Genomic DNA, 57,671 nt, shown 5'->3' on the forward strand with positions numbered 1-57,671 from the left:
CGATGGTGTTGTTAAAGCGGTAGGTCTCATAGGCGTTGGCGTTAAGACTGATGCCGAGACGGTTTCCTAGGAAGGCCTCGGAATAATATACGTTGGCGCCCGGCGACCAAGAACGGGCGGGGGAACGGTTGCCGGGGGCACGGGATCCCAGTCAAGCGCGGCGGTGTTGAGTCCCATGCTGGTATCGATGCGGATGCGGCGGCCTTTCTGGTCGAAGGCGTTTTTTGAAATCATGTTGATAACGCCGCCGTTGGCATTGGCCGGCGAGGAGGGCGGCGGCGATTTGTAAACCTCGATACTTTCGATGGAGGCAATGGAGAAGTTTTTCAGGGCGACGCCGCGCTCGGTGCTGGTCTCGGATTGGTGGAGCTGTTGGCAAATTCGTTGCCATCGACACTCATGGTGCCCTGGTCGGAGCCGATGCCGCGGATGGAGAAACTGCCGACATCCTCGCCAGCGTAGTCAACGAAGATGCCGGGGAGATTTTTCAAAAGTTCGCCCGCGTTTGTGTCGATGAGGTTGCCGAAGGCGTCCGTGGCAACGACGTTTTTCATAACGTCGGACTGGCGCTGACGCTGCACGGCGGCCGACTGGCCCTCGCGCTCGGAGGAAACGACAAATTTTTCGAGAAGGTAAACGTCAGAGCTCATCACAAACTCGACATGAACAGCGACCCGGACTCGATGGTGACGGTCTTGGTTTGGTCGTCCAGGTCAACGTAGGCTACGCGCACGGTGTGCTCGCCGGGCGCGAGATTGCCAATGCGGAAGGTGCCGTCGCTTTCCGTGAGGACGGGCGTGCCCTGCGAATCAACAAACACCTGGGCGCTGGCAAGCGCGACACCGGTCTTGGCGCTGCTCACCTTGCCGGTAACGACACCTGTGGTCTGGGCCTGGGCTTGAGCGGTAGTGAGCCAAAAGCGTGAAACACAAAAAGCGTTGCGACGATAGCAAACGGAATTGCCGAATTCCGGCGACGCAAACGGCGGCGCAAAACATGAACTCCGCCGAGGAGCGCGAGCACAAGCAAATACCAAAGGCCGGGGGCGCCGCCGCCGTTTCCGTCGCTGATGCCGTTTCCGGAGGGCTGCTGCGAGGGCGCCATTCACGGTGAGGGAAACGGGAGTGCTTTCACCGAGCCCATCGGGTTGGTGGCTTGCACGCTGTAACGGCCGGCGTCGGTGCGCGTGACGGAGCTGATTGTGAGCGCAGATTCGGTCGCGCCAGCAATCGCCACGCCGTCCTTATACCATTGATAGGTCGGTATGGGCGCCGGAAGCGACTGCTGTAAAGATGGCGCCCCGGCCCTCGTCAACCGTTTGCGCCTTGGGCAGTGTCGTGAAGTAGGGGCCGGCCTGAAGAACGCGGACAATGTGGTTGCCGGTGTCGAGGACGTAGATTTCGCCCGAGACCGAATCGATTGTTATGCCGCCGGGGCGTTGAGCGTGGAGTCCTCGCCCGAACCGTCTTGCGAGCCGCTGCTGCCCGCCATGCCGGCAAAGGTGGAAACAGTGCCGGCAACGGTGTCGATGACACGAATGGTGTTGTTGCCGGTATCGGCCACATAGATGACACCCGCGGCGTCGACGGCGAGCGACTCGGGTGTGTTAAAGGTGGCGATGCTTGTCGAGCCGTTGGCACTGCCTGTCGAGCCCGCGATGCCGGCGACCGTTTCAACAACTCCGGTGGAGAGTTCGATGCGACGGATCATGCTGTTGCCCGTATCGGCAACGTAGAGGCAGGAGCAGTCGGCATTGATCGCGATCCCCATGGGCAAGTCGAAGCCGGCGGCCGCGCCCGTGGCATTGGCCGTGCCGGGCGTGCCGCTGGCACCGGCGACGAGCGCGGTCTCGCAGGTGGCGGTGTTTGATTTTGACGATGGTATGGTCGCCGGTATTTGCCACGTATAGATTACCAGAGGCGTCGATGACGAGACCGGTTGGCGCGTTGAGCGCGGGCGTGCCGGCAAGCACAAGCGTGGTCGCGACACCGGTGGCAATGTCGATTTTGACAATGCCATTTGCTCCGGTGTTGGCGACATAGAGGGCCGCGCCCGCGGCATCAATGACAACGGAAGCCGGGGCGTTGAGACCGGTGGCGAAGGTGGAGACGGTGCCGTCGGTCGCAATTTTGCGAATGGAACCGTTGCCGGTGTCGGCGACGTAGAGATTGCCGTTCTGATCGGCGACGCCGGCTCCGGGCGTGTTAAAACGCGCGTCGGAGGAAGGGCCGTCGGCCGAGCCGGGCGAGCCCGCCGAGCCGGCGAGCGTGGTGAGCGCCGAGGAACCGTTGATTGTGAAAGTGACCTGCTTGGTGCCGGGGCCGGTGGTGTTCATTGCAATGAGACTCACAAGATAGGAACCGCTGGCCTCGGGCGTGCCGCTGATAACACCGGTCGAGGTGTTGACCGAAAGTCCGGGAGGCAGGTTGATGGCGGCAAAGGTCGTGGGCGAGTGCTCCGCGACAATCGAATAGGTGAAGGGTGTGCCTACCATGCCGATCGCGGAATCCGCGCCGCCGATGACAGGCGGGTGGATGACCACGACGACATTGAGCGTGGCGGCGCCTGTGCCGGCGTCGTTGGTCGCCTGCATCAAGGCTTGATAGGTGCCGGTAGTGACAAAAGTGCCGGAGATGACACCCGTGACCGGATCAAGGACAACGGTGGACGGAAACGCCATGATGTCCCCGGTGGCAACGGTGTTGTCCAAGCCGTAACTCGCGGGACTGTTGGTCGCGACGATTTGATGACTGAACAATTGGTATTGGGTTTGTGTCACGCTCTCCTTGGTAATTTCCGGCTTTGGCAATGATACGACGAGCTCGAGCGCGGCGGTGCCGGTGCCGGCGATGTTGCTGGCAAAGAGCGTGACCTCGCTTGTTCCGAGCGTCTTGGCCTTGCCGGTGATCTGGCCGGTCACGGTGTTGATCTCCAAGCCGGCGGGCAACCCGGTGGCGTTGAATGCAGTGGGATTGTTGTCCGCCTCGATTGCATAAACATAAGTCGCGTTTATGACGGCGACGCTGCGCGCCGCGCTTGTGATGACGGGCGCGGGAGGCAGGGTCGCGTAGGAAATGACCGTAAGCGTTTCGGTGGTGATTCCGGAATCGTTGCTGGCGGTCAGCGTGATCGCATAGGTGCCCGCCGCGAGCGTGCCGCTGATGATATTGGTTGACGGATCGTAGGAAAGGCCGGCGGGCAAATCGGTGGCATTGAGTTGCGTGGGATTCGACGGGTCACTAGTCGCCGTGAGCGTGTAGGTAAAAGCATCGCCCGTCATGACGTCTGCCTTGAGCGGACTGGTTATGACTGCCTTGGCAACCTCGCCGCCGGCGATAATGACCTGAACCTTGGACCCGACGATGACTATATCGGCCGTGATTGCGGGGTCGGCCGGGTAGGACCATGTGAAGGTGGGCGAACCGGTGATGTTGCCATCGGCCTCGAGGATGGTGTGAGTGCCGTTAATGAGCCTGACACCCTCGGGCACAACCGGTGTGACAGTCATCCGTGTCGAGCCGAGCGCGACCGAGCCCCTGACGGCAAGACCGGAAATCGTGGCCTCCTCATCGGATGCGAAGACAAGAGTGGAATCATCGGCATAGGTGACATTGCCTGCGACAACACCGGTGCCGCCAAACGCCGCGGAGCCGGATACCGTGACAGCAGTCGTGCCTGAAAATTCGCCGGTCAGGTAAAGCATACCCGCGGAAACCATCGTGGGGCCGGTGTGGGTGCTCTTGCCGCTGAGTGTAAAGCGGCCGGTGCCAACCTTGATCAAACCGGCGGGATTGCTTGCCGTTTTGTTCTCAATGGCCCCGTTGAAAACCGTGTCGAGGTTTTTTCCGCCGATCTGGTAGTGCGTATACATGGGAGCGGTGGTGGCCTCGCGACTGACCAGTCTCTCAGTGGTTCCGCTGCTGGAAAGCGCGCCAATGACAACCGTGCCCGAAACGCAACTTTGCCTGTGGGGTTCGATGTAGGCGTTGTCGAGAACGATGCTGGTGTTGGCCCACTCGGTGCCCTTGAATGCCGAGTAGCCGTTGGTGCCATTGAGCGGGCGCACCCAGCGTTGCGTGGACGACGCGGTGTTGACGCGCAGTTCCCCTGAGAATTCGCTGAAGGTATCGACAAACAACTCGATATTGCTGCCGGCGGTGATCGTGAGAGTGCCCGAACTCTTATGGGGCTGGCGAAACGCGTGGTGCGATTGGTTCTGATCCCGCCCGTGCTACCCTCCGGAACATAGATCGGCTGCTCGAAAAGGAGCGTGACGCTTGCCGTGCTGTCCAGCGCAAGCGTGCCGCCCGTCAGCACAACCGGCCCGTAGCCGGAAAGCAAATAGGACGTGGTGGATGATAGAGTTTCAGCATGCCCTCCTGCAGCGTGCTCGTGCCGGAGAATGCCGCGTGCGTGCCGGAAAATGCCAGCGTGCCAATGCCTTTTTTTACAATGGGAATGTCGCCGGAGAGTCCGCCGCCTGAGCCGGGATCAATTGTCAAATCGCGCGCGGACACATCGACAGTGAGCGACGCGGGGGTGATGATTCCGGAAATGCTCACGGTGCCGCTGGCCGAGGTGTCGTTAAAGAGCACGCGGTCGCCATCGGCATAATTGGTGGCCGAGCTCGCGCCGGTCATGATCCAGTTGGTCGTGGTTTTGTCCCATGTGTCGTCAACGGAGCCGGTCCAAACGAGCGTGCCCGCCTCGACAGGGGCGATGATGGAGATCACGAGCGTGGCAGTGCCGTCGCCGTAGCTGTTGCTCGCGGTGAGCGTGACACGGGTGCCGCGGCGGCGGTGAGCGTGCCGGTGATGCGACCGCTGGCGTCGATGGAAAGCCCTCGGGCAGCGGCTCGGCCGCGAAGGAGGTGGGCGTGTTGGTCGCCGTGATTTGGTAGTCGAATGGCTGGCCCAGCGTGCCCGTCACGACGAGTTCGCTGGTGATGGCGGGCGCGAGCGAATACACGGTCAATTCAAGCGTTTTCGTGTCGGAGCCGACGAGGTTTGACGCGGTGAGGGTGATGTTGCTCGTGCCGGTGACAGTCGGCGTGCCGGAGATCTCACGAGTCTCCGAGTCGAAGCTAAGTCCCGAGGGCAAGCCGGTGGCGGCGAACGTTGTCGGTTCGCCGGTCGCAGTGAGCGTGTAGGAAAAGGGTTCGTCCACCAGGGCGGTTGCGGTGGTCGCGCTGGTGATCACAGGGACGGAGTAAGCGCTAAGTGTGAGCGTGGCAGTGCCGGTGCCGACAGCGTTGGTTGCGCCAAGTTCGATGATGCTCGTGCCCGAGGACAAAATTGTGCCGGAGATGAGGCCGCTCGCCGAGGCGATTGACAGGTCGGCAGGCAATGGGCTGGCGGAGTAACCCGTGGGATATTCCGTAGCGACGATTTGATATTAAACCTCGCCAACCGTGCCCGTGACCTCGAGTGAACTGGTGATGGCCGGCACATTGCCGGGAGGCGGCGGCTCGGAGATGGTGATTTCGAGTATCTTGGAATCGGAGCCGCCAAGATTGGTTTGCCGAGATGGTGACATTGCTCGTGCCGGCGGCTGTCGCCGTGCCGGAGATGACGCCGCTGGCGGTGTTGATACTCAGCCCCGAGGGTAAGCCAATCGCATCATAACTCGCGGGATTGTTGCTCGCGACGATGGTGTAAGTGAAGGCTTCGCCAATCGTGCCGCTCGCGTGAGCAGGCTGGTGATGACCGGCGGTCAGGAAGCGATGCGGTTATTTCCACGGTTATGGTGTTGGCGTCCTGGCCGAGAACAGCCGACACGCCCGTGCCCGAGTAAACCCAGGAAAGCGTCGGCGCGCCGGTGATGCCGCCGGCGGCGCGGAGCAACGTGTAGGTGCGGAAACGAGCAAGCCGCCCTCGGGGACGACCGGCGAGATGTCGAGTGTGGAACCAAGCGTGACGGAGCCCGCTACATCCATGCCGAGGAGCGAACCGGATGCAACCGCGGTGGACAAAAGCGTGGCGCCGTCGGCGTAAGTGACATTGCCGGCGACCGTGCCGGAACCGCCGAAGGCCGCGCTGGTGGAAACACTGACCGCGCTGGCACCGGCAAGCTGGCCGGTGACATGGAGCGCGCCGGCGCTGATGGTGGTCGCGCCGGTATAGGTATGGGCATTTGTGAGCGTGAGCATGCCCGTGCCGACTTTGGTGAGCGCGGCATTGGTCTCGATGGAACCGGCGTATGAAGTGTCGAGGTTTTTGCCGCCAATCTCATAGGTGACAAGTCCGTTGCTTCCGCCAAGAAGTTTTGCACTCGCACTCGATCCGGCGAGAGAACCGATGGCCATGGTGTTTCCATACGAAGCCGTGTTCGGCAAAAGACCCACGGAGCCATCAATGACAAGAGCGGTGTTTGTCCAGCTCGTTCCCGGAACGGCGACCGGCTGGGCGGAAGAAAGTTTGTTCAAACCTATGCGCGCGGTGCCCGAACCGGCCAAGCGCAATTCGCCGCTGAATCCAGTGAAGTCGTTTTGAAAATCCCCGGGAAACCGTGGTATTGATATTCAGAATCAAGGTTCCGGAACCAAGCACACCACCGTTGAGTGCAAAACGGTTTGGCGTGGTGATCTCGCCCGTCACTCCCGCCGGCACGGTGAAAGATTGATCGAGGTTTGGCTGGTTGCTGTTTGACGCCGCGGTGAGCGAATAGGTTCCGCCGGCGAAGACGATCGGTCCCGTGCACATGACGATATTTGATGCCGGGGCATAGTTCGGAATATGCCTGCCTCAATGGTGACCGTGCCGCTGAAGCCGGTATTCGTCGCCGAAAAAATAAGCGCGCCCATGCTGCTTTGCGCAGAGGAATATTGCCGTTGATGCCAAAGCCCGATGCGGGCGCAAAGGTCAGATCGCGTGTCACATCAACCGTGATCGCCGAGGGTGTAACCGCGCCGGGGATGTTGATGGTGTCGGTCGTCGAGGTATTGTCGAAAGTGACGGCCGTCGCCAGCGGCGAAGGCTGCGGGAGCAGCACCGTTGATCCAGTTGGATGTGGGGTGTCCCAGTTGCCATCGACATCGCCCGTCCAAACAAGATCCGCGGCCTTCAATCCCGCTTGGAAACAACCAAGCGCCACGGCAAACGAGCTCACGATCATGCGCAGGCGTTTTTGGTGTGAGGCGGTCGCAACGTGTCTGAACGTGCGTGTCGGATGGATGGGTTCGTTGTGCATGGATTTGTGAAATGGGGACATGGCGAACTAAAACGTGAAAGGGGAATGGCAGGGTTGGGTGCAGTATTTGCTTAGGATACCAAATGAAGTAAGAGATACCGCATCCCTATTTTTAGGGATCTTGCCGATGATTTTTTTATTTAGTCCGCACCCAGGGCAGCACGCCTAAAATAATCCATGGAAAAACACTGCAAAATTATGCTATCATTGCGGCACTTCCAAGCGCAGATAATCATACATGATGTTTTTAGCCACGGCGTTGGCGCTTGGTGTTCGAGGGCGATTTCGTTTTGCCCTTCGCGCAGCCAGTCCGCGGGGAATCGCACGTCGCGCCGCGGTGTATTGGCCGTGGATGCCGGCGCGCATCATCGCGTGTCTTTCGGCAAATCGCGCACGATGGCGGCCTCGCGCCCGTTGACGAGGACGCGCAGGATGCTGTGTGCGCCCCGGCAATCGCGAGGTGCAGCACGGCGTCGCCGCCGCCGGTCGATATGGATTGTCGCAGTCAAATAGATTCGCCATGTGGCGCCGCGATACGTGCCGTCGGGCTGGATGCGCGCGATTTGCGCATAGTTCCAGTCGCGACGGGGGATCGCTTTTGCCGATGATGTAGGTGATGTCGTTTGGAAAGTCTTTCGGATACTCGAGCCACAGTCCCCATCGACGGTGATTGTCGCCATGACGAAATTCCCGCGCCGTGCGGTCGGGCGTGCCGATTTCCCAGAGCTGACGTCCGTGGCGCACCGGCGTCCAGATGAGATCGCCGAGCGCGGTTGTCGCTCCGGGATTCACGGCGATGTCGTCGCGGCGAAACTCGCCAAGCACGCCGTCAACAATGCGTAGAGCGTGTGGTTTCCGGCGCGGACGGAGGGGATGTGGAAATTTCCTCGCGCATCGGCGCGCGTCCAATACTGGTAGTTGCGCGCCTGCCGCTGCCAGTCGGGCGACGGCTCGGCGAGACCGACCCACGCGTTCGCGGCGTTGGCGGCGGGCGACTGCGGATCGCGAACAACAAGGCGTCCGCCGACCGCGCCGCGCTCGGCGGCTTTTGCGAAAGCGGGATGATCGAGCCAGGGCGCGGCCATGCGGCGCGCTCCGCCGCGGCCTGGCGTTCGGCGTCGGCGCGAAGCGCGGCGGGGTCAGCGTTTCGTTGAGATAAAGCATCCAGGGGCCGTAAACTTTTGCCATGCGCGACCGGCGGGGGCGATTGTGTTCGGCGCGCCGTAGTGCGAGCACGCGAGGATTTTCAGGAGAATGCGCTGCCAGTGCGCGGTGTTGTGCTGGCGCGTGGGACCGCCGTTTTGGTCCTCGGTGCTGCCGTAAATAATCCAGCAGCCGAGGCGGGAGTTGCCGCCAATCCAGCCGTGCGCATAGTGCCCGCCGGCATCGGTGAAGTAGTGATATTTGTCGGTGATTTGATTCTTCCACGGGCCGCCGGTGAAACGCATGGATTCTTCGGGCCGAGAATTTCAAAAGGCGTGTCGGCCGGGGAAGTTCGCGAAAACGGTCGGCATCGACGGCAATGGTATCGAAAAGTTTGTCGCTGACTCGCGAAACAAAACGCGCCTGCGCCATGGTGAACGCGGCGCGGTCCGCCGGATGAGTGAAGACGGCGAACATGCGCAGCGCGCGCTCGCCGGGGAGCATCACATAGTGGAGCGCGACGTCGATTTCGCCGCGGCCGTTTTGGGCAAAACGAGCTCGGCTTTTTGTCCGGCATTTTTTGCGGGATCGGCGGCGATGGTGAGCGCCGGACGCGCGAGGTGATTATTTTTTCCGGTGTGCCAGTCGAGATAACTGGGCGAGGCGAGGACGGCGCGCTCACCGAGGCTGAATTGCGCGAGGTTGCCCGTGGCGCGGTCAATCTCGGCGCGAACAAGACCGTTGGAGAGGATGATCGTCTTGTCGTGCCGCTCAAGCGTCACAAGCCCGGTTGCAACGGCGGCTGCGCAAAGCGACTGGCAAGCGAACAGGATTGTGACGACAAGAAGCGGCAGGTGGCGCATGGCTTTAATCGGAGTGGATCAGGCTGTCCGCAAACGGCGGAGCGCGGCAAGGATCGTGAGCGCGACGAGGTAGAGGAGACCCGGCGCGCCGCCGCCCCCGCCCCCACCCTTGTCGGTGTCGTCACCGGTCGGCGGCGGAGCGGTTGTGCCGGTGTTGGTGCCACTGGTAGAGGCGGTTATTGTCAGCGTGGCGGTGTTGCTGACGATCCCACCCATTTCATTGGAAACTAAAACGGAATAAGCACCGACATCCGCCTGCTGCACATTTGTTATGATGTGAGAATAAGCGGTCGCACTGGAGATGATCTCACCGTCCTTCTGCCATTGGTAGGCGGGGTTTGGCGCGCCTATGGCAAGGACAGTGAAGGTGGCGGTGGCACCGGTGGCGACGATTCTGTTTTCCGGGTGGCCGAGAATGCGCGGACTGTCGAGAAACACGCGAATGGTGCTGTTGCCAGTGTCGGCCACGTAGATATCGCCCGTAGTGCTGTCAGTCGTGATGGAGGCGGGGAGTCGAGACGCGCATCGGAATCGATGCCGTCGGACGAACCGGGACTTCCTGCAAGGCCGGCGCTGGTGACAACCTCCCCGGAAACGATGTCGAAACGACGGATGGTGTGATTGCCTGTGTCAGCGATGTAAAGGTTGCCGGCTGAGTCGGCGGCGAGTCCCTTGGGTTGATTAAAACGAGCGTCTGCTGCAAGGCCGTCGGCGGTGCCGCTCACACCAAGCCGCCCGGCGACCGTGCTGATGGTGCCGCTGGCCGGATCGATTTTCCGGATGGCATTGTTGAGCGTGTCGGCAACGTAGAGTTGCCCGTCGGAGCCGAGAATGATGCCGGCGGGAGCGTTGAGGCGAGCGGTCGTGAAATCACCATCGCTCGCGCCGGATGTGTCGAGCGCACCGGCGGCGATGGTGGCTGTGCTTGCGCCGGCGGCTAGTTTAAAAACGACGTGACGCTGGGTGCTGGCGATATAAAGATTACCCGCGGTGTCGCAAGCGAGCCCGCCGGGTTGCGCGATTCCCGAGGTGAGCGTGGTGACTTGGCGAGTCGAGAGGTTGAGTGAGAGGATGGCGTTGTTGCCGGTGTCGGCAATGATGAGCGCGCCGCCACCGCCGACGGCGAGCGCGGCGGGTTGCGAGAACGTGGAACCGATTGGCGTGATTGTGGAAACATTGCCGCGCGGATCAATGGCGCGAATGGCGTTGTTGAGCGTGTCGGCGATGTAGAGATTGCCGTTGGGATGCGCGACGAGGGCTCCGGGAGAATTAAAACGCGCGACCGTAACGGCGCCGTTCGCAGCACCCGTGGTTTGGGCGAGTCCCGCGAGAACGACAAGCGCGGACTGTCCATTGATGGTTATCGTGATCTGCTTTTCGGTGGATCCTATCGCATTGGTTGCGGTGATGGTAATGGTGAAGACGCCGGTTACTGCCGGTGTTCCGCTGATGACGCCCGTGGCCGGATCGAGGGCAAGTCCGGCAGGCAAATCATCGGCGGCAAACGTCACGGGCGAGCTGCTGGTGATCGCTATCGTGTAATTGAAGGACGCCCCCGCGACGCCGTTGATATTGATTTCATCACCTCCGGTAAAAATGGGCGCGGTGGGCGCGGTAATGGTAAGGGTGAGGGTGGCGGTGGCGGTTCCCTGTTCGTTGGTTGCGGAAAGCGTCACATTGAATAATCCCGCAACCGTGGGTGTGCCACTGATGACGCCGGTCGTGGTGTCAATGACGAGGCCGGCGGGCAGGCTTGCGGCCGCGTAGCCGGTCGCGTCGTTGAGCGCGGTGATGGTGTAGGTGAATGCAACGCCTTGCGCGGCCGACGCGGTGAGCTCGCTTGTGATGACGGGCGCGGTGTTCTCATGCGCACCGATGTCGGGCGCAAGTCCGGCATAGGGAAGGCCGACATCAATGCCGGCGTCAATCAGGGCGCTGCCGAGTTTGGGTTTTAGGAAGGTGATGTCCGGCAGGTCGCCGTTGGCCTTGCGGGGAAGCGTCGTGAGTTGAGTGAAATCGACGCTTTCGAATTCGGTGTCGGCGAGTTGCGCGGGTTCGGCGGCAGTCGGGATGGCGTTGTGATCCATCGTGTTTCCGGTGTCGGCGAGGTTGCTGAGTATCCTGTTCAGCGGGTTTCCATGGCTGAGGTTGTTACGGATGACATGATCGGTGCCGGGAACATCAACGCCCGGTTGGTTCGGATCGGCATTAGGTTGATAGCCGAGGAAATTATAATCGGAGCTGTTTTGATAAGCACTGTTGTTATACCAATCGATGCCGCCGGGGTGATGATTGGCGTAGAAGCCGCGTTTGTTTTTGACGGCGATGCTGTTGCGCACGGTGTTGCGAGGGATGGGATTGGGGACGTCGGATTTTGCGATACCGTAGCCGCCTGCCTTGAAACCGGTGCCGTCGCCGCGGGAGACGCCGTCCTTGCTGTAACCGTTGTAAAGGGCCCAGCAGTTTTCAAAAACGACGGATTGGTTTTGGTTGATGCAGTCGAATCCGTCGTCGCTGTTATACCAGGCGCGGCAGCCGCGGAAGATGTTGCCCGCGCCGTTTCCGTGGCAGCCAAAGCCGTCCACGTTTCCACCCGCGCCGCCCTCGGAAACGTCGTCCCAGTTGTTGTAGGCGTCGCAGTTGAGCACGAGGTTTCGCGCGGCGCTGCCGGACATGTAAACACCGATGGCCTTGCCGTCGTGCATGGAGAGGCGCTCGAGGATGTTGTCGTTGCCGGTGACCTCAAAGCAGATGGATTGGGTGTGCGTGGTGATGTTCACTTGCACGCCGATGACTTCGAGGCCGCGAATGTGTATCCAGGAGCCTTTAAGACTGAAGACGTGGATTCGGTATCCGGCAGGATTGACCGCGCTCATGTCAAAAACGGGCTTTTCGTCCTGATACGCGGCGTAGGTGATCGGGCTGCCGCTTGATCCGCTTTTGGTGAGGTCGGTGACGTAGGCGAAAACGCCGCTGTATGCCGCGATCTGCGAGTCCTGCATGGCATAGGTGCCGCCGCGAATGTAAACGGTTTCGCCGGGCGAGACGGCTTCCTGCGCGCGCTGGATGGTGGCGAAGGGGCGCGCGAGCGTGCCGGTGGCGTTGTCATCGCCATCGGGCGCGACAAACCAGTCGAACGGACCAACGGTGCCTTCAACGCTGATGTTAAGCGTGGCCGAAGTGGCGCCGTTGCCATTGACAGCGACAATGGTCAGGGCAATGGGGCTTGTAGTTTTGATGTCGCCAGTGATTTCTCCAGTGGCGGTATTGATCGACCAGCCTTCGGGAAGATTTGCCGCGGCGAAGGAAGTGGGGGCGTTGCTGGCGGTGATTGTGTAACTGAAGGCGTCGCGATAATTGCCCGAGACAGCGAGTTCACTGGTGATGACCGGGCGCGGGCTGCCGGAGTCAACGGAAACGACGGCCTGTATTTTGTTTGCATCGACAATGGTGATGCTGGCGACAAATCCCGGCGCGGCGGATTCATCCCAAATAAACAACGGCGAGCCGGTGATGCCGCCGGCAGCCTGAAGAATTGTGTAGGTGCCGGGAACCAGCGTGACACCCTCGGGGACGACAGGCGTGACCTTGAGGATGGAGCCGAGCGCGACGGCGCCGCCGACATTGAAGGTGGCGAGCGCGCCCGCATCGGTGGCATCGGCGAGAAGCGTGGAGCCGTCCGCAAAAGTTGCCGCGCCCGTGCTCGTGCCGGAACCGCCAAACGCGCCAGAACCCGCGACCGTGACCGCGCTCGCGCCGGAGAGATGCCCGGTGAGGTGAAGCGCGCCCGCGCTGACCGTGGTCGCGCCGGTATAGGTGCTCACACCGCTGAGCGTGAACATACCGGTGCCGACCTTGGTGAGGGCGGCGATTTGCGCGGCGGTTTTATTCTCGATAGTTCCGCTGAAAACGGTGTCGAGATTTCGCGCGCCAATGGCAAAAACCGTCGTGCCGTTGGCGGGGCGGGCCACGAGCCTTTCCGTGCCAATGACATTGCCCAGCGCGCCAAAGCTAATTGTGCCAGTCGACGCGCCGCTACCATGCGGCTCGATATAGACATTGTTGAGTATAACGCTTGCGCTGGCCAACTCGGTGCCCTTTGAGGCGGCGTAGCCATTGGTGCCGTTGAGGTGGCGTATCTGCCTGACAGTGGATGAAGTTGTATTGAGGCGAAGCTCGCCAGAAAAGTTAGCGAACGATTCGCCATAAATATCGATAATGTTTCCGGCTGTAACCGTGAACGTGCCGGAGCCTGTCACGGCTCCGCCGATGCGCAAAGCGCGGCCGGTTCGCATCTCACCTGTTTTCCCCTCGGGGATAAGGATCGAGTGGTCGAGAACGATGGAGGTCGAGGCGTCCATCGTGAGTGTTCCTCCCGCCAAAACGACCGGACCGAAGGACGATGTGACGTAATTAACCGCAGGATAAAAAACCTGAAGCGCCCCCGCCTCCACCGTGGTCGTGCCGGTGAACGCCGTGTTCGTGGCGGAAAACGCCAGCGTGCCCGCGCCCTTTTTGCGCAACTGCATGTTTCCGGAAAGTCCTCCGCCGGCGGCGGGCGCGAAGGTAAGCGCGCGCGTCGTGTCCACGGTGACCGATCCGGGCGAAACCGCGCCGGGGATTGCGATCGTCGCGGTGCTCGACGTGTCATCGAACACGACCGCGTCGCCGTTGATGAACGTCGCGGGCGAGCCGTTGTAGATCCAGTTTTGCGATGTCGAGTTCCAGTTGCCGTCGGTCGCGCCGGTCCAGGTAAGCGTCGCGTTCTGGGCGAAGGCGGCGCCCTGCAACATCAGCGCGGAGGCGCCGGCGAGCAGAAGCGTTTTTGCGATGCTAAAGACCCGAGTGATTGCGGGCGTGGGCAGGGTGTTTGTTTGGGTGCGCATAAAAGGGATCAAGGGTGTGTTGGAGCGAGGGGCGTGGAGCGGGCGACGGTCAAAAATTTGTTACTTTTCGACGTAAAAATACCAAAACGCCCATGCCCCTCCGCACCCCTATTTTTAGGGATGCCTAAAAAAACGCACTCTGGCAGAGTAGTTTAAATGAAACCCCCGATCACACGCCTGATCCCCTCTTTCTCATTCTCCTCGCCGCCGTCCCGCTGGCCCGCGCAGCGCAAACCCCCGCCACGAATTCTCAGCAGGCGCAAAGCACCGGCCCCGAGTTCATCATACACAACTGGTTCGTCGAGGACGGGCTGCCCCACAACGGCATCAACAACATCGTGCGCGACTCGCGCGGCTTTCTCTGGATAGGCACGCTGGGCGGCCTGGCACGCTTCGACGGGAGAAACTTTATCGAATATCCGATACCGGAGGATTTTGCCCACAGCCGATACAATATCCGCGCCCTCGCGATCGAGGATGAAAACACAATCCTGCTGCTCAACGCGGCGAACAAACTCCTTCGCCTGCGCAACGGAAAATACGAACTGCATCCGGCGAATGAGCACCTAGCCAACATCACGCCGCGCGACCTCGCGGTGGATCACACCGGCGCCGTCTGGATCGGCACGGACTCGCCGTCGATCATGCGCTGGTCGGAAGCCGGCGGCGCGGGCGCAATGGAAATCTTCGACACCGAGGCGGGCGTCACCCGGCGCAATTCCACCTTCTGTTTCGTGAGCGACGAGAACAACCGCACCTGGGTGGCAGGCGGCGATTTTTTCGGCTGGTATGAGGACGGCGAACTGCATCGCTACGAAAAACAAAGCCCCCGCTCGGTCATGATAACCAAGGCGCGCGCCGGCGGGCTCTGGGTCGCGAGCCGCGACAACCTCGCGCGCTTCGACACGACACGCGGCACCTGGAATGTCGTGCTCTCCGGCAAGGACTGGCCCATGGCGCGCGCCGGGCTTCAGCATTTTTATGAAGGCAAGGACGGCGTGCTCTGGCTGGCAACCCGGCGCGACGGCGTGCTGCGCCTAATCGACGGACACCTGAAGCCCCTGGCGCTTCGATACGACCGCGTGCATGCCATCAACGAGGACATCAACAATGACATCTGGCTCGGCATCTACGCCGCCGGGCTCGTCCACCTGAAACCAAACCGCCACGTGATACTGAACAGCGACGCCGGCCTGCCCATGGACGTGAGCACATCGGTGAGCATTGACGAAACCGGCGCGCTTTGGTGCGCCAACCAGGCGGGCGGGCTCGTGCGTGTCGAGAACGGCGAAATCACCGTCATAAAAGCCCCCACCCGAAACATGCCCTTTGTCATCAATGTCTGCGCGGATCAGCGCGGCACCATCTGGGTCGGCACGGCGAGCGGCCTGTATTCAACACCCGTCAAGGCGGACGACGGACAGCGCGTCCTGCGTCACGTCAATCCGGCGCTGCGCGGCATCCAAACTCTCTTCTGCGATTCCAAGGGAAACCTCTGGCTGAGCTGGGCATCCTCAAAATTCGCCGTCATAAAAAACGGCGTGGTGAACGAATTCACAGCGGAGGACGGCTTCCCTGGCTCGCGGGTGGCCAGCATCGCCGAGCGCAAGACACCGAAAGGCCGCGAAATATGGATGGCCTTGGAAAACGGCCGGCTCTTCCAAGTGCGCGAGGACGCGCCCGACGGCGAAAAAAAGTTCATCGCGCAATCACTCCCCCACGGCGCCCTCGACGCGCAATTGCACACGCTCTTTGTCGACTCCGAAAACAACCTCTGGCTCGGCACCACCAGCGGCCTCGTCCTCTGGCGAGAAGACACCCCGCGCCTCTTCACCCAGGACGACGGCCTGCCCGACAACATAATCAACCAGGTCATCGCAGACGGCTACGGACGCCTCTGGGTGAGCAGTCGCCGGGGCATTTTTCATGTATCCATAAAACAACTACTGGCCGCGGCGGACGCGCCCGGCTCCCCCGTCAACGCCACGCTCTTCGGGCGCGACGACAACCTTGAGGGAATCTCCGGCATGGTCGGCATCCAGCCCATGGCGTGGAAGCACCGCGACGGCAACCTGTGGTTTGTCACCTATCGCGGCGTTGTCGGTTTCGACGCCGTGCGCCCGCCCGAAACACCCAAGCCGCTTCCCGTTTACATCGACGGCATCCATATCGACGGAGCCCGCGTTCCCGTGCCCGGCAAGGGTTCAATTCATATCGGCCCGGGCGTCGGGCAGCTTGAGCTGCATTTCGCCGCGCTTGATTTCTCGAATCCCGGACGCGTGCGCGTGCGACGCATGCTCGAGGGCTTCGACATAGACTGGAACGACGCCACCGGCGAACTCCACTGCGCCTACCCCAACCTCCAGCCAGGACGCTACGTGTTCCGCGTCGAGGCGATCAACGGCGACGGCGGCGCGAGCCGCGCCGAAACCTCCCTCGTCATCATCGTCGCGGCCGCGTGGTGGCAGACCGTGTGGTTTCGCGCGATCCTTGCCTTCGCCTGCGTCGCGCTCGTCTCGTGGATCGCGCTCAAGGTTTCCAACCGCCTCCTCAAGCAACGGCTCCGCCGCCTCGAGCATGAGCACGCCCTGGAGCGCGAACGCACGCGCATCGCGCGCGACTTGCACGACGAGCTCGGCGGCCGTGTCACCAAAATCGGATACATCGCCGACAGCCTGCTCCGCGAGGACGAACCGACCCCGGTGAAGGAGCTCGCGCAAAACCTGGTCACCCAGTCGCACTACCTTGTGGAGGATCTTCACGGCGTTGTTTGGACTGTAAACCCGCAAAATGATTCCTGGCAGCAGCTCGCCGCATACATAGTGCGCTATGCCCAGCGCCATCTCGCCGGCACGCCAATCCTGTGCACCGCCGATGGCGCGCACACCATCCCTGACCTGCCAATCACGCCCGAAGCCCGCCACAACATCCTGTCCATCGCAAAGGAAGTGCTGAACAATATCCTCAAACATTCGCAAGCCGCGCGCGCCACCATCACCATGAGTGTCGAAAACGAGCGTTTTCGCCTCGTCATTGCCGACGACGGACGGGGCTTCGATCCGAACGCGCCCGAAAACAACGAGGGCAACGGCCTCTACAATATGCGAACGCGCATGGCTGAGATTGGAGGACGTGTTGACATAACAAGCAATCCGGGGAATGGTTCGACGATCACAATAGACTCGCCTCTCAAATGCCGCCCGCCCCAATACGGAGGCGGGGCGAACCCCCAGCCAAAAAACCCGGATGCCACTCAAAGTCGCCATTGTTGAAGACCGATCCGAGATCGCGGAGGAGCTCTCCCGCATAATCACGCGCGCGCCCGACATGGAACTCGCCTGCGTGTGCCGCAACTACCGAAGCGCCCTCGCGCGCATTCCCGAGGCGCAGCCGGACGTCGTCATCATGGACATCAACCTGCCCGACGGCTCGGGCATCCAGGCCACCGCCCACATCAAGCGCGTCCTTCCAAAAACCGAGGTTCTCATCCTGACAATCTACGAGGAGACTGACGAAATCTTCAAGGCGCTCGAAGCCGGCGCGAGCGGCTACCTCCTCAAACGCTCGTCATCGGAAGAGCTTCTCGCCGCGCTCAGAAATCTTTCAAAGGGCGAAGTGCCCATGACCGGCGAAATCGCGCGCAAGGTCATCCAGTTTTTTCACAAGGACAAACCCGTGAGCGCCAGCCAAAGCCTCGACGATCCGCTTACCCTGCGCGAAATCGAAATCCTGCAAATGGCCGCGCGCGGACTCTCCGCAAAGGAAATCGCCGCGCAATGCGGCATCGGCGTGCAAACCGTGAACAGCCACCTGCGCAGCATCTACGACAAGCTCCACGTGCACTCCCGCATGGAGGCCGTAAACAAATATTTCGGCTAAAGCTGTTTCGGTTTAAATTGTCGCGAGGAAATGCCTTTTGGTAGGGCGAACTGTCCCCGGTGAGCCGCAACATCCCCGGCTCACATGTCCAGAATCGCGATGCCGTGCGCTTCGAGGTTGACCGTCTTCGCCGTCCTGCCGTTGGCGAGCGTGATGCGCGTGGCTTGCGGCGTGCCGGCGTTGTTGATAACGACGAGCTTTTTGCGCTTCGGAAAATACGTCGCCTCGGTGTTGAGGTTTTCGGAGTGCCACACGCCCCACTTTGCCTCGTGCGCGGCGGCCCAGAAAAGCGCGCGGTGCAACAGGCGCGTGTTTTCGTAGGTGAATTTGAATCCGCTCATATACACCGCGCGACCCTTGCCAAAGGCGTGCGTGGCGAGGCGCGGCGAAGCTTCGCCAGGACGCTCGGCGTGCACATGCGTGTCGCCGTCGAAAACATAAATGTTGTCGATTTCCTTCGGGCCAAAATCGAGCGTCACGTCGGCCAATTCCTCGGTGATAAAATGCTTTGGAGAGAGGTCGTATTTGTAACGTCCGTTGGCGACGCGCTCGCCGTTGTCGCGATCGAGTCCGAGCACGCGCGCGAGGCGGAAGTTTTGCCCGGCCTGCGGGAGCGCGCTTGGCTCTGCAATGCCGATGAGGCCGCCGCCGCGTTGCACGTATTCCGTGATCGCGGTTTCGACGCGCGGGTCGGCCCAATGCGCGCCGCCGCTCCACGCGGTGCCGGCGCGTCCGCAGTTGATGATCGCCTTCACGCCGCGCGGCACGCCGTTTTGCGCGATGTCGTCGAGGCTGATGAATTGCACGTCGAGCGGAAGCCCGGAGAGCGCCTCGAGCACGTGGTAGAGTTCGACGTTGGCCATGAAGTGGCCGGAGCACGTCCACGCGCGCAGATCGCCCCACGCGGTGAGCACGGCGACCTTGAACGGCGCGACATGCGGTTTGTCGCCCTTGTGGAATGATTTCAGCAGGCGGAATTCGTTGGCCACTTTTTCAATGTAATCCTGGAAGTCGGGCCACGGTTCGACGAGCGAGAGATAGCCGCCGAGGCCGATGCGGTCGATGGGCGCGCGCACGATGCCGCGGCGCGCGTCGATCCAGAAATTTTTCGCGTCGAGCGTGGGGTTGCCGCCGCCGTTTTTTTGGAAGGTGGGCTCGCCCTTGAGTCCGGTCGGGAAAAGATACGGGTGCAGGCGCAGCTCTTTTGTGGACACGCCGCGCGAGTGCGCGCAGAGGCGAACCTCGAAGGCGTTGAACACGCACTTGATGAGGCCGTCGAAACCGAACTCATGGAAGCGCGGGCTGCTCGGTTCGACGCCGATCCAGTTGTCGTCGTAAAAAACGTAGGCGAGCTTCTTGTGCTTGTGGACGAGATCGACGCACTTGCGGCCAAACTCGATCACGAAGTCGTGCATGAACGCCATGTAGTCGCGGTAGCGGCGCGTCGGGGCGTTGTGCGTGGAATTGTAGAGGCCGCCGTTGACGAAATCCTCGGAGGTGAGCTTGTAGCCGTATTTTTTCTCGAAGAGTTTCAGCGCGCGCGGGCTCACGGTCATTTCATAATCGGCCCAGTCGGTATACACGTCGCGCAGGCGTTTGTGGTCGGCGCCCCAGAACCACGTTAAATTATAAAACATCGACGTGAAACGCACGACGCGCGTGTCGGCATGGTCGCGCAGCCAGCCGTCGAGATATGCGAGCAGCGCCTTTTGCGTTTCCGGATGCATGGGATCGACGGCGGAGAGATGCTCGCGATCACCCCAGTTGTTGGTGAGGTGATTATACATCGAGATTTCCTCCCAGATACGGAACGCGAGAAAATTGACCGTGTAACGGTGCCCGGGAGTTGCGCCGGTGATGATGACCGCGCCTTTTTTCGGATCAACGCTCCACTTCGCCTTCGGCACTTCACCGCCCGTGGTGCGGTCGAAAACCTGCCACCACTGCTTCGGCGAGTCCTTGACGTTCACGACAAACTGCTCGGTGTAATAACCGTCGAGCAACGAAATCGTGACGGACGGTTTCGCCGCGACAACCGGCCTCGACATGAGGAAATTTTGCTGGAGCTTGTGCGGATTCTTGCGCGCCCAAGGCTGCACCGAACGCACGAGGCAGATCGTCGAATAAATCGAATAACCGGATTGCGTGATCTCCGGCGAAAGCTGTGTGCCGTCGGAGTCGCGAATGGTGTCGGCGCCCCATTTTTTTGCGAGCTGGAGCGTGAGCTGTTCAAAGCCGGCCTCGCCGGGAAGCGTGAAACTGCCGGAGAAAGAAGGAATGTTTGTGGACATGGCAAAGGGAATATCCGCGGAATCAAGGGAGTGGTGGATGGCGCAAAAAACGCCCTACCCTTCCTGCAAAAAATCGCGCAGTTTGCAGAGCTCGATGCCGGCGAGGAGGACGATGCCGATGCCGTGCGTGTCGTTCAGGTTCCAGAGGAGATCGCGTTTGTAATACTCCGACTGGAACGAGAATTCCGAGCCCCGGCAGACACCGTGCACATTGCCGAATTTGTCGATCGAGTTTTTGTTGATCGCCTCCCACGCCCTGTATGCGGCGCGGATGTAGGGCGCGGGATCCTTATACCAGCCATTCCGCACGCCGCGCGAAAATCCATACATGAACATCGCCGTGCACGAGGTTTCGGGATAGGAATCGTGCTCATTGACAACCTGGTGGAACATGCCCGCGGCGTCCTGCTGCGCAAGGATGCCCGCGCTGAATTCGCGGAAAAAGTCGAGCAGTTGCGGACGCAGCTTGTGCTTCTCGGGCAGCACGGCGAGCAGCTCGGAAAGCGAGAAAAGCACCCAGCCGTTGCCGCGCCCCCAGGGAATGCCGGTCGCCTTGCCGCGCATAAAATCATAGACGTGCGACATGAGGCGCAGGCGCGGGATGTAGAGGTGCTTTTTGAACCCGATGAACTGGCGCGCCGCGTCGTCGATGTATTTCCGCTCATTCGTGAGCTGGTAATAACGCACGAGGAACGGCACGCTCATGTAAAGGTCGTCGGCCCACATGGTGTCCTCATGGAAGGTGTGCATGAGGTTTTTGCGGAAGAAGGTGCCGTCGGGCAGGCGAACTTGCTTGTTGCTGATGTGATCGGCCACGACATCGGCAATTTTCCTGCTGCCGCGCAGCTCGTAGTATTTCGCAACCTCGAGCATTGCCGAGCCCGCCGAGCCGCAATCGTCCAGCGAATCGAGCGAGGTGAGCAAATGATGGACGTTGGTCGCGCCGCCGTATTGCTCGCGATCCCACATGGCGTAGTCGTATGTGTCGCAGCAGGACTGGAAATGGTTCACGACATAACGGCGCGTATCCTCGGAGTGTATCGCCGCGCCGGCGTGCAGAAGCCCGTAAAGCGTGACGCCGAGCGGGTAGTTCCATTTGCCGTAAAGCGCGTTGTCGTTGTAGGGGCGCACCCATGTGTCCGGTTCGTCAACACGCCAGTAAATGCGCCCGCCGGTTGCGGAATCGTGCAGCTTGTTGAGGTCGGTGAGCGTGTCGAGGTCGAGTTCCGCGTCGGCGGGAATCGGGCCGAGGTAGAGCCACTTCGCCCCGGTGCCGGTCATGTTGGCCGGATTGAGAAGCACGAGTGGTTCGTTTTTGCCCGTCGCCTGCGAGAGCGCGAGTTCGTAGCCCCAATCACCGCCGGTGCATTCGGCGCGCACGATGATGTCGTGAATGCCGAAGGGCACGCTCACCCTGGCGTTGACCGGACCGGCCTTGCCGGTGGCGTAAACAACCTCGCCATTGATCGTGACGGAAATTTTCGAGCGCGCCCGGCCCTTGAGCGTGTAGGCGGCATTGCCGGGCAGGAGGAATTGCGCGCGCGTCCAGCCGATCGCGGCGGTGTTTTTGGTTTTGCCAAAGAGGCGCGTCATTTGGCCGAGCGCGCGCTGTTTGGAATCCCATGCGACAGACGGCAGCCATTTCAACTTTTCAGGCAACGCGTCGGGTGTGAGCGCGCCGGGCGCGCCGGGAATAACCTCGAGCTCGGTGTCGCGCGGCTCCGTGAAAATCCAGCCCTCCTGCCCTTCGCGGGCAGGATCGGGAACGAGAAAATAATAGGGCAGCTTGCCGAGCCACGTGCCGTAAACCGCGCCGAAGCCGCCGAGTGTTTTGCGCACGCGCACGACAAAGTGGTTCCAGCCGGCCTTGAGGCCGATTTCGAGCGGCGTGCGCTTGTTGAAATAGCGCTCCTGAAAAATGTCGGAGCGGAAAATCTGCGCGCCGTTCACGTAGATGAGCACGGGGCTGTGGCAGTCGATGTCGAACTTGATCGCGCTGTCCGCGTCGGCCCAGATTTTTGCCCACGCATACACATACTGGCCGAGTTTTGCGTTGGGAAAATTTTTGTTGAAATCGGCTTCGTAGCGATAGTCCTTGCCCCGCAAAATGCCCGCCCTGCTGAACGCGCGATAAGTGAACGGATGCGCCGGATTTTGCCCGATGTATCTCCGGGCAACGGCTTCCAATGTCTTTTCAATGTTCATGCCCTCGTGGGCATGCATGCTTTGAAAGTCCTCGAAATAGAATCCCATAAAATGTGTGGTTAAATGTTACGTTACAGGGTGACCGCAATTAAGCGAGAACAAGGCCGTTTGCGCGGTTCGGCTCAAGGCGGCGCACATCTGACCGTAAGAAGCTGTAAGAAGCGAACCGTGCATGAATTCAAAACGCCGTCCGAAATAGGCGAATATATGAACCAACGGGCGAAAAGTTTCATGCGACCCGGGCATCCGGCGAACGGGCGCGCTGGCATGGCCGCAAGCGCTTGGCGAGCTTGCGGCCTTGCGCGCGAAATCATCGCGGATCGACGCTTTCCTTGACGTTGGCGGGCCTTTCGCGCGCGGAGACTCCGTCGATGATGTCGAAGCCGCCGCGCAGGCGAATATCCTCCGAGGACGCGCCGACCATCACCGTGAAATGCCCCGGCTCGACCGTCCATTGGTGGAGTTTGTCGTATAGCGCGAGATGCTCGGGTTTGAGCGTGAAATGGATGGTCTTGGTTTCGCCGGGGGCCAGGTTGACGCGCTCAAATCCGCGCAAAACTTTCTCAAAGGTAACGACGCTGCTGTAATCGTCGCGCACGTAGAGTTGCACCACTTCATCGCCCGCGCGGGAGCCCGAGTTGGCAACCTCGCACGAAACCTCGACGCGGCCTTGCGGGCCTTGCTCCGCGGGCGTGATTTTTAAGTTCGAGTAAGTGAAGGTCGTGTAGCTGAGGCCGTGACCGAAGGGCCAGAGCACGCCGGAAACCTGGCCGTAGTCACGATCTTGCGAGCCGGGATGCGCGGGAAAATTCATTTGAATCTGGCCGGCGCTTTTCGGGAAGGTGACGGGAAGGCGTCCGGCGGGATTGTAATCGCCAAAGAGCACGTCGGCAATTGCGCCGCCGCCCTCCTCGCCGGGCAGCCACATTTCGACGATGGCGGGAATGTGTTTCGCCGCCCAGTTGACCGAAAGGGGGCGTCCGTTGCTAAGAACGAGAATGACGGGCTTGCCGGTGGCGTGGAGCGCCTTGAGCAGTTCCTCCTGATAACCGGGAAGGTTCAGGCTGATGCGGCTGGCGGATTCGCGGCAAAGGTCGTCGGTTTCGCCGAGCGCGGCGATGATGATATCAACATCCTTGGCGGCGGCCACGGCGGCGTCGATTCCGGCCCGCACCTCGGCGTCGGGAGCATCCTTGTAAACATCGCTTTCGGGAAAGTTTTTATCCTTCACGTCAACACCCTTGGCGTGGCGAACTTCAACGGCGGGATTCGCGTTGCTGAGCTTGGCGCGGATGCCGTCGAGCGGCGTGACGAAGTCGAGCAGTTGCGCGCCGTAGCGCGACCACCAGCCATGCTTGTCGTCGGCGAGCGGACCCGCGACGAGCACGCGCTTGAGTTTTTTGGCGTCGAGCGGGAGAACGTTGTTTTCGTTTTTGAGAAGGACGATGCCTTCGCGCTCGGCCTGGCGGGCGACCGCCATGTGCGCGGAGGCGCGCACGATTTTTTCGGCGGCATCGGGCGCGGCAACGTAGGGGCGGTCGAAAAGGCCAAGCCAGTATTTCACGCGGAGAATGTCGCGCACGCGGGAGTCGATTGTTTCCATGGAGAGCTTGCCGTCGCGCACAAGCTGGCGGAGCGGTTCGGCGTAGGCTTCGGGAGGCGTGAAGTTGGTGCGGATGTTGAGGCCGGCCTCGACGGACTGGCGGATGGCGTCGGCGGGAGTGACGGCGGTGCGGTGTTTGTCATGGATGAACTCAACCGCGCCGCTGTCGGAAACAACATAACCGCGAAAACCGTATTCGCCGCGGAGGATTTCGGTGAGGAAGAGCTTGCTGGCCTGGACGGGGATGCCGTCGTAGTCGTTGTAGGACGACATGACGCCGAGCGCGCCGCCGTCCTTGATGGCGCGTTTGAAGGGCGGCATGAAGATGGTCTGAACTTCGCGCCAGGTGACCTGCGGGTCGGTGCGGGCGTGGCCGTCGCGGCCGCCTTTCGGAATACTGTAAATGGCGAAATGCTTGAGTGTGGAGACGACGTTTTGCTCCTGGATGCCGAGGACTTGTTGCAGGCCGAGCTCGCCGGTGAGAAACGGATCCTCGGAAAAACTTTCGACGATGCGGCCCCAGCGGGGATCGCGGGCGACATCGAGGACGGGCGAATAGACGTTGGTGTAGCCGAGCGCGCGTGCCTCGCGTCCGACAACGCGCCCCATTTCGCGGACGAGCGAGGTGTTCCAGGTGGCGCCGACGGAAATCTCGTGCGGGAACGCGGTGGCCTTGGAGTGAAGGAGGCCGCGGATGCCCTCGTTTGTGAAATCGACGGGAATACCGAGACGAGTGTTTTCAATGAACCAGCGCTGGACTTCGTTGATGGCGCGGGCGTGGAGCGACCAGGGGAGCGCGTGCTTGGGCGTCGGGTTGGAGTTGGTCCAGCCGGTGTTGCCGTTCATGTGCTCGTCGATGTTGCCAATGCCGTCTTTCCAAAACGCGGTGTCCCAGGCGGGCGTGGGAAGCTCGTCCTTGGCGACGCGCGGGTAACCATACCAAGTGACCATCTGCGCGGTTTTTTCCTCAAGGGTCATGCGCGCGACAAGGTCCTCAATTCGTCGCTCATGCGGGAGCGCGGGATCCTCGTAGGCATCCTTGACTCCGTTCTTGTTAAGGTCGATCCAGCCGTCGCGATAAATGTCGGGCGAGGTGTGCGTGGCGGGTTTTGCGTTTACGAAAATGCCGGCATCCTTGGCGGCGGAGCAAACCGCGGGAGCAATGAGAAAGGCGGCGAGAAACGCGGGGAGTGCGAGGTTGCGAAATGTGGTCGGTGTCATGCGAACGCGAGTGGACGGGATATCGCTTGTCGAAACAAGCGGGCGCGCAATCGGAGCGTAAGAATGCGGCGCGCAATCATCCAATTTTCACCGCGCCCGCCGCCCCTTACACAACCACCTCGCGGCGCGCCTGCGCGGCCAGCTCCGTGTCCAGATATCGCTCGCCGCCGCTGCAGGCGATTGTGACGATGTTTTTCCCGGCAAACTCTTTTCGCGCGGCCACCCGCAATGCGGCCCATACGTTCGCCCCGGTCGAAAGCCCCCCGAAGATTCCATCAAGCACGGCCAGCTTGCGCGCGGTTTCAATCGCATCCTCGTCGGCCACCGTGATTATCTCGTCGATCACGGACAGGTTGCAGTTCTTCGGAACGAATCCGCAACCAAGCCCTTGTATCAAATGATGCCCCGGCGCGCCGCCGGAAAGCACCGCGCTCGCCGCGGGCTCGACCGCAAACGCGCGCATCGCCGGACGCATCGCCTTGATCGTCTCCGACACGCCCGTGATCGTGCCGCCCGTGCCCACGCCGGCGACAAACGCATCGACCCCGCCGCCGAGCGCATCCCAAATTTCCCGCGCCGTCGTCCGCCGGTGCGCCTCGGGATTCGCCGGGTTTTCAAACTGCCGCGGCATAAACGCCCTTGAGTCGTGCTCCGCCAGCAACTCGCCCGCGCGGCGAATCGCGCCCGGCATTCCCCCGGCGCCCGGCGTCAGCACGACTTCCGCGCCCAGCATGCGCAACAACACCCGCCGCTCCGTCGGCGTCGACTCGGGCATCGTCAGCATGAGCTTGTAGCCGCGTTGCGCGCACACGAGCGCCAGCGCAACGCCCATGCTGCCGGATGTCGGCTCGATGATCACCGAGCCCTGGCCGACCTTGCCCTGCGCCTCGGCGGCCTCGATCATCGCGCGCGCGATGCGATCCTTCACGCTCGCAAGCGGATTCATGAATTCGATTTTAAGGAAAACATTCGCCTCCAACCCTTGCGCGATGCGGTTGAGTTTCACGAGCGGAGTGCGGCCCGTGGCGGCCACGATGTCGGGAAACACTGGATTCGTTTTTTCCATTGTGATGATGCGTCAGCGATCCTTGACGGTATTCAGGAAGCGCGCCATCTCAATCCACGCGCGCGCGCGATGGCTGAGTTTGTTTTTTTCGGCGTCGCCCAGCTCCGAAAAAGTCCGCGAAAAACCCTCCGGCGCAAAAAGCGGATCGTAACCAAAACCGCCGCCCTCGCGCGGCTCGCGAACCAGCCTCCCCGGGCAACGCCCCTCGAACACATGCTCCACGCCGTCCGGCCCGATCAAAAACAGCACGCAGACAAAATACGCGCCGCGTTTTTCGTCCGGCACGCCGCGCATTTCGCGCGCGAGTTTCGCCAGGTTCGCCGCGCTGTCGCCCTGCGGTCCCGCATAATAGGCCGACTCCACGCCCGGCGCGCCGCCAAGCGCGTCGACGCACAACCCGCTGTCGTCGGCAAGCACCCAGGCGCCGGCATCCGGGGAAATCGCCTGCAATTTTTCACGCAACGCCCGCGCCTTTTTTCGCGCGTTGCCAATGAACGCGCCCGTGTCCTCCTCCACGCGCGGCATGCCGCCAACCGCGCGCGCCGAAACGATCTCGACCGCGCCGCGCAGCTCGCCCGCGTCGACGAGCGCTTGAAACTCCCGCGTCTTGTGCGCGTTACCTGAGGCGAAATACAGTTTCATCGACATTGAGTTTTTCGGGATACACCACGCGCCCGCGCATCAGGAAATCGCCGCCCAGCGATTCATGCCGGACATCGGCCATGCGCACCGCCTGCGTCAAATGCTCCGTGCGCAAACCCGAGTAGGCGGAGCGCCCCTTGTCGTCGGCAAGCAACATCGGCGCGGTGTAAGTGAAGAGATAATCAATCTGCCGCTCCTGCAAAAATTCGCTCACCAGCTGCGCGCCGCCCTCCAGGTAAACCCCCGTTATTTTTTCCTCGGCGCAACGCTTGCGAAACATGCCCAGCGAGCTGCGCTGCGTCGGCGAGTCCATGCACCACACGCGCACGCCCAGGTCGCGCAGCTTGCGCACATAACCGAGCCCGCCGTGCTGCGTCGTCACGACAATCGTGCGGTCGCGAAATTCGTCGGTGTAAAGCGAGGGCATGTTTTGCGTCATGACCGTGCGCAGCAAACCGTCGAACACGACGCGCCACGGGCACCACTCCGGCTCGCCCTCGATGCGCGAGGTCAGCCGCGGATTGTCCGCGATCACGGTGCCCGCGCCGACCGCGATCGACGGAAACAGCCGCCGCCAGCGCATCACGTTTTCGCGTGCGACCGGCCCGGTGATCCATTTCGACTCCATCGAGCGCGTCGCGATTTTGCCGTCGAGCGTCATGGCGGATTTTGCCGCGATCAACGGCTCGCCGTCCGTGCGGATCGAGTGGTTGAAAATCAAGTTCAGGTCCTCGCACTCGCCGTCGAGCACGCCCGAAATCACCTCGACGCCCGCTTCGCGCAACACACCGAAACCGCGCCCGGCGTGCACCGGGTTGGGATCGGTCGCGCCCACGACCACGCGCGCGATTCCCGCCTCGCGGATCGCGTCGCAGCACGCGCCCGTGCGCCCGTGCGTCGAGCACGGCTCAAGCGTCACATAAAGCGTCGCCCCCGGCTTGGGTTTGCGTCCCAGCGCATTCAACGCCACGCGCTCCGCGTGCGGCATGCCGTCGCTCGCATGAAATCCCTCGGCCACGATTTCGCCGTCCTCGACGATGAGCGCGCCGACCATCGGGTTGGGATGCGTTTGCCCCCACGCCTTGCGCGCGAGCACGAGCGCGCGCCGCATAAAGTGTTCGTGCCGGTCGGAGGAGGAGTGGTCGTCTTTGTTCATGGTCATTTTATCCGCGCACATAGGGGTTCGTCAGTTTTTCGCGCCCGACCGTCGTCCCGGGACCATGCCCCGGAAACACCGCGGTGTCGTCGGGCAGCGTGTAGATTTGCGAGCGGATCGATTGCTCAAGCTGCCGCATGCTGCCGCCGGGCAAATCCGTGCGGCCGATGCTGCCCGCAAAAAGCGCGTCGCCGACAAACGCCTTTTTTTCCTTTGCAAAATAAAACAGCACATTGCCCGGGCAATGCCCCGGCACATGGCGCACCTCGACCTCCTCGCCCAGCGCGGAAAACGTGTCGCCCTGCCCCACCCACATGTCCACGCGAACCGGCTCAAGCCCGAGATCCTCGCCCATGAACTGCGTCATCACCTCGGGCGTCTCGATCAGCATTTGGTCGTCGCGATGCGCGCGCACCTTCGCGCCCGTGCGGCGCGCCACATCCGCCCCGCCCTGCATGTGGTCCCAATGCCCGTGCGTGAGCCAAAGCTCGGCGAGCTTGCACTTCTCCTGCTGCAACACCGCCTCGACATCCCACCACACATCGCCCGGCGCGTCGATGAGCACCGCCTCGCCGAGCTCCGGCGCCGTGAGCAAATAGGCGTTCGTCTGAATCAGCCCCGCGGGAATCATATGAACATTGATAGCCATATCCCGAAGACTGCACACCGTGCACCCCGTGTCGATCAATGGAAAAATGCGCGCGCAATCAACCGCGCCGCCGGGCGGAATTGACTGTCGGCCGCTTTTGGCGCACGAATCCGGGATGGTTTCCGCGCGCGCCAGTCGATGCCTTATGAAAACATTCCGCCTCTGCCTTGTTTGCGCCCTTTGTCTTGCGGCGCCGCTCATCCCCGCAGCCTCCGTCACGCTCGAGTGGAACACCGGGGCCAATGAATTCGTGACACGCGGCGGCTACGCGCGAATGAAGAAACTTTCCACCGGTGAAATCGCCCTGGTCTTTTCGAGCGGCGATTCGGTTTATATAAAAAAGAAAAACACCAGGGCAGGCGCCTGGGATCCCGCCGTCCGCGTCGCCTCGCCCGCGAAGGAATCCGGCTACCGGTATGCCAACGCCGAGATGTGCGAACTCGCCGACGGAAGACTCTACTACACATGGAACGCCCGCCCGGCGCGCAAGGATGGACACCTGCCGTATAAAATCATGGCCGCCTTTTCCAGCGACGGCGGGCGGACGTGGGGCGGCGCGCGCGATCTCCATGCCGCCGGCAACACTTGGCGCACCGGTTGCTGGGAGCCCTGCCCGATCCAGCTTCCCTCCGGGGAATTGCAAGTGTGGTATGCCGACGAATCCACCACGCCCGCGGGCGACCAAACCATCGCCGTCCTCCGCTCCCGCGACAACGGCGCCACATGGCTCAAACCCGTCACGGCCATCCACCGCGAGGGCAAACGCGACGGCATGCCCGTTCCCGTGCTGCTGAAAAACAACAAGGGGCTCGTCGTCGCCATCGAGGACAACGGCATCGACGGCGCATTCAAGCCGGCCATCATCAGCTTCACCCCCGACGGAAATTTGGACGGCGTTGTTGGCGGGCAAAGCCCCCGGCGCTGGCACGCGCTTCGCCGGGACTGCCGGCTGCCCGCCGCAACCTACGCCGGCGCGCCCTACCTCATCCAGTTGAGCACAGGCGAAACCGTGCTCTCCGTCCAATCCACCGAAAACCGCCGCAACGAGGCGCACAAATTCGCCAACCTTCACGTTTATGTCGGCGATGACTCCGCGAAAAACTTCGCGAACAAAAGCACGCCCTTCCCCGACTTGCCGGAAAACGCCGCCGCGCTCTGGAATTCTCTCTGCCAGGTTGACGACGACACGCTCGTCGCAGTCGCCAGCATCAGCGGCCTTCCGCGGGACAACGGCATCTGGATTGCCACCGCGCGCATCACGCGCTCCCGGGAGTGAGCCGCCAGCCCGCGGGCCCGCCGCGCATATTTGACCTTGAGAAAAGCCCCGCCCTCCCAGAACAATGTGAACGCGCAAAACCAAAGCCAAACGTCACGCCAATGAAAATTCCCCAAGAGGCACCCAAACTGAATCCACTGCCCTTTATCATCGCCGACATCGTGCTGCTCGTCCTGGCGATCATGGTCGCCCTCGAATCGCCCTCACCGATTCCGCCGGCCTCACTCATAACGATCACGCTGTGCGTCTGCCTTGGCGCCGTGCTCGCCTGCCTGCCCGTCGTGCTCAACCACACACGCCAGCGCGACAAGCTCCTCGACGAGCGCCAGGACCAAATTGTAGCCCTCACGCAAGCCGCCGCAGCCGCCGCCAACCAAATCAGCATCCTCACAACCAGCCTGCGCGACATCGCGGAAAACAGCGCAAAAATGCTCAAGCATGCCGACGCCCTGCCCGCGCGACTCCAGGAAAAAATCGGCGACGTGAAAACCCAGCTCAACGAAATCTCCTCCGCCGAAATCGAGGCGCTTGAGCAGGAGGTCAACACCCTGCGCGCCTCCGAAACCGAACGGCTCGAAAACGCCCTCGAGGCCGTCAAAAAATTCTCCAACGAAATCCTCTCCCGCGAAACAACCGCCCAAACCCAATCCGACGAAACCGCGCGCAAACTCGGGCAACTCTCCGGCGCGCTCGATGCCGCCATCAAAGCCCTCCCCTCCCAAATCGCCGCCGCGCTCGACACCGCGCGCGAGAAACTCGGACAGGCCGTCGACGAATCCATCGAGCGCCGCAACAAGGAAATGCTCGCCCGTTTTACCGGCGAAATCACCGCGCTCGAAAACAAACTCAAGGACCTGTCCGGCAAACTGTCCGCCGCGCAAACGCAACCGGCGCCCACGACTCCGGCCCCCGAAAAAACATCGCCGCCACCCCCGTCGCCGACTCCCCCGCGCACATCCAAGTGCAGCCCAAAAACACGCCAAAGGCGGACGACAGCGTTGCGTCAAACACGGACGACACACCCGCCGCCACGAGCGCCCCTCCATTCAAGAAAAACATCGCGCATCCTCCATCAACCCCGCGCCTCCAGGAAAAAACCAAGCCCGAAAAAACTCCGAACACTTCGCCCAAACCTGACGCGCCAAAAACACCCGGGGACGAAGCACCCGACGCTTCGCACGCCAACAAAACCGAAAGCCCGCAATCCCCCGCGCCACCACCACCTCCGCCGCCGCCAGTCGAGCCCCAACCCGAGGCTCCGCCCCCGGACAAACCGCAATCGAACGAGGACGACATACCCAAACCCGAGCCCGCCCCCCGCCGCCTCCGCGCAAACGCGCCGCGCCCAAACCGAAACCGCCGCGCGACGAGGAACCCATGCTTGATCTCGATTTGCCGCCTCCCTCCGACGAGTATTCCCAGGGGGAACCCGAGGACGGAGGCTTCAGCTCCGCAATGTCGGCCGACGGCGTCACCCGGCTCATTGTGACCGCCTACATCGGAATCGGAAACAAACTCTACATTCGCGGCGACGGCCCCGGCCTGAGCTGGAACAAAGGCGTGCCGCTCCAGTTTATCTCGATCGGCAAGTGGCGATGGGAAACAAACGACGCCGTCGCGCCCGTTTCGTTCAAGCTATACAAAAACGACTCCGTCGAATGCACCCGCATCGGCGCGCCCAAACTCGAACCCGGCCACCAGCACGAAGTCACCGCCAATTTCTAAAGCTTTTTTCGGTTTAAAATCATCACGAGAAATAAAGCCTTTTGGTAGGGCGAACCCTCCGGGTGAGCCGAAATATCCCCGGCTCACCCGGAGGGTTCGCCCTACCAGAAAATGCGCTTAAGTAAAAGCGGTCGGTTCTCCTGCGCAAAACAGGGGTATTCTCATTCTGAGTAAGCTATTGGGTTCCACTTTTTCAGGCGCCCGCCCCTACTCGCTCTCGGTGAACTCGCAAAGCGTGAATACGTTGAGCCCGGCGTCGCGCAGTTTTTTCGAGCCGCCCAGTTCGACAAGGTCGATCAACGCCGCCACGCCGACAACTTCACCGCCGAGTTGCTGAAACAGTTTCGCCGCGGCAAGCAATGTCCCGCCCGTCGCAATCAAGTCGTCAACAATCAGCACGCGATCACCCGGCTTGCACGCGTCCACATGGATTTCCACCGCCGCCGTTCCGTATTCGAGCTGGTAACTTTCCGAGATCGTCTTGAACGGCAGCTTGCCCTTTTTGCGCACGAGCACGAACGGCTTTCGCAAGCGGTATGCCAGCGCGCCGCCAATCGTGAACCCGCGCGCGTCCACCGCCGCGACAATGTCGAACGGCCGCTTGTCACTCTCCTCCGCAAACACATCGATCGCCCTCGAAAACGCGACCGGGTCGTGAAACAGCGTTGTGATGTCGCGAAAGTTAATGCCCGGCTTGGGCCAGTCGCGCACGGTGCGGAAAATCTTTTTGAAGTAATCGGGCGAGCACATGGCGAATCATTGCGACTCCGTTTTCTTTTTTCCCGGAAACAGCAGCGAGGCGATCACCGAAAGAGCCAGCGTGCCGCCGATCACGCCAAGCGACAATCCGATGCTCACGTGGTAGTTTAATATATATCCGACGATCATTTTCATGCCGATGAACACGAGGATCACAGCCAGCCCGAGGCCCAGGAACCGGAACATGCCCATCACGCCGCTCAACGCAAAATACATCGAGCGCAATCCGAGTATCGCAAAAATATTCGAGGTAAACGCGATGAACGGCACTTTCGTGATCCCGAGCACCGCGGGAATCGAGTCGAGCGCGAACACCAAGTCCGTCGTCTCGATCACCAGCAACACGATGAACAGGGGGGTCGCCACCTTGCGTCCGTCAATCTTCGTGAAAAAACGCCCCTCGTGATAATCGGGAGCCACCGGAAAGAATTTCCGAAACAACCGCACCACGATGTTTTTCTCGGGATGCACATGCTCGTCTTTTTTTGGAAGCGCCAGCTTGATGCCCGTGAAAATCAAAAACGCGCCGAATATCATCAGAATCCATTCGAAATGCTCGATGAGTTTTACCCCGACCAGGATGAACACCGCGCGCATCACCGCCGCGCCGACGATGCCCCAGAACAGCACACGGTGCTGATACTCCGCGCGCACCTTGAAAAACGAAAACACCACGATGAACACGAACACATTGTCCACGCTCAGGCCGAGCTCGACCAGGTAGCTTGCGAACCATTGCGCCGCCGCCTGCGAGCCGTGCTCATGCCACACAAAGGCGTTGAATCCCATCGCCAGCGAAAACCAGACAATGCACCATGTGACGGCTTCCTTCACGGAAACCACATGCGCCTTGCGATTAAACACGCCCAGGTCGAGCGCCAGCATCGCAGAGATAAAAATGCCAAACCCCAGCCAGGCCCATAACGGATATTCGTCCATCGTAGTCGTTTTTTAATGCGGCAAAAAAACGCGCGCGTCTCAGATGTGAATCGCCTCGCCCAGTGTCGCGGCGGCGGCTTCCATCACCGCCTCGCTCAATGTCGGGTGCGCGTGGATCGTCTGGTGAATTTCATCGACGGTGGCCTCCATCTCGACGGCGAGGCCGTATTCGGCGATCAGCTCCGTCGCCTCCGAGCCGATGATGTGCGCGCCGTAAATTTCGCCCGTCTTCGCGTCGCTGATCACCTTGACAAAACCCTCGCTCTCGGCGGACGCAACCGCCTTGCCCGACGCGGTGAACGGGAACTTGCCGACCTTGATGTCGAGCCCCTCCGCCTTCGCCGCTTTTTCAGTGAGCCCCGTGCTCGCCACTTGCGGCTGGCAATACGTGCAACCGGGGAAAACTTTCACGCGCTTCGGCGTGCCGTGGCCGAACATTCCGTTCACCGCACTCACCGCCTCGAACGTAGCCACGTGCGCAAGCCACGGCGGGCCGATGATGTCGCCCGCGCCGTAAATGCCCTTGATGCTGGTCTCGTAGTCGTCGCCGACCTTCAGGTAATTGCGATCGATCTCCGGCTTGAGGTTCGACGCGAACACATGGTCGATGTTTGCCACCACGCCAATCGCGGAAAGCAGCACCTCGGCCTCGACCTCGGTCTTTTTGTCGCCTTGCACGAGGTCCACTTTCACGCCGCCCTTGCCGGTGCGGAAGTTTTCGCACTTGGTGTCCGTGTGGATGTCGATGCCCTGCTTCACGAGCGCGCGACTGAGCGTTCTTGAAATTTCATCGTCCTCGACCGGCAAAATCTGCGGCAGCATTTCAACGAGCGTCACCTTCGAGCCGAGCGCGTTGTAGAAATACGCGAATTCAACGCCGATCGCGCCCGCGCCGACAATGATCACCGACTTGGGCAGCGTCTTGCCGGCTAGCGCCTCGCGCGAGGTCATCACGCGCGCGCCGTCGTATTCGAGCCCGGGGATGCGGCGCATCTTGCAGCCCGTGGCGACGAGGATGTTTTTCGTTTTGAAAAATTTACCGTTATGCTCGCCCTCCGTGATCGAAACCATGCCCGGCGCGTTCACAACCGCGCGGCCAATGAAATAATCGACCTTGTTTTTCTTGAGCAAAAACTCGACGCCCTTGGCCATCTGGTTCGAGACGCCGCGCGAGCGCTCGATCACCTTAGCAAAATCAAACGTCACTTCCTTCACGCTCAGCCCGTAGATGTCGGCGTGCTTCATCTTCTGGTAAAGCTCCGCGCTCTTGAGCAGCGCCTTCGTCGGGATGCACCCCCAGTTCAAGCATGTGCCGCCGGCGCGCTCCATTTCGATGCACGCCACTTTTTTTCCGAGTTGCCCTGCGCGAATCGCGCCCGCGTAGCCCGCCGGGCCGCCGCCGATGACAATCAGATCATATTCTTGGATTTCAGCCATGTTGAGGAGGGAAGTCTTTGTTGATTGATATTTGCTGGATGCAAAGCACCGCAACTGTCGGCCACGGTCAACGGGAAACACGCGCCCAAATCTCCGCGCGCGCGGATTTTCATCGTTGCAATTGGCGGGCTAATGACAACACCCCTTGGCTGCAACGGCGAACACCATGAAAAAAATCGTCATATTGCAGGATTATCTTCGAAACGGCGGCACCGAGCGACAGTCCGTCCACCTCGCCGGAAGATTCGCCGCGCACGGTCTCGACACGACACTGCTCACCTTTCGCCCCGGCGGCGTGCTGGCTCCGCCGTCCGCGCAATCGCAGATTTCCACCGGGCAACAGCAACATTCCGCCAATTACAAATTTCAGAGTCTCCAGTCATTCGACACGCATCTCGATTTTTTCGCCCCGCGCCTCATCCCCGCGCTGCGCCGCCTCGCCCCCGACATCGTGCTCTGCATGGGGCGCATGGCGAATTGCAAGGCGGGGCGCATCGCGCGCGCACTGCCCGCCGTCGCCGTCATCTCGACCATGCGCACCGGCAAAAAACTCCCGCGCGCCTACATCCGCTCGCTGCACACCACGAGCCATGTGATCGCCAACAGCCACGCAATCGCGAAAACCCTCGTCGAAAACTACGATGTCCCCGACGAAAAAATCTCCGTCATCCACAACGCCATCGTCCACGACGCCGGCGGCGCGCCCCAGCCCGAGGAATCGACCGATGCCGCCCCTCCTGCAGCCCTTCAGTCCTTCAGCCCTTCAGCCCTTCCCCACCGCCTCCTCTGCGTCGCGATGCTTCGTCCTGAAAAAAATCACCACGAGCTCATCAAAATCTTTTCCCAACTGCCGCCCGCGCCCCCGACTGAACTTCACATCATCGGCGCCGGCAGCGAACTTCTCCCCTGCTGCTCCGCCGTCAAGCGCATGGGGATGGTCGGTCGCGTCCATTTCCACGGCTATCTTTCCGATCCCTCGCCCTACTACAAACAAGCGCGCATCGCGGTCCTCACCTCGCACAGCGAATCGCTTCCCAATTTCCTCGTGGAGGCGCACATGCACGGCATCCCCTCCGTCGCCTACGCCGTCGGCGGCGTCGCTGAATGCGGCGGCATCGCCATCACTCCCGGCAACCAGTCCGCCTTCATCGCCGCGCTCACCCGCCTGCTGAACGACCCCGAACACCACGCCGCCGAATCCGCCCGCGTCGCAGCCCACGCACAAGAACATTTTGCACCCCAAACCCAGCTCCGGCGCTACTTGGAAATTTTTGCCAAAGTCACGACTTGAGAAAACCGGACAACGGCCCTTCCGTGTTTCCGTGTCCAAGTCCAAAAAATCAGCCGCCCGCGCGTCCCGTTCCGCCACTTCCGAAATCCGCACTCCGCAATCCGCGCTCGATTGCATCCGCCTGCGCGGCGTCCGCCAGAACAACCTCAAGGGCTTCGACCTCGACATCCCGCTTGGCAAATACATCGCCGTCACCGGACTGAGCGGCGCGGGCAAGTCCTCGCTCGTTTTCGACACGCTCCACGCCGAGGGCCAGCGCCGCTACGTCGAAACTTTCAGCGCCTACACGCGCCAGTTTCTCGACCTCCTCGACAAGCCCAAGGTCGACAGCATCGAAAACATCCGCCCCTCCATCGCCATCGAGCAAACCAACACCGTCAAAACCTCGCGCTCGACCGTCGGCACCATGACCGAGCTCACCGACTACTTCAAAGTCTGGTTCAGCCACATTGCCAAGTGCTACGATCCCGAAACCGGCGAGCACATCGAGGCCGACACGCCGCAAACCATCTGGGTCAAAACCCTCGCCGCCGCCAAGGGCCAAACGCTCATTGTCACCTTCCGCGTCAAAAAACCCGGCAACATCACCTGGCCCGAAATCCTCACCAGCCTCAAAAACCAGACCTACGTTCGCGTCCTCATCCCGGACAAAAAACGCGCCTGCTCATCCGCCCGCGTCGACGACCTCCTCGCCACCCCAAAACAAATCCCCGCCACCGCCGCCGAAATCCACGTCGTCCAGGACCGTATTGAAATAACGGATACAAACCGTCCCCGCTTCCTCGAGGCCGCCGAGGCCGCCCTCCACTTCGGCCACGGCCAGCTCCAACTCTTCGCCGCCGCCGCCGATCATTCCGCACTCCGCACTCCGCACTCCGCATTTCACCAACACTCCTCCTTCTCCACCACGCTCCACAATCCCGCCACCAACCGCACCTTCCGCCCCGCCACGCCCGCGCTCTTCTCCTTCAACTCGCCGCTTGGCGCCTGCCCCGTTTGCCGCGGCTTCGGACGCGTCATCGAAATCGACTATCGCCTCGCCATCCCCGACCAGTCGCTCTCCATCGAAGGCGGCGCGATCACCGCCTTCGCCGGCCAAGTTTACAGCATGTCGCGCGAAGACCTCATCCGCGCCGCGCGTCGCCACAAGATTCCCACAAACATCCCCTACGCGCAACTCACCGAAAAACAACGCGAGTTTGTCATGCTCGGCGAACCCGAATATCGGAAACGCAAAACCCGCGGCGAGCAAATCGACTACGAAACCGACGACCTCTGGTATGGATTGAAGGGCTTTTTCGAATGGCTCGAAAACAACACCTACAAAATGCACGTGCGCGTCTTCCTCTCGCGCTTTCGCGCCTACAATCCCTGCCCCGCCTGCCACGGCCAGCGATTGCAACCCGACGCGCTCTGCTGGAAATGGCAAAAACGCACCATCCCCGAACTCTACACGCTCCCCGTCAGCGAGCTTCTCCCGCTCGTTGAAAAGTCCACGATCTCCGACTCCGCCACATCCCTCGAAACGCACAGCGCCAAACTCGCGCGCGACAGCATCCTCACGCGCCTGCGCTACCTCATCCACGTCGGCCTCGGATACCTCACGCTCGACCGCCCCTCAAAAACGCTCTCCGGCGGCGAAGTCGAGCGCGTCAACCTCACCTCGTGCCTGGGCACCTCGCTCGTCGACACCCTCTTCGTCCTCGACGAACCCAGTGTCGGCCTGCACCCGCGCGACATCGACCGACTCATCGCGATCATCCGCTCGCTCACCGACGCCGGCAACACCGTCGTCGTTGTCGAGCACGACGAAACCATGATTCGCGCCGCCGACCACATCATCGAAGTCGGCCCCGAACCCGGCGCGCAAGGCGGCCACATTGTATTCAGCGGACCACTACAAAAACTGCTCGCCGACAAAACAAGCATCACCGGCCGCTACCTCAGCGGACGCGAAACGATCCCCGCGCCACAAACCAGAAGACCGGTGGAAAGCGACCAGAAGGTCAGAGGCCAGAGTGCCAGAGACCAGAATACTAGAGGCCAGAAATCCAGAAAAGCCGCGCCCAAATCTTCAGCATCCGCATCATCCTCTGGCACTCTGGCTTCTGGCCTTCTGGCCGCTGGTATTCCGGCCTCCGCCTCCCTTCGCATCGAAGGCGCGTCCAAGCACAACATCCGCAACCTCTCCCTCTCCGTCCCACTCAACCGGCTCGTCTGCCTCAGCGGCGTTTCCGGCTCCGGCAAATCGACGCTCCTCGACAACATCATCTATCAAGGAATCCTCGTCTCGCGCCACCTGCTCGCCGAGGACCCCGCCGAAATCGCGCGCATCACCGGCGTCGATGCGTTTGGCGAAATCATCCTCGTCGACCAATCCCCGCTCAGCCGCACCCCGCGCTCCAACCCCGCGCTCTACAGCGAGGCATGGGAGCACATCCGCGACCTCTACGCATCCACCCCCGCCGCGCAAACGGCGGGCTTCACCGCGTCGAGCTTCTCGTTCAACAGCGGCGACGGACGCTGCGACCACTGCAACGGTCTCGGCTCCGAGCGCGTCGAAATGCAATTCCTCTCCGACGTTTACGTCCCCTGCCCCATTTGCGAAGGCCGCCGTTTCAAACCCGAAGTCCTCGCAATCACATGGCGCGACCGCAGCATCCACGACCTCCTCAACACAAGCATCGACGACGCGATCGCCCTCTTCGTTGACCACCCGCAAATCACCACCCGCCTCGCCCCCCTCGCCCAAGTCGGCCTCGGCTACCTCACCCTCGGCCAGCCGCTCAACACACTCAGCGGAGGCGAATCACAACGCCTGAAACTCGTCCGCCACCTGACGGCGCCAAACGCCGCAAATGTGGATTTCGGAATGCTGAATGCGGAATTAAAAACCACCCAAGCCAACAAACCGCCGCTTGCGTCCGGCCGTTCCGCACTCCGCACTCCGCAATCCGCATTCAAACCCGCGCTGCTCCTGCTGGACGAACCCACCACCGGCCTCCACCGCCACGACGTCAAACGCCTGCTCGCCGTCCTGCACGCCCTCGTTGACCGAGGCCACAGCATCATCGTGATCGAGCACAACATCGATGTCCTCAAATCCGCCGACTGGATCATCGAAATCGGCCCCGAGGCCGGAGCCGACGGCGGCCGCATCGTCGCCGAAGGCACGCCCGAGCACCTCGCGCAAAGCAAAACCGAAACCGCGCCCTACCTGCTCGCTGCGCTCGCAAATTCCAAATTCCAAAATCCCAAATTCCAAAAAAATCTCAAATCACCAAAATCCAAATCTCAAAAAAACCAAACATCACTTCCCGCCGGGGATTCGCGTTCATTCGCGTCCATTCGCGGTTCAACCCCCGCCTCGCTCAACATAATCGGCGCGCGCGAAAACAACCTCAAAAACCTCTCCCTCGACATCCCGCACCACGGCCTCAACGTCGTCACCGGCGTCTCCGGCTCGGGCAAGTCCACGCTCGCGTTCGACATCGTTTTCGCCGAGGGCCAGCGCCGCTTCATGGAATCCATGTCGCCCTACGCGCGCCAGTTCGTCGAGCAACTCCCGCGCCCCGACATCGACCTGCTCACCGGCATCCCGCCCACCGTCGCGATCGAGCAGCGCATCACGCGCGGCTCCCGCAAGTCCACCGTCGCCACCATCACCGAAGTCGCGCAATACCTCCGCCTGCTCTACGCCCGCCTCGGCGTGCAGCACCACCCCGACACCGGCCGCCCCATTGTTCCGCTCACGCTCACGCAACTCCGCGCCCACCTCGCCAAAATCCTCGCCACCGACCCGCGCGCGAAGAAGGCAAAAAACTCTACCTCTGCGCCCCGCTCATCCGCGGACGCAAAGGCCACCACCAACCCATCGCCACCTGGATCGAGAAACAAGGCTACACCCACATGCGCGCCGACGGAGACCTCTTCCCCGTCGAAAAATTCGAAAAACTCGACCGCTACAAAGAGCACAACATCGAGGTGGTCGTGGCCGATTTGAAATCGGCCACGACCACCTCGAAGAGTGAAAAGCGAAGGGTGAAAAATGAAACACAAACCACTCAACCCACTCAACGTCCGCATCACTCGCCTGCGTCCGATTTTCACCCTTCACCCTTCACCCTTCACTCTTCCCTGGACGAGGCCCTCCGCCTCGGCCAGGGCTCCTGTTTCCTCCTCACAGGCGACAACAAAATCATCACCTGGCTCTCGACCACGCGCACCGATTCCGCCACGGGCGAGACATTCCCCGAACTCGATCCCAAGGACTTCTCGATCAATTCCCCCCGCGGCTGGTGTCCCGCCTGTCGCGGACACGGGCGCATCTACCCTTGGATGCTCGCGCTCGACAAACAACAAAACGACACGCAGGAAAACCGCGACATCGCGCTCCAACTCCGCGCCTACGGCATCTCCGACGCGGATGACATAAGCGACCACGGCCAGCCCTGCCCCGGATGCCACGGTGAACGCCTAAACCGCGTCGCGCGAGCAGTGCGCCTGCACTTTAGCGCCCCCGCCCCGATCGAAAAGAGTGAAGAGGGAAAGATGAAGAGTGAAAAGCAAGGCGCCAAACGCCAGGCAACCAAACTCAAAGCCACTTCCGCTCCCTCTTTCACCCTTCACTCTTCACCCTTCAGCCTTTCCCTCCCCTCGCTCCTGCGCCTCACGCCGGGCGCGCTCCTCGCGCAACTTCGCCAGCTTGATCAAACCGACACCCGCACCCGCGCCATCACGCAGGACATCCTTCCGCAAATCGAGGAGCGCCTCCGATTCCTCGACCACGTCGGCCTCGGCTACCTCACGCTCGACCGCCCCACCGAAACGCTCAGCGGAGGCGAGTCGCAACGCATCCGCCTCGCCGCGCAACTCGGCAGCAACCTCAGCGGCGTGCTCTACGTGCTCGACGAACCTAGCATAGGATTGCACGCCCGCGACAACGACCGCCTGATCGAAACGCTCGAAACCCTCCGCGCCAAAGGCAACACGCTGCTCGTGGTCGAGCACGATGACGAACTCATGCGCCACGCCGACCGCATCATTGACCTTGGTCCCGCGGCGGGCATCCACGGCGGCGAGCTCCTTGCCAGCGGCACGCCGGAGGAAATCCGCCAAACCCCCTCCTCCATCACCGGTCTCTTCCTCAAAAAAGGCATCAAGCACCCCCTCCGCGGCGCCTACCGCCCGCTCCCGGCATGATCGACGTGTTCTAAAAAACTCAAAAACACACAACTCCGTTTCAGGCGGACGGTTGGCGGACTGTCACTGTCGCGCGTCCGCCACCCAGCATTGGTTTACGCAATCCGATCGTGGTAATCCCCTGCCCCGTCAAATCATGTAAAAAATCTCCGTCACTTTTTTATCGGACTTGCGTCTTTTGCAATGCGACCGGCATTTTCAGCCGGTCGCATTGTTTAACGACAGCCCGCATCACCACTTTCCCTCACCTAAAAAACACGCACGCACCACGCGCTTTTTCAAACATGGCAAAATCCAGCAAGCCCTTCGGTAAAATCATCGTCCTTCTAATCCTCGCCGCAGGCGCCGCCTATGGCGTCTATTACTGGAAAAAAGCCGACGCCAAACCGCCCGAAATCTCGACCACCGCCGTCACCCGGGGCAGCATCATCCAAAGCATCACCGCCACCGGCGTGCTGCAGGCGCCCACCAGCGTCGACGTCTCCTCGCAGATTTCCGGCAAGGTCATCGCGCGCAATGTCGATTACAACGACCACGTGAAGGAAGGCGACGTCCTCTGCCTCATCGACCCCGCCACCTACAAATCCAAGCTCCTTCAATCCGAGGCCCAACTCGCCAACACCAAGGCCAGCCACACCCTCACGCGGCTCAACACCGAACGCACCCGCGAGCTCTTCCAGCAAAACCTCGTCTCGCAAGCCGACCTCGACCAGGCCAACGCCCAGCTCGCGCAGGCCGACGCCCAGCTCAAAATCCAGGAGGCAAATGTCGAAACCGCCCGCCTCGACCTCGAACGCTGCACAATCACCTCGCCCATCACCGGCATCGTCCTCGACCGCCAGACCGACGTGGGCAAAACCGTCGCCGCCAGCCTCAACGCCCCCACCCTTTTCACCCTCATCAACGACCTCACGAAATTGGAAATCAGCGCCGACGTTTCCGAGGCCGACATCGGCGGCATCGCCGACGACCAGGAAGTGCTCTTCACCGTCGACGCCTATCCCGGCCGGCAGTTTCGCGGCAAGGTTTCCCAAATCCGCAACCTCCCGAAAACCTCCCAGTCCGTCGTCGTCTATTCGACAATCATCGATGTGAACAACAGCGACCTCCGCCTCAAGCCCGGCATGACGGCAAACGTCAACATCATCACCGCCCGCCGTGACAACGTGCTCGTAATCGCAAACTCCGCGCTCCGCGCCCGCATCCCCGAAAAACTCGTCCCCGCAGGCGCCGCCACGACGGGACAATCCGCCGGCAAAAAGAAATCCGATCAGTCAGGCGACGCCTCAAAACGTAGCAAGCGCGGCGGCAGCAACCGCGAGCAAATGCGCGCGCTCTTTCAGGACGCCGGCATCACCATGGGCCAGCCCGCCACCACCGAGGCCATTGAAAAACTCAAGGCCCTCGCCGCCGAGCGCAACATAACGCTCAGCGATCGCATGCTCTCCAACCTGGAGCGCCGCAGCGGCTCCGGCGGAAGCCCGACCGTCACCCAGCGCACTGTTTACCGCATCGCCACGCCATTGCCCGACCTCAAACTCGAGGCCGTCAACGCCCGCTTCGGCATTAGCGACGGCTCCAGCACCGAAATCATCGACGGCCTCGCCGAGGGCGAGGAAATCATCACCAGCGTTTACATCCCCGGCACCACCAGCACAACCGCATCCTCCTCCAACTCCACGCCCTTCGGCGGAGGCCCGAGGTTCCGGTAACCGCCGCCATCGCGGCGGAAGTTGGAAGAGTGAAGGGTGAAAACATGAAAGACAAACCATCCCAACCATCAACCGCCACACCACGCCAAAGCCCGTTTTTCACTCTTCACCCTTCACGCTTCACTCTTCTTCCTCCATGCAACCCGTTGTAAAACTCATCGACATCCGCAAGACCTACACCACCGGCGAAATCGCGGTCCACGCCGTGCGCGGGGTCACGCTCGACATTTACCCGGGGGAATTCGTCGCGCTCATGGGCGCGTCCGGCTCCGGCAAGTCGACCCTCATGAACACGCTCGGCTGCCTCGACCGCCCCACCTCGGGCGAGTATTACCTCGACGGCGTCAATGTCGCCAACCTTGACCGCGACGACCGGGCCGACATCCGCAATCACAAACTCGGTTTCGTATTCCAAGGCTTCAACCTCCTCGCCCGCACCAGCGCCGTCGAAAACGTCGAACTGCCCATGCTCTACCAGCGCAACCGCACCTCGTCGAAGGAGATGCGCCAGCGCGCCATGGAGGCGCTCGAAATCGTCGGCCTCGCCCAGCGCGCCGACCATCATCCCAGCCAGCTCTCCGGCGGCCAGCAGCAGCGCGTCGCCATCGCGCGCGCCCTCGTCAACCGCCCCCAAGTCATCCTCGCCGACGAACCCACCGGCAACCTCGACACCAAAACCTCCGTCGAAGTCATGGGCGTTTTTCAAAAACTCAACGATCAGGGCATCACGATCCTCATGGTCACGCACGAACTCGACATCGCGCGTTACTGCAAACGCAACCTCATCCTCCGCGACGGCAAACTCGTCAGCGACGTCCAAGTCGAGACCCGCATGAATTCCGAAGCCGAGCTCCGCAAACTCGCCGAAGCCGAGGCACAGGCGAAACTGACGGGAGATGAATGAACACCCGCCCGACCAGTCCGATCCGACAAATAAGGCCCATCCAAAATTAGACCCGTCATGAGAATTTTCAGCACCATCGTCATCGCCCTCCGCGCGCTTCGGCGCAACCTCATGCGTTCCATGCTCACCGCGCTCGGCATGATCATCGGCGTCGGCGCCGTCATCACCGTCGTCGCCATGGGCAGCGGCACCAAGGCGCAAGTCGAGGCGCAAATCGCCGGCCTCGGTGACAACCTCATCACGGTCATCCCCGGCGTTCTCACCACCGGCGGCGTGCGCGGCGGATGGAACACCGCGAGCTCCCTCACCATCGAGGACACCATCGCCATCAAGCAGGAAATCGCCGGCGTCACCGGCACCAGCCCCGAAACCCGCGACCGCGTGCAAGTCATCGCCGGCGGCCTCAACTGGAACACCTCCGCGCAAGGCGTCTCCGCCGACTATGCCGCCATTCGCTCCTGGTCCGTCGCGGAAGGCGATTTTTTCAGCGAGCAGGATTTGCGCACCAACGCCAAGGTCTGCGTCATTGGCAAGACCGTCGCCGACCAGCTTTACCCCGGGCTCGATCCCGTCGGTCAAAACATCCGCGCACGCAACATCCCGCTGCGCATCGTCGGCGTCATGGCAAGCAAGGGCTTCAACGCCTACGGCCAGGATCAGGACGACTTCATCATGGTCCCCTACACCACCGCGATGAAACGCATCATCCGCCGCGACCGCATAAACCAAATCATGATTCAGGCCGCCAGCGCCGACATCCTCGACCGCGTGCAAGCCGAGGTCGGCGACCTCCTCCAACAACGCCGCGGCGGGCGCGACCCCGATTACACCGTTCGCAACCAGGAGGAAATTGCCAAGGCCCGCAACGCCACCAACGAATCCCTCTCGTGGCTGCTCACCGGCATCGCGCTCGTCTCGCTCCTCGTCGGCGGCATCGGCATCATGAACATCATGCTCGTCTCCGTGACCGAGCGCACCCGCGAAATCGGCATCCGCCTCGCCATCGGCGCGCATGGCAAGGACGTGCTCCTGCAATTCCTCACCGAGGCGATCGTGCTGAGCGTGCTCGGCGGCGGCATCGGCATCGCCTGCGGCATCGGCGCATCGCAATTCCTCGCACACTACAAGGGCTGGCTCATGGTGATCCCGACCGAATGGGTGGCGTTCTCCTTCCTCATCAGCGCGGGCGTCGGCATTGCATTCGGATTTTTCCCCGCCATGAAAGCCGCCCAGCTCGACCCCATCGACGCGCTTCGTTACGAGTGACCTGATTGTGGATTTTGGATTTTAAAAACCCGCGCGAGCTGGTTTGATCCGAGCTTCGTCATGCTTTTTTCATCGCATCGGCGCGGCAGCGCCCCAATCCAAAATCGAGAACCCAAAATCCCAAATTCAATGCACCGTCGCCGCTTCATCAAAACCCTCGCAGCCACCGGCGCCGCCGCGGCGGCGATCCCGCAAATCCTGCGCGCGCAACCCGCCGCCCGCGCCGCCGCGAACTCGCGTCTAGCCATCGGCGTCATCGGCACCGGAGGCCAAGGGCTCAACATCATGGGCCAGGCCCTCGCCAGCCCGCTCGCGCAAGTGGTCGCCGTGTGCGACGTCGACAGCACACACGCCGAAAACGGACGCGCCCGCGTCGAAAAAGCCTATTCCGAAAATTCACCCACCGGCGCCTGGCGCGGCTGCGCCGTTTACCGCGACTACCGCGAACTCCTCGCGCGCCCCGACATCGACGCCGTGCTCATCGGCAGCCCCGACCACTGGCACGCCCTCCACACCATCCACGCCGCCCGCGCCGGAAAACACATCTTCTGCGAAAAGCCCGCCGCCACCACGCTCGACGAATCCCGAGCCATGATCAACGCCGTCGCCCGCGCCGGAGTCGCCTGCCAGATCGGCTCCATGCAACGCTCCTGGGCCGAGTTCCAGCGCGCCATCGCCCTCGCGCGCGGCGGTTATCTTGGCAAAATCACCTCAGTCAAAGTCGGCCTCCCCGCCGGGGCCACGCTCCCCAAGAACCCCGACGCCCCGCGCCCGCAACCCGTCCCGCCCGAGCTCGACTACGAACTCTGGCTCGGCCCCGCGCCCTACCGCCCCTATTTCGAGCAAGGCACGCATTATTTCTGGCGGCACAACTTCGCATTCTCCGGCGGACGCCTCACCGACTGGATCGGCCACCACCACGACATCGCCATGCTCGCCACCGGCGTCGAAAACCAGCTCCCCGTCGCCATCCGCAACGCCCGCGCCACCTTCATCGAAGGCCGCGCGCTCTTCAACACCGCCTGGACCTACAACTTCGACGCCCACTACGCCAACGGCACCGTCATCAACCTCTGTGACAAAAACCGCCTCGGCGTCACGATTGAGGGCACCGAAGGCACGATTCACGTCACACGCGGACGCATCACGCACAGCACGTCCCTCCTCGAACGCGTCATCATTCCCCCGTGGAAAAATCCCCTCGCCCGCGGCGTGCGCGGCCACATGGACAACTTCATCGACTGCGCGCTCCACGGCGGCGAACCCCGATGCCCCGTCATCAGCTCGCACGCGGCGGTCGGCGCCGGCATTCTCGCCAACGCCGCCTTCCGCTCCGGCCGGGCCAGCCTCGACATCGACCTAAAAACCGAGCGCGCCATCAACGCCCCCGACGCCAACGCCTTCCTCAAAAAAGTTTACCGCGCCCCGTGGGCCTTCCCCGCCTAAAAAATCCTCGGCTCATCAGTCCTACCTGTCCCATCGGTCATATCCCGTCCCATTAGTCCCATTTCCTAAAAATGAAACACCGCCTACACCGCGCCCTCCTACTTTCGCTCTTTACCCTTCACACTTCACTCTTTCTCCCGGCGAAGCCGGGGGAACAATTTCCGCCACTCACCCCGCAGGAAACATCCGCCATCTTCGCCGCCGCGCCCGAGGACGCCCGCGCCAAACCGCAACGCCCGCGCAAGCTCCTCGTCTTCTACCGCACCGAGGGTTTTGTCCACAAATCGATCCCCAACGCCAACCACGCGCTCAAGCTCATGGGCGAGCTGACCGGCGCCTACACCGTCACCCTCAGCGACGACATGGCGCAATTCGAGCCCGCCGCGCTCGCCGCCTACGACGCCGTCGTCTTCAACAACACCAGCCGGCTCAAGTTCGAAAACCCCGTCCACCGCCGGGCGCTTCTCGACTTCGTGCGCAACGGCAAGGGCATGATCGGCATCCACGCCGGCTCCGACAACTTCCCCACGTGGACGGAAGGACAGGCGCTCATGGGCGGCGTTTTCCACAGTCACCCCTGGGTTGCGAGGGACACCGTCGCCGTGAAAAACGACGACCCCGGACACATCCTCAACACCGCCTTTGAAAAACGCGGCTTCTGGATCACCGAGGAAATCTACCAGCACGTCGGCCCCTACAGCCGCGAAAAACAGCGCGTCCTCCTCAGCCTCGACATGAGCCGCGAGGAAAACAAACGCCCCGCCAACAAAATCGTCCGCGACGACAACGATTTCGGAATCAGTTGGCTCAAAACCGAGGGCAAAGGCCGCGTCTTCTACACCTCGCTCGGCCACAACAAAAATATCTTCGAGGTTCCGCAAATCCTCCAACACCTCCTCGACGGCATCCAATACGCCCTCGGCGACCTCGAAGCCGACGCCGTCCCCAGCGCGAAACTCAAAACCCAACCCAAGCCCGCCCTCGCGCCGGACATCAAAATCCCGCTCCAAACCCTGACAGTGCTCCCTTCGCTCAAATCTCTCGCCGCCTACGAAGTCGGCGACCCGCTCGGCCCCCAGCTCACCTACGAAAAATTTATTCGCACTCAAAACGCCGAACAACGCGCCGCCATTGAAACCGAACTCACCGAGCTCATTGCCGCTCCCCAAACAACCACCGACGCCAAGCGCGTTTTCCTAAACTGGCTCGGCTGGATCGGCACCGAAAAATCCATCCCCACGCTCACCGCCGTCGCGAAAAACCCCGACCTCGCCCACGCCGCCATCAGCGCACTCGCCACGATCAACGCGCCCAATGCAGATGACACCCTTCTCGTTATTGCGCGCGACGGATTCATATCCGAACCCCTGCCGGCTTCTACGCGCATCGAGGCGCTCAATGCGATAGGCCAGCGACGCGATGAAAAACAAAAAGGCCTTTTCACTCAATCGCTCGGAGCATTGGCGAAGGACAAGGATCCCGCCGTTGCTGAGGCGGCGCGCGAGGTTCTCGCCCGCATCGCACCTTCCGCCACACTCGTCGGTCAGGGCGAGCTGCTTCCAATGGACGAGAACAACGCCCTCCTTTATTCCGCCGACTCCTTTGTTCCAAAAGATGTCGCCCGTTTTCTAAAACACGCGGCCGACAATCCGCGCATTAGCGCCGCGGTTGCCTGTCGCATGGTCACATCAGGCGACGTCAAAGTGTTGGAAGCCCTCGAACGCCGCCTGGACGACATTCCGACCGGCATCCAAGTCCGCATGATGAACGCGCTCGCCGCCAACCCCGTGCCGATTGCCGCCTTTCCGCTCATCAACCGACTGCTCGCATCCAAAAACACCGAAGTGCGCATCGCCGCAATCGCCGCTGCCGGATCATGCGCCTACATTTCGAGTATCGAAAAACTCGTCGCCCTTCTTTCATCCGAAGACAAAGACATCGCTGCCGCGGCCTTCACCGCCCTCACACAAATTCCCGACGAAAACGGCCATGTAAACCTCACAATTTACGAGGAATGGAAAGGCATTGCGGAAACAAATCCTTTATCGAAAAAACGGCTCTCGAAACTTCTCCTCATTCTCGCCCAACGACAGGAATATGGCATGTTCAGGTTTGCCCTCGCCGACACCGCATCCGACGACAACGACCTTCGTGCCGCCGCCTTCGAAGCCGTCGCACTTCTCGTGCGCGAGGGCGATTTTCCGCAAATCCTCGAACTCGCAGCCAACATCAAGCGCCCCGCCGACCGACGCGAGTGGACGAAGGCGCTCTACACCAGCGCCGCCATTCATCCCGTGTCCGCCGAAGCGGTCTCGCTCATCGAAAAACAACTCAACGCCGCCAAGCCCGCCGATCGCCCCTCGCTCATTGCCGCGCTCACCATGATCGACGCGCCCGAGGCCAAGTCCGTGCTCCACGCCATGCTCACCTCGCCCGACATCGACGCGCGCAAGGAAACCATTCGCGCCCTTAGCAGCGCGCGCGGCGAAACCGCCTACGAACTCCTCCTCGAGCGCATCACCGCCGCCCCCAGCGAATCCGAGCGCCTCCTCGCCCAGCGCGGCGCAATCGACACCGTCGATCACCTCGCAATCCCCGCCAACGACAAGGTCAAGGCCTACCGCAAACTTTGGAAAACCGCCCAAACGCAGGAAGCCAGGGACGCCATCATCGCCGCCGTCAAAAATCTAGGAAACAGCAGCGCCAAAAGATTCCTGAAGGAAATTTCCCAAGCCGAAAAATAACACCGCAACAAACGCGCGGCCGTTGAATGCGTTTTATTAGAACTCTTTTGGTTCATTCAGTCGCCTTTGAGGTAGGGCGAACCGTCTCGGTGAGCCGAAAATATTGCGACTCACCGAGACGGTTCGCCCCGCCAAAAGGCATCCCCCCGCCGCGCCAAGTTAAATCAACGCATCTCTAAGCACACCTGGGTCAATGGGATTTTCCCACGCCGCCAGCACTCCATTCAGGTTGCCCTATTTTATATTTTGTCCAACGACTCATAAATTGGAGGCGCGGGCCGGAATCGAACCGGCGCATAGAGGTTTTGCAGACCTCGGCCTTACCACTTGGCTACCGCGCCCATCTCAGTCTTATTCAGTGCTTTCCATATACGCTCATTCTATTTCTGCTCATTTCACACCGATAGTTCGCACTTTCGGTGCATGCGCAGGAAAAAAATGAAACGCTGGAAAAGAACCAATGCGGCAACTCTGTGGCAAGCTGCCTCGACTGGCGGGCATTGCGCCCGCGTGAAGGGGAACGGAAAAGAAAAGTGACGCTGCCTCAAGACTAAACTTTCATCTGGTGCGAAATTACATCCCGCGGTTCCGATTACCGAGGCGATTGCCATCACCAAAACACCGCCTGCCGCCGCGTCCTTTGCCCGACACAATTCCCATGCCCGCTCCGCGCGAGCAAACCGCGTTTTCCGCTGTTGACCGAGTCCCCCAAACACCTAGTTTTCACAGTTTCGCACATCAATAAAACTGAACCATTTGACACAAGCTGCAGTCTCACCCATCGGCAAACGATTCGTTCATCCATGATATTTACCCGTTTTCACGCAACCAGTCTCCCTGCCGCCGCGCTCGCGGCGATCCTTTGCACAACTGCAGCATCCCCCAACCTCGGCGCCCAGTCGCCGTCGCTCCTTGATCCCGGTGCCGGCTCGATGTCGCTGGTTCCGGACATGCCCGCTCCCGCGCCCCAGCAGGCTGAACCCGCCGCGCCTCAGGAAATGGATCTTCGCCTTCAAAACGCCATCGTCGCCGTCGTCGAGGAGAAGGCGATCACGATGGACGACATCCGCCGCGAAATCACCCCCCTCCTCCCCCAGATCATACGCGAATCGACGAGCGAGCAGGATTACCTAAACAAAATCCAGGCGCTTCAGGACGACATTGTGCAAAACCACATTGATCGCGCCCTCATCGTAAAGGAATTCTACAAGGAAAAAGACGGCGAGCCCGTGAAAAGCATTCCCGCCAGCTACATCGACAACCAGCTTGAGGAAATCATCATCACGCAATACGACAACGACCGCTCAAAGTTCCTCGCCTACCTGCGCGCCAAGGGCCAGACCATCCGCGAATTCCGCAAGGAAATCGAGGAGGACATGATCAACGGCTACATGCGCCAGCAGCAACGCAAGAGCCAGAGCGTCGTCAGCCCCGTGAAAGTCGAAACCTTCTACCGCGAAAACAAGGACAGGTTTTATCAAGACGACCAAGTCCACCTCCGCCTCATCCAGTTCACGCGCAACAACCAGACCGACGGCGAGCTCATCTCCAAGGCAAACGATGTGGTCAATCGCATGAAAAACGGCGAGAAATTCGAGGACATCGCCAAGGAGGTCAGCCAGGACACTCGCCGCAGCAAGGGCGGCGACTGGGGCTGGCAAAAACGCAGCGATCTCAAGGCCGAGCTCAGCGAGCCGCTCTTCAAGTTGCAAAAAGGCGAGGTCACCGAACCGATTCTCATGCCCGAGGGCGCGTTTCTCATGTATGTCGAGGATCGCAAATACGCCGGCATCCAGCCCATCGACGAGGTCCGCGACCAGATCGAGCGCATCGTCCTCCAGCAAATGGCCCGCGCCAGCCAGGAGCAGTGGCTCGAACGCCTCCGCCGCAACGGCTACATAAAATATTTTTAACAGGCGCCCGCCACTTGAACCCCAGTCTGATCGTAAGGGCGGCATCACAGCCGCCCTTGTTTTTTGCCCCGTGTTTTCCTTGCTGAAAATTTTGCCCCGGCGCCCCCGAAAAAGTCTCAATCGCCCCGACACACACGCGCAATCGCGCCGCCTTTATTTGCCTTTTTCAAACAAATCCGCACATTGCGCTCCATCATGATTAAAAAACTTCTCCACACGCGGATGCGCGTGAACGACATCGAAAAAACAGTTCGCTTTTACGTCGACGTGCTTGGGCTCAAGGTCTCCGCCGACACCGTTTCGCCGCGCGGCGCGCGCCTTGTTTTTATCCGGACACCCAACAGCGACGAGGAGATCGAGCTCTGCCAGTTGCCGAACAGCGAACCCGTCAGCGTGCAACCCGACCTCATGCATCTCGCGTTTCAAGTGGACGACCTCGCCGCCTTCGCTTCCGGGCTTGAAAAGAAGGGCGTCAAGCTAAGCGACGGTCCGACCAAAACCATCGATGGCGACCTGATCGCATTCATCGACGCCCCCGAAGGCTACGAGGTGGAATTGATTCAAAAGACCCGGTAAAACGCGAAACTGCGTTTTGCGCGGACCGCTTTCGCGAGGGCAAGCGCCCGTCTTCTATCTTCGCGCATCACGCCATTGACCGCGCGGGCAACGTTCTTTTTTCTCTCAGGTTTTTCATGCTCACTCTGGCCGACGTTTCCAAATCCTACGGCACGCGCGAACTCTTCAGCGACGTGTCGCTCTTCATTGCGCGCACCGACCGCCTCGGCCTCGTCGGCGCCAATGGCGCCGGCAAAACCACGCTCTTCAACCTCATCCTCGGCGAGGAGTGCGCCGACACCGGCACCATCGAATGGGAGCGCGGCGCCGACTTCGGTTTTCTCCCGCAGGAAAGCGCGCCCGTCGGCGACGAGACCATCCTCGAAATCGCCACCAGCGGCAAACAACTCGAACCGACCGAGGACAACTGGGACATCGACTACACGCTCGAACCGCGCGCCAAGCGCATCCTCGCCGGCCTCGGCTTCCGCGAGGGCGACCACCACAAGCAGGCGAAAACATTTTCCGGCGGCTGGGTCATGCGTGCCCACCTCGCGCGCCTCCTCGTCTCCGAACCCTCGCTCCTCCTCCTCGACGAACCCACCAACCACCTCGACCTCGAGGCGCTGCTCTGGTTTCAGGATTACCTCACGCGCTACCCCGGCGGCCTCGTCGTCATCTCGCACGACCGCGCGTTCCTCAACGCCCTCTGCACCGGCATCCTCGAACTGCGCGCCGGCACGCTCCACTACTACCACGGCAACTACGACAACTACGTCACCGAAAAGGAGGCGCGCAAAGCCCAGCAGGCCGCCCTCTACAAAAACCAGCAGCGCGAAATCGCCCACTTGCAGGAATTCGTGGACCGCTTCGGCGCCAAGGCCACCCTCGCCTCGCGCGCCAAGTCCAAGGAAAAACAAATCGCCCGCCTCAAGGAGGAGGCCATCGAGGAACCGCTCGACGAACTCAAGCGCATCAACTTCCGCTTTCCCCAGCCCGCGCGCTCCGGCCTGAAAGTCGTCGAGCTGAAGGACGTTTACCAAGCCTACGGCGACCATGTCGTGTATCGCGGCGACCTCGAATTCATGGCCGAGCGCGGCCAGCGCATCGTGCTCGTCGGCCCCAACGGCGCGGGCAAATCCACGCTCCTCAAAATCCTCGCCGACGTCATCCCGATCCAGGGCGGCACGCGCGAACTCGGCGCAAACGTCACCGCCGGTTATTTCGCGCAAAACCGCCTCGACACCCTGCGCGCCGACGCGACCGTCTTCGACAACGTCATGGAGCTGCGCACCGCCGAGAACCAGCTCACCGAGCAACAAGTGCGCGCCATCCTCGGCGCGTTCCTCTTCCGCAAGGACGACGTTTTCAAAAAAGTTTCCGTGCTCTCCGGCGGTGAAAAATCGCGACTCGCCCTCGCGCGCCTGCTCGTCAACCCGCCCAACCTCCTCCTCATGGACGAGCCGACGACGCACCTCGACATCCCCTCGATCGACGCGCTCATCGGCGCGCTGAAAAACTACGCGGGCACGCTCATCTTCATCAGTCACGACGTGTATTTCATCAAGCAAATCGCTCAGCACGTCCTCCACATCAACGCCGGCCGCCTCACGCCCTACGCGGGCGATTACGATTATTATTTGGAAAAATCCAAGGCCACCGACGCCCGCGCCGCGCTCACCACGGCCGGCTTCACCAACGCCCGCCCGCCGCAGGAAAAACAATCCGCCGCCGCCACGGGAGCGTCGCAAACGGCTCCCGCCGCCGCACCGGCCAAACCCAGGCTCACCGCCAACCAGCTCCGCAAACTGCGCGAGGAAGTTGGCCAGTTGGAGAAATATGTCTCCGAACTTGAGTCGCAGCAAAACCAGCTCACCGCCGAGCTCGAGGCGCCCGAAACCTACAACACGCCCGGCAAGGCGCAGCAGTTGAACCGCGACCTGTCGAGTGTCGTTGACCGCCTCCAAGCCGCCACCGCCGACTGGGAGGCCGCCGCCACCCGCCTGCTCGAAGCCGAGGGCTGATGAATCAACGATAACCGAGGGAACATGCGGAAAACTCTTTTCGTCATTTTTCCACTTGCCCGTCCCGCCGCGTTGCCAAGCATTTCCGCCCCGTGCTGCCAGAAACCGACTATCGCATAAAACTTCCCGCCTTCGAAGGCCCGCTCGATCTCCTCCTTTTCCTGATCAAGAAAAACGAAATCGACATCTACGACATACCCATCGAGTCGGTCACGCGCCAGTATATCGACGTCATTCACTCGCTCAAGGAGCTCGACCTCGAAATCGCCGGCGACTTTTTCGTGATGGCCGCCACGCTCATGGAAATCAAAAGCCGCATGCTCCTGCCCAAGGGCGAGCATGCCGTCGATCCCAACGCCTCCGACGACGACGCCATCGACCCGCGCTACGAACTCGTCCACCAACTCCTCCAATACAAAAAGTTCAAGGAGGCCGCGCAGGAATTGCAGGGTCTCGCCACCTTCAACCACGACAAGCTCCCGCGCATCGTCAAATCCGACGCACCCGACGAAAGCGACCGTCCCCTCAAAAACGTCGACCGCATCGAACTCTGGAACGCGTTCAACATCATCCTGCGCCGCCTCGCCGAAAAACTCGTTGTCGGCGAAATCAAGGACGAGCAAATCACCGTGGCCGACCAGATGGAACACATCCTCGAGCGCATCCGCACCGAAAAGTCCTTCATATTTTCGAATCTTTTCCCCGGCAAAACCACGCTTCGCACGCTCGTCGCCACCTTCATCGCCGTCCTCGAGCTCACGCGCCTGCACAAGCTGCGCATCAGCCAAAACGAAGCCTACTCCGACATCCTCTGCACGGCGGTCGAGGACGAGCCGGACGCCACATCCACCGGGCAGTCCGCGGAAAACTTCACCTCGGAGTTCGACGCGCCTCCCGGGGATGAGACCGCCTGAGGAATAACCGCGAAGAGGCGCAAAAAAATCATCGGCCGCCTTTATCTTTGCGCCTTTTGTGCTTTTTTGTGGATATCGCCTTATTCAATCCTTGCGCCTTTCAACACCGCGCCCACCTTCTTTTTTCCGTGAGCAAATCGCCATCCAACGACGACAAATCCCCGAAGCGCCGCGGCCGCCCCGCCAAGCGCAAGCCCGCCGCGTCCAAAGCCGAAAAACCCACCGCAAAAAAAGCCAAGATCACCGCGCCCGCGATCAAGAAATCCCCAAGGAAACCCGCCGGCGCATCCGCCCTTCTCGGCATCGGCCTCGACAATGCGGACGGGCACAAGCGCGTCACCACCGGCGAGCAATTCGCCATCGTCGGCGGCTCCGAGCAAACGCACGAGCGCATGACTGAAACCGTCATCAAAACTTTCGAGGAGCTCAAACACCGCGGCAAATACCTCTCCCAAGTCGAGCGCGCCGAACTCGCCGAAATCATCCACAAGGCAACGCCGAGATAAAAATTAAGGGCTGAGATTTAAGATTTAAGAAGCGCGGCCTCCCGCAAACGAAAATCTCCCGGCAGCCGCTTGACGACTCCGTTATCCTTAACACCAGAAACACATATTGATTTTAAAACTTCACTCTTCGCATCCACCGTCGCAGTCTTCACTCCTCAATCCATAAACCTTAATTCTTAATTTCACATCATGTCCGCCAACATTGCCGATCTCACCGCCGACACTTTCAAAACCGCCATCGCCAACGGCCTCGTTCTCATCGATCTCTGGGCTCCTTGGTGCGGTCCCTGCAAGGCCATGGCGCCCATCCTTGACGAACTCGCCACCGACCTTGAGGGCAAGGTGACAATCGCCAAGCTCAACATCGACGACCACGGCGCCGTCGCCGCCGAATACAACGTCCGCGCGATTCCCACTTTCCTTCTCTTCAAGGACGGCAAACTCATCGACACCGTCGTCGGCATGCAATCCAAGGGCAGCTTCATCGCAAAGCTGCAGCCGCACTTCTGAGAAACGCCTTTTGGTAGGGCGAACCGTCACGGTGAGCCGCAGCAACACACCCGGCTCACCGTGACGGTTCGCCCCTATCTCAATGCGATAGAATAAACCAAAAAAGCTCTGGCAACCCCGCCCGCGACGATCCCTCGATCGCTGGTGTTTTGGCGGGATTAACCTTGGTAGGCTTTTTTCAACGCCGCGCCGACATTGTCGGGCACGAAATGGCTCACGTCGCCGTTGTAGCGCGCCACTTGCTTGATCAGGTTTGAACTCGTGAAACTGTAGGCGCCGCGCGGCATCACGAACAGCGTCTCGATGGCCGGCTGCAGGTGCCGGTTCATGAGCGCCATGTTGAACTCGAACTCGAAATCCGAAAGCGCGCGCAACCCGCGGATAATCGCCGTCGCCTTTTGAGACAGGGCAAAATCGACCAGCAGGCCGTCGAAGATTTGCACGTCCACGTTTTTCAAGTTGGCGATGTTGGGGCGGATCATCTCGACGCGCTCCTCGACCGTGAAGAGCGGCCCCTTGCCCTCGTTGCTTGCCACCGCCATCGTCACGCGGTCAAAAAGCCGCGACGCGCGCGCGAGCACGTCGAGGTGCCCGTAGGTGACTGGATCAAAGGTGCCCGGATAGATGCAGTGTTGCATGAATAAAAGGATGAAGTGTGGTGGCTTTTCTGAAAAAGGTTTCTTGCTCGCCGCGTCAATCCTGGCCGTTATCGGAAATCACGAAACTCGCAACTTGTGGGTTGTTTCCAATACAAATTACCTCAACATGACGAGGCTCTTTTATCGAGAAACGCTGTCAGTGCTTTGCGCCACTGTTGATCCCGAATGAAATTAAATCTCCCAAATATCATCACTCTTTCCCGGATTCCGCTGATGTTCGTCATCATTTGGTTGATGTTCTGCTCGTGGCGCGGCTCGGCGACGATTGCCTTCGTGCTTTTTATCATTTCCGCGATCAGCGACTGGTTCGACGGATACCTGGCCCGCAAACAAAACATCGTCACCAATTTCGGCAAATTCATGGATGCCCTCACTGACAAAATCCTCGTCATCGGCATCATGGTGGCGCTCGTCGCCTATTACGGAATCAAGCAGGGCAGCGACCGCAGCCACCTCGTCATCTTTTTTCTCGTGCTGGTGATGCTCACGCTTTGCAGGGAATTTTTGGTGAGCGGCATGCGCATGGTCGCCGCGAGCAAGGGAGTGGTCGTGGCCGCCGAGCGCACCGGAAAAATCAAGACCATCGTCCAGCTCATCGCGGTCGCGTTCATGCTTCTCGAGCCCGCGATTGCGATCGATTGGGCACACAGGATGCCGGTGGATATTTCGATCTACTCCGACATCATTAATTACACCGGCCTCGGGCTCTTTGTCCTGGCAACATTGCTCACGGTCAGTTCCGGCGTGAGCTACATCCTCAAATACCGGAAAGTTTTTGAGGAGGGCGCGCTCAAGGGATGAATTTTCGCCAACCCACCTGGCCCCGTTTTGTGCCCTCGGGCATCGTGCTCGCCATCGCGCGCGTGGGCCCGTTCGGGCGCATGCGCCGCGCGCCCGGCACATGGGGTTCGCTCGCCGGGCTCCTTTTTCAACTGCTGGTGTTTCATTATCTCGCGCTGCCAGTCGTGATTTTAATCTGCCTGCTCCTGATCTGGCTCTCGGTCGCGTTTTGCGGCGAGGCCGAATTCCGACTCGGCGAACGCGACCCCGGCCAGATCGTGCTCGATGAGTTTGTCGCGATTCCGCTCTGCTTTCTC

General features: G+C 61.1%; 47 protein-coding genes, 1 tRNA gene and 3 pseudogenes (1 of these 51 running past the window's edge). 20 read left to right on the forward strand and 31 right to left on the reverse strand.

Going from position 1 to position 57,671, the window contains the following annotated elements:
- Positions 1–66 precede the first annotated feature (66 nt).
- The 19 genes and pseudogenes from CKA38_RS15585 to CKA38_RS00080 all read right to left on the reverse strand — a co-directional run.
- Entirely contained in the window at positions 67–234 is a 168-nt protein-coding gene (locus CKA38_RS15585; RefSeq protein ID WP_161554632.1) for a hypothetical protein, read from the reverse strand.
- A 92-nt stretch (positions 235–326) separates the two neighbouring features.
- Entirely contained in the window at positions 327–650 is a 324-nt protein-coding gene (locus CKA38_RS00005) for a TonB-dependent receptor plug domain-containing protein (RefSeq protein ID WP_108823662.1), read from the reverse strand.
- Positions 650–862: a carboxypeptidase regulatory-like domain-containing protein gene (locus tag CKA38_RS15590; RefSeq protein ID WP_161554633.1), complete on the reverse strand. Its 213-nt coding sequence runs from the start codon at positions 860–862 to the stop codon at positions 650–652. The genes CKA38_RS00005 and CKA38_RS15590 overlap by 1 nt, the downstream gene beginning before the upstream one ends.
- A gap of 242 nt (positions 863–1,104) precedes the next feature.
- Positions 1,105–1,314: an immunoglobulin domain-containing protein gene (locus CKA38_RS00015; RefSeq protein WP_161554634.1), complete on the reverse strand. Its 210-nt coding sequence runs from the start codon at positions 1,312–1,314 to the stop codon at positions 1,105–1,107.
- Entirely contained in the window at positions 1,244–1,426 is a 183-nt protein-coding gene (locus tag CKA38_RS16905; protein ID WP_161554956.1) for a hypothetical protein, read from the reverse strand. The genes CKA38_RS00015 and CKA38_RS16905 overlap by 71 nt, the downstream gene beginning before the upstream one ends.
- Positions 1,423–1,770: an NHL repeat-containing protein gene (locus tag CKA38_RS00020; RefSeq protein ID WP_108823665.1), complete on the reverse strand. Its 348-nt coding sequence runs from the start codon at positions 1,768–1,770 to the stop codon at positions 1,423–1,425. The genes CKA38_RS16905 and CKA38_RS00020 overlap by 4 nt, the downstream gene beginning before the upstream one ends.
- Complete coding sequence (locus CKA38_RS00025; protein WP_108823666.1) at positions 1,673–4,138, reverse strand: putative Ig domain-containing protein; 2,466 nt, start codon at positions 4,136–4,138, stop codon at positions 1,673–1,675. Before CKA38_RS00025 ends, CKA38_RS00020 begins: the two co-directional genes overlap by 98 nt.
- A 172-nt stretch (positions 4,139–4,310) precedes the next feature.
- Positions 4,311–4,733 (reverse strand): hypothetical protein, encoded by a 423-nt coding sequence (locus CKA38_RS00030; protein ID WP_108823667.1) that lies wholly within the window; start codon positions 4,731–4,733, stop codon positions 4,311–4,313.
- Entirely contained in the window at positions 4,675–5,346 is a 672-nt protein-coding gene (locus CKA38_RS15905) for a putative Ig domain-containing protein (protein ID WP_161554635.1), read from the reverse strand. Before CKA38_RS15905 ends, CKA38_RS00030 begins: the two co-directional genes overlap by 59 nt.
- A gap of 48 nt (positions 5,347–5,394) precedes the next feature.
- Complete coding sequence (locus tag CKA38_RS15910; RefSeq protein WP_202863932.1) at positions 5,395–5,535, reverse strand: hypothetical protein; 141 nt, start codon at positions 5,533–5,535, stop codon at positions 5,395–5,397.
- A gap of 34 nt (positions 5,536–5,569) precedes the next feature.
- Positions 5,570–5,716, reverse strand: a pseudogene (locus CKA38_RS16845) (putative Ig domain-containing protein); the annotation flags it as partial.
- Positions 5,717–5,740: 24 nt separating this feature from the next.
- Entirely contained in the window at positions 5,741–6,424 is a 684-nt protein-coding gene (locus CKA38_RS00045; RefSeq protein WP_152032580.1) for an autotransporter-associated beta strand repeat-containing protein, read from the reverse strand.
- Positions 6,425–6,426: 2 nt separating this feature from the next.
- Positions 6,427–7,188 carry a hypothetical protein gene (locus CKA38_RS15160; protein WP_152032581.1) on the reverse strand — a complete coding sequence of 254 codons (762 nt, stop codon included), beginning with the start codon at positions 7,186–7,188 and terminating at the stop codon, positions 6,427–6,429.
- Between the two features lie 204 nt (positions 7,189–7,392).
- Positions 7,393–8,013, reverse strand: coding sequence for a polysaccharide lyase family protein (locus CKA38_RS16910; protein WP_161554636.1), 621 nt, complete (start codon positions 8,011–8,013; stop codon positions 7,393–7,395).
- Complete coding sequence (locus CKA38_RS00060) at positions 7,977–8,273, reverse strand: peptidase associated/transthyretin-like domain-containing protein (RefSeq protein ID WP_108823672.1); 297 nt, start codon at positions 8,271–8,273, stop codon at positions 7,977–7,979. Before CKA38_RS00060 ends, CKA38_RS16910 begins: the two co-directional genes overlap by 37 nt.
- A 54-nt stretch (positions 8,274–8,327) precedes the next feature.
- Positions 8,328–8,636, reverse strand: coding sequence for a hypothetical protein (locus CKA38_RS00065; RefSeq protein WP_108823673.1), 309 nt, complete (start codon positions 8,634–8,636; stop codon positions 8,328–8,330).
- 198 nt (positions 8,637–8,834) lie between these two features.
- Positions 8,835–9,194: a hypothetical protein gene (locus CKA38_RS00070; protein WP_108823674.1), complete on the reverse strand. Its 360-nt coding sequence runs from the start codon at positions 9,192–9,194 to the stop codon at positions 8,835–8,837.
- 18 nt (positions 9,195–9,212) lie between these two features.
- Positions 9,213–9,662 (reverse strand): immunoglobulin domain-containing protein, encoded by a 450-nt coding sequence (locus tag CKA38_RS16075; RefSeq protein WP_161554637.1) that lies wholly within the window; start codon positions 9,660–9,662, stop codon positions 9,213–9,215.
- A gap of 119 nt (positions 9,663–9,781) precedes the next feature.
- A pseudogene (locus tag CKA38_RS00080) lies at positions 9,782–14,080 on the reverse strand (right-handed parallel beta-helix repeat-containing protein); the annotation flags it as partial.
- Positions 14,081–14,391: 311 nt separating this feature from the next.
- On the opposite strand from CKA38_RS00080, the gene CKA38_RS00085 reads away from it, so the two are divergent.
- Both CKA38_RS00085 and CKA38_RS00090 read left to right on the forward strand, forming a co-directional pair.
- Positions 14,392–17,352, forward strand: coding sequence for a sensor histidine kinase (locus CKA38_RS00085; protein WP_257791588.1), 2,961 nt, complete (start codon positions 14,392–14,394; stop codon positions 17,350–17,352).
- Entirely contained in the window at positions 17,327–17,959 is a 633-nt protein-coding gene (locus tag CKA38_RS00090) for a response regulator transcription factor (RefSeq protein WP_108823678.1), read from the forward strand. Before CKA38_RS00085 ends, CKA38_RS00090 begins: the two co-directional genes overlap by 26 nt.
- A gap of 80 nt (positions 17,960–18,039) precedes the next feature.
- Here the strand turns inward: CKA38_RS00090 and gnpA are convergent, their stop codons facing one another.
- From gnpA to CKA38_RS00125, 7 genes are all read right to left on the reverse strand, one after another.
- Positions 18,040–20,250, reverse strand: coding sequence for a 1,3-beta-galactosyl-N-acetylhexosamine phosphorylase (gnpA, locus tag CKA38_RS00095; RefSeq protein ID WP_108823679.1), 2,211 nt, complete (start codon positions 20,248–20,250; stop codon positions 18,040–18,042).
- A gap of 54 nt (positions 20,251–20,304) precedes the next feature.
- The gene (locus tag CKA38_RS00100) at positions 20,305–22,473 is read right to left on the reverse strand and encodes a glycoside hydrolase family 88/105 protein (protein WP_161554638.1); all 2,169 of its coding nucleotides are present in this window, start codon (positions 22,471–22,473) and stop codon (positions 20,305–20,307) included.
- A 292-nt stretch (positions 22,474–22,765) separates the two neighbouring features.
- Complete coding sequence (locus CKA38_RS00105) at positions 22,766–25,279, reverse strand: glycoside hydrolase family 3 N-terminal domain-containing protein (protein ID WP_108823681.1); 2,514 nt, start codon at positions 25,277–25,279, stop codon at positions 22,766–22,768.
- A 106-nt stretch (positions 25,280–25,385) separates the two neighbouring features.
- Positions 25,386–26,345: a cysteine synthase A gene (gene cysK, locus CKA38_RS00110; RefSeq protein WP_108823682.1), complete on the reverse strand. Its 960-nt coding sequence runs from the start codon at positions 26,343–26,345 to the stop codon at positions 25,386–25,388.
- A 12-nt stretch (positions 26,346–26,357) separates the two neighbouring features.
- A complete protein-coding gene (rdgB, locus tag CKA38_RS00115) occupies positions 26,358–26,987 on the reverse strand; it encodes an RdgB/HAM1 family non-canonical purine NTP pyrophosphatase (RefSeq protein ID WP_108823683.1) in 630 nt (209 codons plus the stop codon).
- Positions 26,962–28,143: a bifunctional diaminohydroxyphosphoribosylaminopyrimidine deaminase/5-amino-6-(5-phosphoribosylamino)uracil reductase RibD gene (gene ribD / locus CKA38_RS00120; protein ID WP_202863933.1), complete on the reverse strand. Its 1,182-nt coding sequence runs from the start codon at positions 28,141–28,143 to the stop codon at positions 26,962–26,964. Before ribD ends, rdgB begins: the two co-directional genes overlap by 26 nt.
- Before the next feature lie 7 nt (positions 28,144–28,150).
- Complete coding sequence (locus CKA38_RS00125) at positions 28,151–28,792, reverse strand: MBL fold metallo-hydrolase (RefSeq protein ID WP_236919071.1); 642 nt, start codon at positions 28,790–28,792, stop codon at positions 28,151–28,153.
- Between the two features lie 145 nt (positions 28,793–28,937).
- Between CKA38_RS00125 and CKA38_RS00130 the strand changes: the two genes are divergently transcribed.
- The 3 genes from CKA38_RS00130 (at position 28,938) to CKA38_RS00140 (ending at position 31,793) form a co-directional block, all read left to right on the forward strand.
- The gene (locus CKA38_RS00130) at positions 28,938–30,068 is read left to right on the forward strand and encodes a sialidase family protein (protein ID WP_161554639.1); all 1,131 of its coding nucleotides are present in this window, start codon (positions 28,938–28,940) and stop codon (positions 30,066–30,068) included.
- Positions 30,069–30,169: 101 nt separating this feature from the next.
- Positions 30,170–31,453, forward strand: a complete 1,284-nt coding sequence (locus tag CKA38_RS00135) for a hypothetical protein (protein WP_152032583.1) — start codon at positions 30,170–30,172, stop codon at positions 31,451–31,453.
- Positions 31,446–31,793: a CBM20 domain-containing protein gene (locus tag CKA38_RS00140; protein WP_108823686.1), complete on the forward strand. Its 348-nt coding sequence runs from the start codon at positions 31,446–31,448 to the stop codon at positions 31,791–31,793. The genes CKA38_RS00135 and CKA38_RS00140 overlap by 8 nt, the downstream gene beginning before the upstream one ends.
- Positions 31,794–32,000: 207 nt before the next feature.
- Here CKA38_RS00140 and CKA38_RS00145 read toward each other — a convergent pair whose 3' ends face one another.
- Genes CKA38_RS00145 through lpdA form a run of 3 tightly spaced genes read right to left on the reverse strand, consistent with a single transcriptional unit; the run spans position 32,001 to position 34,928 of the window.
- Positions 32,001–32,543, reverse strand: coding sequence for an adenine phosphoribosyltransferase (locus CKA38_RS00145; RefSeq protein ID WP_108823687.1), 543 nt, complete (start codon positions 32,541–32,543; stop codon positions 32,001–32,003).
- Positions 32,544–32,549: 6 nt separating this feature from the next.
- Positions 32,550–33,491 carry a TerC family protein gene (locus CKA38_RS00150; protein ID WP_108823688.1) on the reverse strand — a complete coding sequence of 314 codons (942 nt, stop codon included), beginning with the start codon at positions 33,489–33,491 and terminating at the stop codon, positions 32,550–32,552.
- Between the two features lie 39 nt (positions 33,492–33,530).
- On the reverse strand, positions 33,531–34,928 hold the full coding sequence (gene lpdA / locus CKA38_RS00155; RefSeq protein WP_108823689.1) for a dihydrolipoyl dehydrogenase: 1,398 nt from the start codon (positions 34,926–34,928) through the stop codon (positions 33,531–33,533).
- A gap of 166 nt (positions 34,929–35,094) precedes the next feature.
- Here lpdA and CKA38_RS00160 point away from each other — a divergent pair, with 166 nt between their 5' ends.
- The 7 genes and pseudogenes from CKA38_RS00160 (at position 35,095) to CKA38_RS00190 (ending at position 49,493) form a co-directional block, all read left to right on the forward strand.
- Positions 35,095–36,219, forward strand: a complete 1,125-nt coding sequence (locus tag CKA38_RS00160; RefSeq protein WP_152032584.1) for a glycosyltransferase — start codon at positions 35,095–35,097, stop codon at positions 36,217–36,219.
- An 85-nt stretch (positions 36,220–36,304) separates the two neighbouring features.
- Positions 36,305–41,406: pseudogene (locus tag CKA38_RS16915) on the forward strand (excinuclease ABC subunit UvrA); the annotation flags it as partial.
- Positions 41,407–41,705: 299 nt separating this feature from the next.
- Positions 41,706–43,133 carry an efflux RND transporter periplasmic adaptor subunit gene (locus CKA38_RS00170; protein ID WP_108823691.1) on the forward strand — a complete coding sequence of 476 codons (1,428 nt, stop codon included), beginning with the start codon at positions 41,706–41,708 and terminating at the stop codon, positions 43,131–43,133.
- 136 nt (positions 43,134–43,269) lie between these two features.
- Positions 43,270–44,037: an ABC transporter ATP-binding protein gene (locus tag CKA38_RS00175; protein WP_108823692.1), complete on the forward strand. Its 768-nt coding sequence runs from the start codon at positions 43,270–43,272 to the stop codon at positions 44,035–44,037.
- Between the two features lie 57 nt (positions 44,038–44,094).
- The gene (locus CKA38_RS00180; protein ID WP_108823693.1) at positions 44,095–45,303 is read left to right on the forward strand and encodes an ABC transporter permease; all 1,209 of its coding nucleotides are present in this window, start codon (positions 44,095–44,097) and stop codon (positions 45,301–45,303) included.
- A gap of 129 nt (positions 45,304–45,432) precedes the next feature.
- The gene (locus CKA38_RS00185) at positions 45,433–46,749 is read left to right on the forward strand and encodes a Gfo/Idh/MocA family oxidoreductase (protein ID WP_161554640.1); all 1,317 of its coding nucleotides are present in this window, start codon (positions 45,433–45,435) and stop codon (positions 46,747–46,749) included.
- A 71-nt stretch (positions 46,750–46,820) separates the two neighbouring features.
- The gene (locus CKA38_RS00190) at positions 46,821–49,493 is read left to right on the forward strand and encodes a ThuA domain-containing protein (RefSeq protein WP_108823695.1); all 2,673 of its coding nucleotides are present in this window, start codon (positions 46,821–46,823) and stop codon (positions 49,491–49,493) included.
- Between the two features lie 266 nt (positions 49,494–49,759).
- Here CKA38_RS00190 and CKA38_RS00195 read toward each other — a convergent pair.
- Positions 49,760–49,834, reverse strand: a tRNA-Cys gene (locus CKA38_RS00195).
- 462 nt (positions 49,835–50,296) lie between these two features.
- Between CKA38_RS00195 and CKA38_RS00200 the strand changes: the two genes are divergently transcribed.
- From CKA38_RS00200 to trxA, 6 genes are all read left to right on the forward strand, one after another.
- Entirely contained in the window at positions 50,297–51,406 is a 1,110-nt protein-coding gene (locus tag CKA38_RS00200; protein ID WP_108823696.1) for a peptidylprolyl isomerase, read from the forward strand.
- Positions 51,407–51,601: 195 nt separating this feature from the next.
- Positions 51,602–51,982, forward strand: a complete 381-nt coding sequence (locus tag CKA38_RS00205) for a VOC family protein (RefSeq protein ID WP_108826320.1) — start codon at positions 51,602–51,604, stop codon at positions 51,980–51,982.
- A gap of 116 nt (positions 51,983–52,098) precedes the next feature.
- Positions 52,099–53,985, forward strand: a complete 1,887-nt coding sequence (locus tag CKA38_RS00210) for an ABC-F family ATP-binding cassette domain-containing protein (protein ID WP_108823697.1) — start codon at positions 52,099–52,101, stop codon at positions 53,983–53,985.
- A gap of 92 nt (positions 53,986–54,077) precedes the next feature.
- Entirely contained in the window at positions 54,078–54,899 is an 822-nt protein-coding gene (locus CKA38_RS00215) for a segregation and condensation protein A (RefSeq protein ID WP_108823698.1), read from the forward strand.
- 128 nt (positions 54,900–55,027) lie between these two features.
- Entirely contained in the window at positions 55,028–55,405 is a 378-nt protein-coding gene (locus CKA38_RS00220) for a hypothetical protein (RefSeq protein ID WP_236919073.1), read from the forward strand.
- 189 nt (positions 55,406–55,594) lie between these two features.
- Positions 55,595–55,915, forward strand: coding sequence for a thioredoxin (gene trxA, locus CKA38_RS00225; protein WP_108823699.1), 321 nt, complete (start codon positions 55,595–55,597; stop codon positions 55,913–55,915).
- Between the two features lie 158 nt (positions 55,916–56,073).
- Here trxA and coaD read toward each other — a convergent pair whose 3' ends face one another.
- The gene (gene coaD, locus CKA38_RS00230; protein WP_108823700.1) at positions 56,074–56,553 is read right to left on the reverse strand and encodes a pantetheine-phosphate adenylyltransferase; all 480 of its coding nucleotides are present in this window, start codon (positions 56,551–56,553) and stop codon (positions 56,074–56,076) included.
- A gap of 186 nt (positions 56,554–56,739) precedes the next feature.
- On the opposite strand from coaD, the gene pgsA reads away from it, so the two are divergent.
- Both pgsA and CKA38_RS00240 read left to right on the forward strand, forming a co-directional pair.
- The gene (gene pgsA / locus CKA38_RS00235; protein WP_108823701.1) at positions 56,740–57,375 is read left to right on the forward strand and encodes a CDP-diacylglycerol--glycerol-3-phosphate 3-phosphatidyltransferase; all 636 of its coding nucleotides are present in this window, start codon (positions 56,740–56,742) and stop codon (positions 57,373–57,375) included.
- On the forward strand, positions 57,372–57,671 hold the 5' portion of the coding sequence (locus CKA38_RS00240; protein WP_108823702.1) for a phosphatidylglycerophosphatase A family protein. The gene runs 234 nt beyond the window's last position; the window shows 300 of its 534 coding nt (coding positions 1–300); its start codon is at positions 57,372–57,374; its stop codon lies off the right edge, out of view. Before pgsA ends, CKA38_RS00240 begins: the two co-directional genes overlap by 4 nt.

Source organism: Ereboglobus luteus (genome assembly GCF_003096195.1).
GTDB lineage: Bacteria > Verrucomicrobiota > Verrucomicrobiia > Opitutales > Opitutaceae > Ereboglobus > Ereboglobus luteus.

Excerpts from the sequence above, each read along its gene's own strand:
- CKA38_RS15585 (WP_161554632.1), bottom strand. The coding sequence starts at position 234 with ATGATTTCAAAAAACGCCTTCGACCAGAAAGGCCGCCGCATCCGCATC.
- CKA38_RS00005 (WP_108823662.1), bottom strand. The coding sequence starts at position 650 with ATGAGCTCTGACGTTTACCTTCTCGAAAAATTTGTCGTTTCCTCCGAG.
- CKA38_RS00020 (WP_108823665.1), bottom strand. The coding sequence starts at position 1,770 with ATGGGGATCGCGATCAATGCCGACTGCTCCTGCCTCTACGTTGCCGAT.
- CKA38_RS15910 (WP_202863932.1), bottom strand. The coding sequence starts at position 5,535 with ATGTCACCATCTCGGCAAACCAATCTTGGCGGCTCCGATTCCAAGATA.
- CKA38_RS15160 (WP_152032581.1), bottom strand. The coding sequence starts at position 7,188 with ATGCACAACGAACCCATCCATCCGACACGCACGTTCAGACACGTTGCG.
- CKA38_RS00060 (WP_108823672.1), bottom strand. The coding sequence starts at position 8,273 with ATGGCCGCGCCCTGGCTCGATCATCCCGCTTTCGCAAAAGCCGCCGAG.
- CKA38_RS00065 (WP_108823673.1), bottom strand. The coding sequence starts at position 8,636 with ATGCGTTTCACCGGCGGCCCGTGGAAGAATCAAATCACCGACAAATAT.
- CKA38_RS00070 (WP_108823674.1), bottom strand. The coding sequence starts at position 9,194 with ATGCGCCACCTGCCGCTTCTTGTCGTCACAATCCTGTTCGCTTGCCAG.
- CKA38_RS00090 (WP_108823678.1), top strand. The coding sequence starts at position 17,327 with ATGCCACTCAAAGTCGCCATTGTTGAAGACCGATCCGAGATCGCGGAG.
- gnpA (WP_108823679.1), bottom strand. The coding sequence starts at position 20,250 with ATGTCCACAAACATTCCTTCTTTCTCCGGCAGTTTCACGCTTCCCGGC.
- CKA38_RS00100 (WP_161554638.1), bottom strand. The coding sequence starts at position 22,473 with ATGCATGCCCACGAGGGCATGAACATTGAAAAGACATTGGAAGCCGTT.
- CKA38_RS00105 (WP_108823681.1), bottom strand. The coding sequence starts at position 25,279 with ATGACACCGACCACATTTCGCAACCTCGCACTCCCCGCGTTTCTCGCC.
- cysK (WP_108823682.1), bottom strand. The coding sequence starts at position 26,345 with ATGGAAAAAACGAATCCAGTGTTTCCCGACATCGTGGCCGCCACGGGC.
- rdgB (WP_108823683.1), bottom strand. The coding sequence starts at position 26,987 with ATGAAACTGTATTTCGCCTCAGGTAACGCGCACAAGACGCGGGAGTTT.
- ribD (WP_202863933.1), bottom strand. The coding sequence starts at position 28,143 with ATGAACAAAGACGACCACTCCTCCTCCGACCGGCACGAACACTTTATG.
- CKA38_RS00125 (WP_236919071.1), bottom strand. The coding sequence starts at position 28,792 with ATGGCTATCAATGTTCATATGATTCCCGCGGGGCTGATTCAGACGAAC.
- CKA38_RS00130 (WP_161554639.1), top strand. The coding sequence starts at position 28,938 with ATGAAAACATTCCGCCTCTGCCTTGTTTGCGCCCTTTGTCTTGCGGCG.
- CKA38_RS00135 (WP_152032583.1), top strand. The coding sequence starts at position 30,170 with ATGAAAATTCCCCAAGAGGCACCCAAACTGAATCCACTGCCCTTTATC.
- CKA38_RS00140 (WP_108823686.1), top strand. The coding sequence starts at position 31,446 with ATGCTTGATCTCGATTTGCCGCCTCCCTCCGACGAGTATTCCCAGGGG.
- CKA38_RS00145 (WP_108823687.1), bottom strand. The coding sequence starts at position 32,543 with ATGTGCTCGCCCGATTACTTCAAAAAGATTTTCCGCACCGTGCGCGAC.
- CKA38_RS00150 (WP_108823688.1), bottom strand. The coding sequence starts at position 33,491 with ATGGACGAATATCCGTTATGGGCCTGGCTGGGGTTTGGCATTTTTATC.
- lpdA (WP_108823689.1), bottom strand. The coding sequence starts at position 34,928 with ATGGCTGAAATCCAAGAATATGATCTGATTGTCATCGGCGGCGGCCCG.
- CKA38_RS00160 (WP_152032584.1), top strand. The coding sequence starts at position 35,095 with ATGAAAAAAATCGTCATATTGCAGGATTATCTTCGAAACGGCGGCACC.
- CKA38_RS00170 (WP_108823691.1), top strand. The coding sequence starts at position 41,706 with ATGGCAAAATCCAGCAAGCCCTTCGGTAAAATCATCGTCCTTCTAATC.
- CKA38_RS00175 (WP_108823692.1), top strand. The coding sequence starts at position 43,270 with ATGCAACCCGTTGTAAAACTCATCGACATCCGCAAGACCTACACCACC.
- CKA38_RS00180 (WP_108823693.1), top strand. The coding sequence starts at position 44,095 with ATGAGAATTTTCAGCACCATCGTCATCGCCCTCCGCGCGCTTCGGCGC.
- CKA38_RS00185 (WP_161554640.1), top strand. The coding sequence starts at position 45,433 with ATGCACCGTCGCCGCTTCATCAAAACCCTCGCAGCCACCGGCGCCGCC.
- CKA38_RS00190 (WP_108823695.1), top strand. The coding sequence starts at position 46,821 with ATGAAACACCGCCTACACCGCGCCCTCCTACTTTCGCTCTTTACCCTT.
- CKA38_RS00200 (WP_108823696.1), top strand. The coding sequence starts at position 50,297 with ATGATATTTACCCGTTTTCACGCAACCAGTCTCCCTGCCGCCGCGCTC.
- CKA38_RS00205 (WP_108826320.1), top strand. The coding sequence starts at position 51,602 with ATGATTAAAAAACTTCTCCACACGCGGATGCGCGTGAACGACATCGAA.
- CKA38_RS00210 (WP_108823697.1), top strand. The coding sequence starts at position 52,099 with ATGCTCACTCTGGCCGACGTTTCCAAATCCTACGGCACGCGCGAACTC.
- trxA (WP_108823699.1), top strand. The coding sequence starts at position 55,595 with ATGTCCGCCAACATTGCCGATCTCACCGCCGACACTTTCAAAACCGCC.
- coaD (WP_108823700.1), bottom strand. The coding sequence starts at position 56,553 with ATGCAACACTGCATCTATCCGGGCACCTTTGATCCAGTCACCTACGGG.
- pgsA (WP_108823701.1), top strand. The coding sequence starts at position 56,740 with ATGAAATTAAATCTCCCAAATATCATCACTCTTTCCCGGATTCCGCTG.